This window comes from Micromonospora sp. LOL_015 (assembly GCF_048060275.1).
Lineage (GTDB): Bacteria > Actinomycetota > Actinomycetes > Mycobacteriales > Micromonosporaceae > Micromonospora_E.
Genome location: NZ_JBHMIO010000037.1, coordinates 1 through 46498, shown reverse-complemented (window position 1 = coordinate 46498; position 46498 = coordinate 1). Strand labels below are relative to the sequence as shown.

44 protein-coding genes and 2 pseudogenes are annotated in these 46498 nt (G+C 69.2%); 29 read left to right on the top strand and 17 right to left on the bottom strand.

What is annotated here, in order from left to right; translation table 11 throughout:
- Positions 1–102: 102 nt before the first annotated feature.
- From ACFHWU_RS23445 to ACFHWU_RS23415, 7 genes are all read left to right on the top strand, one after another.
- Entirely contained in the window at positions 103–912 is an 810-nt protein-coding gene (locus ACFHWU_RS23445) for a hypothetical protein (RefSeq protein ID WP_416591589.1), read from the top strand.
- Between the two features lie 33 nt (positions 913–945).
- The gene (locus ACFHWU_RS23440; RefSeq protein WP_416591588.1) at positions 946–1821 is read left to right on the top strand and encodes a DMT family transporter; all 876 of its coding nucleotides are present in this window, start codon (positions 946–948) and stop codon (positions 1819–1821) included.
- 386 nt (positions 1822–2207) lie between these two features.
- A complete protein-coding gene (locus tag ACFHWU_RS23435; RefSeq protein ID WP_416591587.1) occupies positions 2208–3803 on the top strand; it encodes a hypothetical protein in 1596 nt (531 codons plus the stop codon).
- 376 nt (positions 3804–4179) lie between these two features.
- Positions 4180–7716, top strand: coding sequence for a DNA polymerase III subunit alpha (dnaE, locus tag ACFHWU_RS23430; protein ID WP_416591586.1), 3537 nt, complete (start codon positions 4180–4182; stop codon positions 7714–7716).
- On the top strand, positions 7713–8063 hold the full coding sequence (locus tag ACFHWU_RS23425; protein WP_148083550.1) for a DUF6300 family protein: 351 nt from the start codon (positions 7713–7715) through the stop codon (positions 8061–8063). Before dnaE ends, ACFHWU_RS23425 begins: the two co-directional genes overlap by 4 nt.
- Before the next feature lie 219 nt (positions 8064–8282).
- A complete protein-coding gene (locus ACFHWU_RS23420; protein WP_416591585.1) occupies positions 8283–8912 on the top strand; it encodes a SitI3 family protein in 630 nt (209 codons plus the stop codon).
- 91 nt (positions 8913–9003) lie between these two features.
- Positions 9004–9966, top strand: coding sequence for a TIGR03557 family F420-dependent LLM class oxidoreductase (locus ACFHWU_RS23415; protein ID WP_416552137.1), 963 nt, complete (start codon positions 9004–9006; stop codon positions 9964–9966).
- A gap of 33 nt (positions 9967–9999) precedes the next feature.
- On the opposite strand, the gene ACFHWU_RS23410 is transcribed toward ACFHWU_RS23415, so the two are convergent.
- The 4 genes and pseudogenes from ACFHWU_RS23410 to ACFHWU_RS23395 all read right to left on the bottom strand — a co-directional run.
- Positions 10000–10218: a hypothetical protein gene (locus ACFHWU_RS23410; RefSeq protein WP_278174201.1), complete on the bottom strand. Its 219-nt coding sequence runs from the start codon at positions 10216–10218 to the stop codon at positions 10000–10002.
- Positions 10219–10349: 131 nt separating this feature from the next.
- Complete coding sequence (locus ACFHWU_RS23405; protein WP_416552136.1) at positions 10350–11114, bottom strand: enoyl-CoA hydratase-related protein; 765 nt, start codon at positions 11112–11114, stop codon at positions 10350–10352.
- 50 nt (positions 11115–11164) lie between these two features.
- Positions 11165–12502 carry a hypothetical protein gene (locus ACFHWU_RS23400; RefSeq protein ID WP_416591590.1) on the bottom strand — a complete coding sequence of 446 codons (1338 nt, stop codon included), beginning with the start codon at positions 12500–12502 and terminating at the stop codon, positions 11165–11167.
- Positions 12488–14101: pseudogene (locus ACFHWU_RS23395) on the bottom strand (amino acid adenylation domain-containing protein); the annotation flags it as partial. The pseudogene ACFHWU_RS23395 and the gene ACFHWU_RS23400, both read right to left, overlap by 15 nt.
- Before the next feature lie 238 nt (positions 14102–14339).
- Here ACFHWU_RS23395 and cobF point away from each other — a divergent pair.
- The 3 genes from cobF to ACFHWU_RS23380 are packed head-to-tail and all read left to right on the top strand — an operon-like array spanning position 14340 to position 16970.
- On the top strand, positions 14340–15167 hold the full coding sequence (cobF, locus tag ACFHWU_RS23390; RefSeq protein WP_416552135.1) for a precorrin-6A synthase (deacetylating): 828 nt from the start codon (positions 14340–14342) through the stop codon (positions 15165–15167).
- On the top strand, positions 15160–15948 hold the full coding sequence (locus ACFHWU_RS23385) for a GntR family transcriptional regulator (RefSeq protein ID WP_416552134.1): 789 nt from the start codon (positions 15160–15162) through the stop codon (positions 15946–15948). The genes cobF and ACFHWU_RS23385 overlap by 8 nt, the downstream gene beginning before the upstream one ends.
- Positions 15949–15950: 2 nt before the next feature.
- The gene (locus ACFHWU_RS23380) at positions 15951–16970 is read left to right on the top strand and encodes a helix-turn-helix transcriptional regulator (protein ID WP_416591584.1); all 1020 of its coding nucleotides are present in this window, start codon (positions 15951–15953) and stop codon (positions 16968–16970) included.
- Here the strand turns inward: ACFHWU_RS23380 and ACFHWU_RS23375 are convergent.
- A complete protein-coding gene (locus ACFHWU_RS23375) occupies positions 16961–17875 on the bottom strand; it encodes an SDR family oxidoreductase (RefSeq protein ID WP_416552132.1) in 915 nt (304 codons plus the stop codon). The genes ACFHWU_RS23380 and ACFHWU_RS23375 overlap by 10 nt on opposite strands.
- Before the next feature lie 272 nt (positions 17876–18147).
- On the opposite strand from ACFHWU_RS23375, the gene ACFHWU_RS23370 reads away from it, so the two are divergent.
- On the top strand, positions 18148–19740 hold the full coding sequence (locus ACFHWU_RS23370; protein WP_416591583.1) for an RICIN domain-containing protein: 1593 nt from the start codon (positions 18148–18150) through the stop codon (positions 19738–19740).
- Positions 19741–19785: 45 nt separating this feature from the next.
- Here the strand turns inward: ACFHWU_RS23370 and ACFHWU_RS23365 are convergent, their stop codons facing one another.
- From ACFHWU_RS23365 to ACFHWU_RS23355, 3 genes are all read right to left on the bottom strand, one after another.
- Entirely contained in the window at positions 19786–20673 is an 888-nt protein-coding gene (locus tag ACFHWU_RS23365) for a hypothetical protein (protein WP_416552130.1), read from the bottom strand.
- Positions 20670–21692: a WxL protein peptidoglycan domain-containing protein gene (locus ACFHWU_RS23360; RefSeq protein WP_416591582.1), complete on the bottom strand. Its 1023-nt coding sequence runs from the start codon at positions 21690–21692 to the stop codon at positions 20670–20672. Before ACFHWU_RS23360 ends, ACFHWU_RS23365 begins: the two co-directional genes overlap by 4 nt.
- 100 nt (positions 21693–21792) lie before the next feature.
- Positions 21793–23301 carry an HtaA domain-containing protein gene (locus tag ACFHWU_RS23355; RefSeq protein ID WP_416591581.1) on the bottom strand — a complete coding sequence of 503 codons (1509 nt, stop codon included), beginning with the start codon at positions 23299–23301 and terminating at the stop codon, positions 21793–21795.
- Positions 23302–23518: 217 nt separating this feature from the next.
- Between ACFHWU_RS23355 and ACFHWU_RS23350 the strand changes: the two genes are divergently transcribed.
- Genes ACFHWU_RS23350 through ACFHWU_RS23320 form a run of 7 tightly spaced genes read left to right on the top strand, consistent with a single transcriptional unit; the run spans position 23519 to position 28889 of the window.
- On the top strand, positions 23519–24427 hold the full coding sequence (locus ACFHWU_RS23350) for a hypothetical protein (RefSeq protein ID WP_416591580.1): 909 nt from the start codon (positions 23519–23521) through the stop codon (positions 24425–24427).
- The gene (locus ACFHWU_RS23345; protein WP_416591579.1) at positions 24424–25467 is read left to right on the top strand and encodes a heme/hemin ABC transporter substrate-binding protein; all 1044 of its coding nucleotides are present in this window, start codon (positions 24424–24426) and stop codon (positions 25465–25467) included. Before ACFHWU_RS23350 ends, ACFHWU_RS23345 begins: the two co-directional genes overlap by 4 nt.
- A 4-nt stretch (positions 25468–25471) precedes the next feature.
- Positions 25472–26521 (top strand): FecCD family ABC transporter permease, encoded by a 1050-nt coding sequence (locus ACFHWU_RS23340; RefSeq protein WP_416591578.1) that lies wholly within the window; start codon positions 25472–25474, stop codon positions 26519–26521.
- On the top strand, positions 26518–27396 hold the full coding sequence (locus ACFHWU_RS23335) for a heme ABC transporter ATP-binding protein (RefSeq protein WP_416591577.1): 879 nt from the start codon (positions 26518–26520) through the stop codon (positions 27394–27396). Before ACFHWU_RS23340 ends, ACFHWU_RS23335 begins: the two co-directional genes overlap by 4 nt.
- Positions 27389–28066, top strand: a complete 678-nt coding sequence (locus ACFHWU_RS23330) for a heme oxygenase (biliverdin-producing) (protein ID WP_416591576.1) — start codon at positions 27389–27391, stop codon at positions 28064–28066. Before ACFHWU_RS23335 ends, ACFHWU_RS23330 begins: the two co-directional genes overlap by 8 nt.
- Entirely contained in the window at positions 28063–28371 is a 309-nt protein-coding gene (locus ACFHWU_RS23325; RefSeq protein WP_416591575.1) for a DUF2470 domain-containing protein, read from the top strand. The genes ACFHWU_RS23330 and ACFHWU_RS23325 overlap by 4 nt, the downstream gene beginning before the upstream one ends.
- Positions 28372–28415: 44 nt before the next feature.
- Positions 28416–28889 (top strand): hypothetical protein, encoded by a 474-nt coding sequence (locus tag ACFHWU_RS23320; RefSeq protein ID WP_278174184.1) that lies wholly within the window; start codon positions 28416–28418, stop codon positions 28887–28889.
- 154 nt (positions 28890–29043) lie between these two features.
- On the opposite strand, the gene ACFHWU_RS23315 is transcribed toward ACFHWU_RS23320, so the two are convergent.
- Entirely contained in the window at positions 29044–30666 is a 1623-nt protein-coding gene (locus tag ACFHWU_RS23315; RefSeq protein WP_416591574.1) for a PQQ-dependent sugar dehydrogenase, read from the bottom strand.
- 121 nt (positions 30667–30787) lie between these two features.
- On the opposite strand from ACFHWU_RS23315, the gene ACFHWU_RS23310 reads away from it, so the two are divergent.
- The gene (locus tag ACFHWU_RS23310) at positions 30788–31945 is read left to right on the top strand and encodes a tetratricopeptide repeat protein (protein WP_416591573.1); all 1158 of its coding nucleotides are present in this window, start codon (positions 30788–30790) and stop codon (positions 31943–31945) included.
- Between the two features lie 33 nt (positions 31946–31978).
- Here ACFHWU_RS23310 and ACFHWU_RS23305 read toward each other — a convergent pair whose 3' ends face one another.
- On the bottom strand, positions 31979–32245 hold the full coding sequence (locus ACFHWU_RS23305; protein WP_416552119.1) for a GlsB/YeaQ/YmgE family stress response membrane protein: 267 nt from the start codon (positions 32243–32245) through the stop codon (positions 31979–31981).
- Between the two features lie 238 nt (positions 32246–32483).
- Here ACFHWU_RS23305 and ACFHWU_RS23300 point away from each other — a divergent pair, with 238 nt between their 5' ends.
- From ACFHWU_RS23300 to ACFHWU_RS23280, 5 genes are all read left to right on the top strand, one after another.
- Positions 32484–33614 (top strand): LCP family protein, encoded by a 1131-nt coding sequence (locus ACFHWU_RS23300; protein WP_416591572.1) that lies wholly within the window; start codon positions 32484–32486, stop codon positions 33612–33614.
- A gap of 86 nt (positions 33615–33700) precedes the next feature.
- Positions 33701–34405 carry a Crp/Fnr family transcriptional regulator gene (locus tag ACFHWU_RS23295; RefSeq protein WP_416591571.1) on the top strand — a complete coding sequence of 235 codons (705 nt, stop codon included), beginning with the start codon at positions 33701–33703 and terminating at the stop codon, positions 34403–34405.
- A 216-nt stretch (positions 34406–34621) separates the two neighbouring features.
- A complete protein-coding gene (locus ACFHWU_RS23290) occupies positions 34622–35491 on the top strand; it encodes a hypothetical protein (RefSeq protein WP_416552116.1) in 870 nt (289 codons plus the stop codon).
- The gene (locus ACFHWU_RS23285; RefSeq protein WP_416591570.1) at positions 35488–37749 is read left to right on the top strand and encodes a hypothetical protein; all 2262 of its coding nucleotides are present in this window, start codon (positions 35488–35490) and stop codon (positions 37747–37749) included. Before ACFHWU_RS23290 ends, ACFHWU_RS23285 begins: the two co-directional genes overlap by 4 nt.
- A complete protein-coding gene (locus ACFHWU_RS23280; protein ID WP_416591569.1) occupies positions 37749–38459 on the top strand; it encodes a hypothetical protein in 711 nt (236 codons plus the stop codon). Before ACFHWU_RS23285 ends, ACFHWU_RS23280 begins: the two co-directional genes overlap by 1 nt.
- Before the next feature lie 15 nt (positions 38460–38474).
- Here the strand turns inward: ACFHWU_RS23280 and ACFHWU_RS23275 are convergent, their stop codons facing one another.
- Positions 38475–39026 carry a LuxR C-terminal-related transcriptional regulator gene (locus ACFHWU_RS23275; RefSeq protein ID WP_416591568.1) on the bottom strand — a complete coding sequence of 184 codons (552 nt, stop codon included), beginning with the start codon at positions 39024–39026 and terminating at the stop codon, positions 38475–38477.
- A gap of 45 nt (positions 39027–39071) precedes the next feature.
- A pseudogene (locus ACFHWU_RS23270) lies at positions 39072–39887 on the bottom strand (sensor histidine kinase); the annotation flags it as partial.
- On the opposite strand from ACFHWU_RS23270, the gene ACFHWU_RS23265 reads away from it, so the two are divergent.
- The 3 genes from ACFHWU_RS23265 (at position 39853) to ACFHWU_RS23255 (ending at position 41071) form a co-directional block, all read left to right on the top strand.
- Positions 39853–40053: a hypothetical protein gene (locus ACFHWU_RS23265; RefSeq protein WP_416552377.1), complete on the top strand. Its 201-nt coding sequence runs from the start codon at positions 39853–39855 to the stop codon at positions 40051–40053. The pseudogene ACFHWU_RS23270 and the gene ACFHWU_RS23265 overlap by 35 nt on opposite strands.
- Complete coding sequence (locus ACFHWU_RS23260) at positions 40040–40750, top strand: hypothetical protein (protein ID WP_416591567.1); 711 nt, start codon at positions 40040–40042, stop codon at positions 40748–40750. Before ACFHWU_RS23265 ends, ACFHWU_RS23260 begins: the two co-directional genes overlap by 14 nt.
- Before the next feature lie 114 nt (positions 40751–40864).
- Positions 40865–41071 carry a hypothetical protein gene (locus tag ACFHWU_RS23255; protein WP_416552112.1) on the top strand — a complete coding sequence of 69 codons (207 nt, stop codon included), beginning with the start codon at positions 40865–40867 and terminating at the stop codon, positions 41069–41071.
- A gap of 13 nt (positions 41072–41084) precedes the next feature.
- On the opposite strand, the gene ACFHWU_RS23250 is transcribed toward ACFHWU_RS23255, so the two are convergent.
- Entirely contained in the window at positions 41085–41552 is a 468-nt protein-coding gene (locus ACFHWU_RS23250; RefSeq protein ID WP_416552111.1) for a PPOX class F420-dependent oxidoreductase, read from the bottom strand.
- A gap of 69 nt (positions 41553–41621) precedes the next feature.
- Here ACFHWU_RS23250 and ACFHWU_RS23245 point away from each other — a divergent pair, with 69 nt between their 5' ends.
- Positions 41622–42098 (top strand): DUF2071 domain-containing protein, encoded by a 477-nt coding sequence (locus ACFHWU_RS23245; RefSeq protein ID WP_416552110.1) that lies wholly within the window; start codon positions 41622–41624, stop codon positions 42096–42098.
- Here ACFHWU_RS23245 and ACFHWU_RS23240 read toward each other — a convergent pair.
- From ACFHWU_RS23240 to ACFHWU_RS23225, 4 genes are all read right to left on the bottom strand, one after another.
- The gene (locus ACFHWU_RS23240) at positions 42034–42912 is read right to left on the bottom strand and encodes a helix-turn-helix domain-containing protein (protein WP_416552109.1); all 879 of its coding nucleotides are present in this window, start codon (positions 42910–42912) and stop codon (positions 42034–42036) included. The genes ACFHWU_RS23245 and ACFHWU_RS23240 overlap by 65 nt on opposite strands.
- A gap of 4 nt (positions 42913–42916) precedes the next feature.
- Entirely contained in the window at positions 42917–43726 is an 810-nt protein-coding gene (locus ACFHWU_RS23235; protein ID WP_416591566.1) for an SAM-dependent methyltransferase, read from the bottom strand.
- 424 nt (positions 43727–44150) lie between these two features.
- Positions 44151–44438 (bottom strand): HesB/IscA family protein, encoded by a 288-nt coding sequence (locus ACFHWU_RS23230; protein WP_123603598.1) that lies wholly within the window; start codon positions 44436–44438, stop codon positions 44151–44153.
- A gap of 200 nt (positions 44439–44638) precedes the next feature.
- Entirely contained in the window at positions 44639–45124 is a 486-nt protein-coding gene (locus ACFHWU_RS23225) for a winged helix-turn-helix domain-containing protein (RefSeq protein WP_416591565.1), read from the bottom strand.
- 45 nt (positions 45125–45169) lie between these two features.
- Here ACFHWU_RS23225 and ACFHWU_RS23220 point away from each other — a divergent pair, with 45 nt between their 5' ends.
- On the top strand, positions 45170–46426 hold the full coding sequence (locus ACFHWU_RS23220; protein ID WP_416591564.1) for a CobW family GTP-binding protein: 1257 nt from the start codon (positions 45170–45172) through the stop codon (positions 46424–46426).
- Positions 46427–46498 lie beyond the last annotated feature (72 nt).

Below are 46498 nucleotides of genomic sequence, written 5' to 3'. Positions count from 1 at the left end.
ATAACCATCACCCACATCGACCTACCGAAAGCCAGCAAAAAGGCCAAAGTTTAGGTCAGTGACACCTATCGGCGCCTAGACTACCGTGAAGGATCACACCGGGTGAGTTCCGAGGTGACCACGCATCTGCGGACCATGTTGGAGGTAAGTAACCGTACGACCACCAGCGCGGCCCATCGCCGGTTGCTACGCGCCGCAGGTGATGCCGCCCAGTTGGCCGGCTGGCTGGCGATCGACGCACAAAAGTACAACCAGGCCGAGGGCTACTGTCGATTGGCTGCGTCACTGGCCGAGAAATCCAACGACCGTGCACTGCGTGCATACAGCCTTGGTGTGATCAGCTACACACACCTACATGCCGGCGACGGGAAGGCCGCGCTCAGTGTGCTCGACACCGCGCAGGGCTTAGCTGGTCATGGCGCCCCCTCCGCGGTCAGGTCATGGTTATGCGAAGCCACCGGCGAGGCGTACGGATTCCTGGGCCAGCCCCGGCCCGGCCTTGCCTCGCTCGCGCAGGCGGAGCGGGTCTTTGACGGCGTCAGCACGGAAAGCGCTCCCGTGTGGCTGGGGTTCTACAACGCCGACTGTCATGCTGCACGGCTGAAGGGCAGGTGCCTGACTCGGTTGCGTGAGCCACGAGAAGCCACTCGGGCGCTCTACGAGGCGCTGACGCTGCTACCGCCTACGTTCGTACGCGAACGGTCCGGCACCCTGATCGATCTGGCCGTCGCGTACGTGCAGATGGGTCAGATTGAGCAAGCCTGCGACGCAGCCAGCCAGGCTGACACCCTTGCCCGGCGCACCGGGTCCGGGCGCAACCGCAGGCGTCTGCGTGAGCTGCTAGTCGGCCTTATGCCGTGGACCGACATCGACTACGTCCAGAGGCTCTACCGTCAGGTGCTGCTTAACTAGGGGTGTGCTGATTGCTGTACTCGCGAGTCGCCGGTGAGCCGAAGGGCCTGGATCGAGCTCATCCTCCTCGCAGCCCTGTGGGGGGCGGTCTACCCGTTGATCGACGTTGCGCTACGCGAGCTGTCACCCGCTGTCGTTGTCCTCGGCCGAGTTCTGCTCGCTTGCGTCCTCTTGGTACCCTTAGCCCTCAGCAGCGGTGCACTAGCGGATATTTGGCGGCGACCAAAACAAATTATTGAGACCGTCCTAGTGCAGTCGACCATCCCGCTTCTACTACTGACGTACGGGCAGCAATACGTACCCTCGGGTATCGCAGGCATCCTGGTCGGAGCGCAGCCGTTGTTCGTTTCGATGCTCGCCTACCGGTATGCGCCAGACGAACGCCCGCAGGGATGGATGGGTGCGACTGGCGTTGCCATCGGATTCGTTGGACTCATTTTGCTCTTCGGCGTCGACCTCCGCGGCGGCCGACTCGCCCTCCTAGGCGGTACTCTCGTACTGGTGGCCGCGCTATGTTACGCCGCCGGCGCGATCATGATCCACCGACGCCACGCGAACGCCCCACCGCTCGGCGTAGCCACCTCGGCAATGCTCGTCACGAGCACAGCAATGATTGCACCAGCCAGCTTGACGCTGCCTGTCCAACTACCTCAAACCAGCGTGCTGGCCGCTACGATGCTCCTCGGTATCGCCTGCACCGGCATGACCCTCGTACTGTTCTACACCCTGATCGCCCGCAGCGGGCCAGCCCGAGCCGCGTTGGCGTTCTACCTGTCGCCCGCCTTTGCTGTCATTTTCGGGACCGTATTTCTCCGCGAGCAACTCACGCCCACGACCATCGTCGGCCTGGGTGCAATTATCACAGGCTGCCTTCTCGCAGCCCAACGAACCGATAAGTCGGCTGCATAGCCGTAAGCGCCAACGCGACTCCCTACCTTCCAGGGAGTCGCACCGACGGCGCCGGAACACTTGGCGGGGTCGACCTCCCTCCGTCGATGGGCTACGCTGGATCGATTGACTTCACTCTAAGTTGAGCATGGTACCTTTCGTAGCGGAGAGGAGGTGAATCTCACGATGCGCATGTCACAATCACTGTCACTGGTGGACAAAATCTTCGACGGCCCAGAGACACTAGTGGTGCCATCAGTTGCTTCTCGACAGAAGTACAAGAAGAAGAGGGGCAGTTCGGACACGCACAAGACTAAGGACGTATTCGAGTAGGACGACCGTGAACGTCGGCCAGAATTGCAGCACTTCTGGCCGACGTTCACCCTGAAGAGATAGAGAAGCCCTCCATGATTCGATTCCGCGTAAGTGAAAATCCCACCAAGCGGTGGGTCTGGACCAGCTCCAGACGCTGGGAATTTGAAGATGACTGGATCGAACCGATAACCCATCCAGCATTAGAATCAACTCTCATCACCGAAGGGGTGCGGGCTGCTGTCATCATCCGTGAACGCAGCGCCAACGTCGATGTAACCTACCCCTGGGCCGGACCAAGTCGAACTGTAGAAGTAAGCCCGGAAGACTACGATGCAGTTCTGGATGACGCCAAGCATTGGCAACTCGATCGCTTCATCTTGGAAATTGGCCCAGACCAGGGCGTACGCGCTTCGTCCGGCGTGTATAACGTAGCGCCAGTCTACCTCACGGCAACCGATCACACTCTCACCGGCTCATGGGATCTGACCGACCTGGCGCGAGGATGCACTCCAGAGGATGTAATACGCTACATGGTTGCGCGAACACTGAGCTACTTCCAACGATACTCGAATAGAACCCACTTTCGACACATCTTTCATCTAACTGAACGCTCGACCGCCTATCTGCAAAACGGCGACTTTCGGATAGAGTATCCCGACGACGCCCGGCATGCGGAGCCTCGACCAATACGCGAGGGAGCCGACGTTGTCGACGGCTTGACCGTACTACTCGAGTCCATCATCCAAGAAAGGGTTTTGGAACCTGCGATATGCGGGTTGACTCTGTCCGGCGGAATGGATTCAGCTAACGTCGCACTGACACTAGGCAGGCTTCATCCAGGGGCCATCGCTGGATCCGCTATCCTTGTCGCCGGCGCCGCCGGAGAGCAGCAGCGCCGGCGGCGCCGCGAACTGGCAAGACTTGCGCATCTCAAATCTGACATCACTACCCCGGCGATGAAACTTCCACCATTGTCTGCGGGGAGCGCAATCCTAGCCGGCAACAGTCTAGATTTTGACGAAGAAGGTTTTGCCGAGGCAGTCGGACACCTGATCGACCTTATGGTTGATGAGGGTATCAAAGTGTCCTTCGGTGGTACGGGCGGTGACGAGATGCTGGCACTGCCACCCGAAGAACGAGATTTTTCTGGCGACTTAGAGGACCTAACTCTGCCTGTCTGGCTAACTGCGACTGCACGCGATGAGCTGCTTTCCGCAGAGTCAGATATAGCCCCCGCAGCCGTCATCAACGAGGTAACCTTGGCCGGCTTTGCCTGTCACAATCCTCTCTACATCCAGCGCGGCGTCTGGCCCGTGGAACCACTGGCATCACCAGCCGCAATACGGTTCGGCGAATGGCTTCCACCAGAATGGCGGCGGCGAAAGCGAATCTTTCGGGATCGACTTAATCGGGCCGGCGCGTCTAATGAAGTGGTGAATCCCCGACTATCAGAGAACCTCGGAGGACTCATGAACCTTGGGGCATACCGGAACTGCCTTCCCCTGCTAAGCCGGTTCCTGCGCACGGACCTCCTTCTTGGACAGTTGGGCGTCGTCAACGTCGACCGGCTTCGTCTCGCTATGGAGCAGGCAAGCCGCAGCGGAGAGCACCAGGTTGACTATCGGCTCTACCCAGTGGTAGCAACAGAGGTGCGTCTGCGGCACTTGGCTGGATTGATGACTATATAGCAAGATCAACGACGATCTGCGCACCAGCCGCAGCGCACCGCAGCAGATGTTACGGGAATGCGTGTGAGGGAGTCAGCGCGCCAAGCCGGAGCATGTAGCGAACGTTTGCAGCCGACCGTGTCGGCGAACTACCTGGGCCTGACCAGTCGCGTTCGCGCCGACCCTTCCGTAGCCGGACCATGACGGACGGTGGCGTGAGTGCGGGTGGGCGCCATAGCTGTCGACCGTAGGACTACAGACGCTTGTGCTGCCCCGCAAGCCGGAGCAGGGTGGAGTCGCCGACGCGCCGGCTTGCCACTCGATCCTCTGCCAGCCGGGAGCTAGGGTCAGGAAGGCCCGCGCAGGGGTCGTTTGGGACGTGGATCGAGGGGGACTGGTGGCCGAGCAGTTTGTCCATCTTCATGTGCATTCCGAGTACTCGATGCTCGATGGAGCTGCACGGCTGAAGGAGCTGTTAGCAGAGGCACAGCGACTGGAGATGCCGGCGGTGGCGGTCACCGACCACGGCAACATGCACGGCGCGTACGACTTCTTTCACCAAGCCAAGGCGACGGGTATCACCCCGGTCATCGGGGTTGAGGCGTACGTGGCGCCTGAGTCCCGGTTCCACAAGCAGCGGGTGCGGTGGGGACGGCCAGAGCAGAAGAGCGATGACGTCTCTGGCGGTGGTGCGATCACCCACATGACCATGTGGGCGAGGAACATGACCGGACTACACAACCTCTTCCGCCTGAATTCGCGTGCTTCCATCGAGGGGCACTACGTCAAGTGGCCACGGATGGACCAGGATCTGATCGCAGAACATGCCGAGGGGATCATGGCGACCACCGGTTGCCCTTCCGGCTCAGTACAAACCAGGATCCGGCTCGGCCAATTCGACGAAGCAATCAAAGTCGCCGGCGCTTACCAGGACATATTCGGCAAGGACAACTTCTTCCTCGAGTTGATGGACCATGGACTAAACATCGAACGCCGAGTTCGCGACGACCTCCTAGAGATCGGCAAGCGGCTCGGTATCCCTCCGCTGGTCACCAATGATCTTCATTACACGAAGGCGTCGCAGGCCGAGGCGCACGATGCGCTGCTGGCCGTACAGACGGGTAGTCGGCTCGATGACCCGAAGCGGTTCCGCTTCGAGGGGGGCGGCTACTATGTCAAGACTGCCGAGGAGATGTATGCTGTCGACTCGTCCGACATCTGGGCGCAAGGCTGCCGCAACACACTACTGGTGGCCGAAAAGGTCGATCCGACCGGCATGTTCGAGTTCTACAATCTGGCCCCGAAGTTCCCAGTGCCGGAGGGCGAGACGCTCGAGTCATGGTTCCGCAAGGAGGTCTGGGCGGGCATGGACCGCCGCTGGCCAACTGGGTATGACGAACGACGGCGCGCCCAGGCCGAGTATGAGCTCAACATCATCCTTCAGATGGGATTCCCGGCCTACTTCCTTGTCGTCGCCGACTTCATCGTATGGGCAAAGAACCAGGGAATCCGGGTAGGGCCTGGTCGTGGTTCTGCGGCCGGTAGCATCGTGGCCTACGCGCTCGGCATCACGGACCTAGATCCGATCCAGCACGGCCTCATTTTTGAACGCTTCCTAAATCCCGAACGCGTGCAGATGCCCGACGTCGACATCGACTTCGACGACCGCCGCCGCAGCGAGGTGATCCGATACGTCACCGAGAAATGGGGCGACGACAAGGTCGCCCAGATTGCTACCTTCGGCACAATCAAGGCCAAAGCTGCAATCAAGGATAGTTGCCGGGTCCTGGGATTTCCCTACGCTCTGGGCGACAAGATCAGCAAGGCGATGCCGCCCGCAGTGATGGGTAAGGATATTCCACTGTCCGGCATCTTCGATCCGAAGCACCCACGTCATGCCGAAGCTGCCGAGGTGCGCAGGCTTGTCGAGACGGAACCCGATGTCGCCCGCGTAATGGACGTCGCCAAGGGCATCGAGGGACTTGTGCGCCAACTCGGCGTACATGCCGCCGGTGTGATCATGTCCGCAGAGCCGCTGATCGATCACGTACCCCTCGTCAGGCGTGATGCCGACGGTGCCATCATCACCCAGTTCGACTATCCGACCTGCGAGTCACTCGGCCTGCTGAAGATGGACTTCCTCGGCCTTCGCAACCTCACCATCATCGATGACGCGCTCCGTAACGTCGAAGCCACCACTGGGCAACAGATCGACCTGCTAGGTCTCCCCTTGGACGACAAGCCCACGTACGAGCTACTTTCGCGCGGTGACACCCTAGGCGTGTTCCAGCTCGATGGCGGCGGAATGCGGCAACTGCTGCGGCTGATGAAGCCCGACAACTTCGAGGACATCTCCGCGGCCTTGGCTCTCTACCGCCCCGGCCCAATGGGAGCCAACTCGCACACGAACTATGCGTTGCGGAAGAACGGACAGCAAGAGATCACTCCGATCCATCCCGAACTGGCAGACGCCCTCGACGAAATCCTCGGCCCCACTTACGGCCTGATCATCTATCAGGAGCAGGTGCAGCGCGCCGCGCAGAAGCTCGCCGGATACAGCCTCGGCCGCGCCGACATGCTCCGCAAGGCTATGGGAAAAAAGAAGAAGGAGGTTCTAGACAAGGAGTTCATCCCCTTCCGGGATGGAATGCGCAGCAACAGATACTCTGACGAAGCCATCCAGACCCTGTGGGACATCCTCGTTCCATTCGCGGACTACGCCTTCAACAAAGCTCACACCGCATGCTATGGAATGATCTCCTACTGGACAGCATACCTGAAGGCCAACTATCCCGCCGAGTACATGGCCGCACTACTGACGTCCGTCGGCGACAAGAAGGAGACAATGGCCATCTACCTGGCCGAGTGCCGGAGCATGGGCATCAGAATTCTCACGCCCGATGTCAACACATCAAGAGGTCCGTTCGCACCCGTAGAATCTGACATTCGGTTCGGCCTCAACGCAGTGCGCAACGTCGGAACGAACGTCGTCAACGCCATCGTCGAAGGTCGAAAGAAGAAGGGGCGCTACTCCTCCTTCGAGGACTTCCTGATCAAGGTAGACGCGACAGCATGCAACAAGCGAACGATCGAGTCTCTCATCAAGGCTGGCGCATTCGACGAGCTAGGTGACACACGACGCGACTTGCTCGACAACCACGAGGCGGCCATCGACGCGGTAATGGACTCCAAGCGCAAAGAGTCCATCGGCTGGATGGATCTCTTTGGCGAGATGAAGGAAGTAGGTGGAGCCGAAGGAATCGTTGGCTTCACGATGGCTCGCTCTGGCAAGGAGTGGCCGAAGAAGGAAAAGCTGGCGCTGGAACGCGACATGCTCGGACTGTATGTCTCCGACCACCCACTGGCAGGGGCTGAACGCATTCTTAAAGCGAACTGTGACCACATGATCACCGCAATTCTTGACGAGGAGACCGCAGATCGTAAGCCCGTTGTGCTCGCCGGACTCATCTCCGGCGTAACGAGAAAGATCACTGGGAAGGGCGCCTCCTGGGCAATCGTACAACTCGAAGACCTTACCGGTAGCATCGAGGTACTCTTCTTTCCCAAGAGCTACGAACTACTGGGACAGTATTTGATTGAAGACAGCGTCGTGAAGATCTCCGGGAACGTTAGCGTGCGTGACGGCGGCGTCAGCGTCTTCGCCCAAGACCTAGCGGTCCTCGACGTCTCGTCTATCACCGACAGCGGAGAGCCTCCGGTAATTTTGCGCACTCGACTGGACCGAATCAGTCCACAACTCGTCAACGAGTTGAAGGAAATTATCCTTGCCCACCCAGGCAAGGCGCCAATCCAGTTGAATCTTCAAAAACCTGGAGGAACTTTGCAGCTAGCCTTCCCAAACTTCCAAGTAAGCAATGATCTCAATTTTCGCTCTGAAATCAAGGTCCTCCTCGGCGCGGGAGGAATTGAATGAGTTTGCCGAATTATCGTAGTAATGATTCGCGGTCGCCCATCATTGTTGCCGACACTTCAAGTGCATGTCATCGCTGCTCTGGTGAACTTTATCTGACAGCCACAGTGCCGGATCCAGATCTTCCGTGCAAGCGTATACTCACACTATGTCCATCTTGCGATGCGGAAAAGCCGGCAGCGCAGGGACTATTGGCTTTCATGGCAATCCACGGTCGAGTTGACGAAAGCACCTTCGGTCAGTTCGAGAAACTAGTTGTCGAATGGCTTGCAGCATCTAATCTTCAAGGCGTCGATGAACAGACTCTCGATCGAGACATTGAGGAATGGTTGCGCGACCGTGACTGGTGATTAGCGAATGATGTGATCTAGCCAACTCTGGATAGGTATTTTAATTCGAGGTGGGTTAGGTGTGGCGGGGCAAGACTTGCCGCACGGTCTGGTAAGCCGACGCCTGCGACACCCGCCTGCCGGCGGCCGTGCCCACCTAATGTCAACGCGACCCAAGTAGGTTGATTGTCACAGAAGTCGCGGTTGATCCTGTAGCCGTGACGAGGAAAGGACCTCGCGTTGGCGAACGAATACTGGCTATACAGCGAAGCCGAGGTGAGACGAGAACAGGTGCTGGCGCAGCTCGCGGACCTGTTCGACGCCGAGCACACCGACTTCGGCCTGGGACGCGGCGAATCCCTCGCGGTGACCGCCTGGCCGGTCGACAGCGCGGAACGAATCGAGGTCGCCCGGGACGCCGGCGTCGCGGAGCCAAAGGTCGGCGTGCTGTTCCGGCTCCGCTCGGTCGACACCATCGAGACCGCCGATCGGGAGACCCGGGAGATTCTCGACACCGTACTCGCCCTGCTCCGGGCGTACCCGGCGGACGCCGTGCTGCAGTTCGACACCAAGACCGTCCTGCGCCGCGCCGACGGGCAGGTCGTACTCAACAGCGACTGGCCGGGGTGGGCGGAGATTCCCACGCTGGCCGCCATCGTGGCCGGCTACCGGCCCGTCCCCTGGACTGACCGGCCCGGACACTGGTCGAGCGATCGGGACCGGCGTTCGCCGCCGGTAACGGCTACGGCCGGACCACGGCGACGGCGACGGCGTACCGGACGAGATCGACCGGATCGTGGTTGCCCAGCGACTCGACGACCTGCAGGCGGCGGTCCTCAGTCTGGAACACGAGCTGCGGATCGACCGTGAACGCGAATAGATCCGTCGGGCAGGGGTAGGGCAACCCTGGACGGCGCCACGGACAACTGGACGTGACGCGGACGACCACCGGGGAGGCGACATGCGGATCGGCTACAAGTTGGCTACCGAGGCGTTCGGACCGGCCGACCTGATCGCCCAGGCGGTGCGGGCCGAGCAGGCCGGGTTCGACTTCGTCGAGATGAGCGACCACTTCCACCCGTGGCTGGACTCCCAGGGCCACTCGCCGTTCACCTGGAGCGTGCTCGGTGCGGTCGCCGCCCGTACCGAACGGATCGGGCTGGCCACCGGCGTGACCTGCCCGAGCCTGCGCTACCACCCGGCGATCGTCGCCCAGGCCGCGGCGACCGTGGCGCTGCTGTCCGACGGCCGGTTCACCCTCGGCGTGGGTGCCGGCGAACGCCTCAACGAACACGTCACCGGGGAGCCGTTCCCGAGTGTGCACGGGCGGCACGAGCGGCTCCGCGAAGCGCTGGAGATCATCCGGCTGCTCTGGTCCGGCGGCTACCACACGTACCAGGGAAAGCACCTGCAGCTCGACGACGCGCGAGTGTTCGACCTGCCGCCGACCCCGCCGGTGATCGCGGTGGCCGCCAGCGGCTCGGAGTCCGCCCGGCTGGCCGCCGAACTCGGCGACGGACTGTTCGCCACCGAGCCGAAGGGCTCGATCGTCGAACACTACCGGCGGGCCGGCGGCGCCGGGCCGCGCTACGCCGAGGTGCCGATGGCCTGGGCGGTGGACGAGAATCAGGCGGTCAAGGCGGCCTGGGAGTCCAGCCGTTGGGCACTGACCGGCTGGAAGGTGATGAGCGAGTTGCCCAACCCGGTGAACTTCGAGGCGGCCTCGGCGATGGTCGACGCCGACGACATCGCCGCGCATTTCAGCGTAGGGCCGGACCCGGCGGTGCACCTCGAGGCGGTCAAACCGTACGTCGACGCCGGTTTCGACCACATCGTGCTGCAGAACGCCGGGCCCGACCCGGACGGTTTCCTGGACTTCTTCGAGCGGGAGCTGGCCGACCGGCTGCGGGGGCTCGACCGGTGACGGCGGCCGGCTCGGGCGTCGGCGCCGCCCTTGTCAGGCGCGGGCCGGGCCGGAATAGTCGGGGGCGACGTAGACCGGCAGCCGCTCGCCCTGGCTGCGGGCGTAACGGCGGGTGTAGGTGACGGGCTTGACCCCGGGTCGGAGCGGCACCGTGTACTGCGTTGGCAAGGTGTCCGCGGCAGCGGCGAGGCGGCGGGGCGTCACCTCGCGACGTTGGTCATGCCACGGGCCACCCAGGAAGAGAACCTTCATATGCCGATCCTTGCCGGTTCGGCCAGCCCGCGCCTCATCCGTACGCACAATAACTATCAAATCCCGCCGGATCCCTCCGCCACAGCCGGCCGGCCGGTGACAGCCCGTCCGGCCAGTGAAGCCCGGTCGGCTCAGCTGCCGGTGAACCGTGCCGGCCGTCTTTCCAGGAACGCGGACATCCCCTCCGCTCGGTCGGCGGTGGCGAACAATCCGTGAAAGACCCTCCGTTCGAACAGCAGCCCCTCACGCAGTCCGACCTCCTGCGACCGCTGGACCGCCTCGCGGGCGGCGGTGACCGCGAGCCGGCTGTGCCCGGCAATCACCGCCGCCGCCGACCGGGCCTCGACGAGCAACTGATCGGCGGGCACGATCCGGGACACCAGGCCGCACTGCTCCGCCTCCCGGGCCGGCATCATCCGCCCGGTGAGAATCAGATCCATCGCCTTCGCCGTGCCGACCAGCCGGGTCAGCCGCTGGGTGCCGCCGATGCCGGGAATCACCCCGAGGGTGATCTCGGGCTGACCGAACCGGGCATCCTCGGCGGCGAACACCAAATCGCACATCATGGCCAGTTCGCAGCCACCGCCGAGCGCGTAGCCGGCGACCGCAGCGATCTTCGGTGTCCGGAACGCGGCGAACTCCTCCCAGCCGGCGAAGAGATCGGCCGTCATCGCCTGCACCGGGCTCATCGCCGCCATTTCCCGGATGTCGGCGCCGGCGGAGAAGAAGCCGTCGGACCCCGTGATCACGAAACAGCCGATGTCCGGGTCTCGGTCCAGTGGTCGCAGGGTAGCGACGAGTTCGTCGCAGAGCGCGGTGCTGAGTGCGTTGCGGGCCGCGGGCCGGTGCAGCCGTACGGTGACCACGGCACCGTCCCGCTCGGTCGTCAGATGCATGTCGGTTCCTCCAGCCGGTTCGCAGGATGGTGGGTCGGCCGGTCCCGGTTTCACGAGTCCCAGATAGCGCCGTAGGCGGGGATCCCCTGGCGCTCCAGCCCGTGGACCACCTGCCGGGTGAGCTTCTGGTTGGCGATACAGATCACCGCTTCGGCACTGGTGGCCCGCCACGCCTGGAGCGCCAGGGCCACCATGTCCGGCTTGCCGCGCCGCGCGGTGTCCCAGATGGTGGCGTCGGGCTGCACCCGCAGGATCTCGTCGATTAGTTCGTCGCCGTAGGTCGTCCGCGGGCTGCGGGTGGACCAGACCAGGTGCGCCGGCACCTTGCCGGCCAGCAGATGCGGCAGCACCGGCCCGATGCCGCTGCCGGTGGCGACGTACACCACCCGGGTGAACAGGGTCTCGATGTTGGCCACGCCGGCGGTGGTGATGCCCTTGACCCAGATCCGGTTCGGCGGCTCATCGATCAACGCACCGGTCCAGTCGCCGGCCCGGGAGACGGTCAGTCGGAAGCCGCGCTCACCGGGTGCCGGCACGTTGGCGAACGAGTGCCATTCGAGCAGCGGACGACGGCTGATCGCGGTGGACGAGCCGGCGAACGGGGTGGTGTGGCCGAACGTCAGCAGGGCCACGTGGCCCGACGGCCGGTCCACCTGCACCGGTACCCGGCGCAGTCGCAGCCACGGCAGGGCGACGCTCACGGTGAGCAGGGCAAGGGTCCACAGCGGCGGCGAGCCGAGCAGCGCGCCGACCAGCGGCGTACCGTCGCGGGTACCGTCGACGACCAGCACCGTCTGGGCCCACAGGAGGATCAACGCGGCCCACCCGCCGAACCGGTGGACCCGCTCGAACAGGTCGTGCCGGCGGCCGCGGACCGGCGGCAGTGCGGTCGCCACCAATGCCAGCAGCAGCGCGATCAGCAGGTAGGACAGCACCAGTACAGCGGTGACGGCCCGGTCGGCCAGCGCCTGCCGGGTCAGTTCGGCGACGTACCCGGCGAACCAGGCGGTGCCGGCGAGTGCGCCACCGACGTGCAGCCCACCGAAGTGGTACACCTTGCCCAGCCCCCACCGCAGGCGCAGCGGCCACCGGGTCGGCGCCCGGGTGGCCAGCCAGAACAGCAGGTTGATCACGTACTGCTGGCGGATCACCACGGCCAGGGCGACGTTGGCCAGAGCGGCGTAGGACAGGTTCGCCAGGCCGCCGTCGGTCGCCCGCCACCAGCCACCGGTGGTCAGCGCGTAGTACAGCAGCGCGGCGTTGCCGACCAGGACCAGCGCGGCCAGCCGGTGGTACGGCGCCAGCCGGGGATGGCTGAGGATCCGGCGCGGCCACGGCAGCGGAGCCGGTATTTCGGACGGAGCCGGACGGTCCAGCAGCCGGCGCAGCGCCGTCTTGTCGATCTTGCCCCGGTCGGTCACCGGCAGCGACTCGAGGACGTGCACCTGCTGGGGCACACAGTAGTACGGCAGGGTCCGGGCGACCGCGTCCCGCGCCGCCGTCGGGTCCACGGTCGCCGGGGCGACGAACGACACGAGCGTACGGTTGTCGACCTTGATCGTCGCCGCCCGACGGCACCCCGGCACCGATTCCAGGACGGCGGAGATCGAATCCAGCTCGACCCGGAACCCACGGACCTTGACCTGGTCGTCGGTGCGGCCGAGATGCTCCAGCTCACCGTCGGGCGTCCAGCGCCCGAGATCCCGGGTACGAAACATCATCCGTCCACCGCCGAGGAACGGATCCGGGGCGTACCGCTGCCCGGTGAGCTCGGGATCGCCGAGGTAGCCGACCGACACGCAGTCACCCCCCGCCCACATCTCCCCCACCTCGCCGATCGGGCAGGGCCGGCGGTCGGCGTCCAGCACGTACACGGTGTTGTTCGGGGTCGGCCGGCCGATGGTGAGCCGTCCGGACGTGGGGTCGTGCCGGTGCATGGTGTTGACGATGGTGGTCTCGGTCGGTCCGCAGCCGTTGTAGAAGACCGCCTGCCGGGCCCACCGGTCGGCCAGCTCCCGTGGGCACGGTTCGCCCGCCACGGCGACCGTCTTGACCCGGCGGCACCGGTCCGGGTCGATGGTGCCCAGCACGCTCGGGGTGGCGATCACCACGTCCACCGTCTCGACCGTCGCCGCGATGTCCCGTCCCCGGACGACCAGGGTGCCGCCGTGGCTGAGGCATCCGAGGATCTCCCAGGCAGCCATGTCGAAGGCGATGTTGAGGATCTGCCCGACCCGCCATCCCGGCTGGATGCCCAGGTCGCCGGGGGCGGGCAGGAGCAGATTGCACACGTTGCGGTGGGTGACGGTGACCCCGTTGGGCCGGCCGGTGGTACCGGAGGTGAACAGCACGTAGCAGCCGTCGTCCGGGCTGGTCGGGCCGGCCGGGACGACCGGGTACGCCGAGTCCGTCAGCGGTTCGGTGAGCAGTTCGTCGACGGTGATCAGCGCCCGGCCCGGCAGGTGCGGCAGCTCACCGATCGTCTCGGTGCTGGTCAGCACGATCCGGATCTCGGCGGTCTCGGTGACGTGCCGCAGGTGGGCCTCGGTGGCCACCCCGGCGTGCTGGGGCACGTACGCGGCGCCGGCCTTCAGGGCGGCGAGGATGCCGACCACCATGGGGATCGACCGGCGCATGAACACGCCGACCCGGTCGCCCGGACGTGTCCCATCGGCGATCAGCCGGGCGGCGAGACGGTCCGCCTGCTGATTGAGTTGTCGGTAGGTGATGCGTTCGCCGAGGTGTTCGACGGCGACCGTGTCAGGAGTGCGGACGGCCCACTGTTCGATCGCGTGCTGGATGCGGGTGGAGCCGATCGGCTCGGTGGGACCGTAGCCGAATCGGCGGAACAGTTGTCTGTCCTGCTCGGACAGGCTGGCCAACGGTCCGGCGCCGGCCGCAGCAGCGGCGGTGCCGGGAATGCCGCGTTGCCGCACGGCGCTGGCCCGGGAGCGGGTCGCCGGGAGGGCGGAACCTCGCTGTGGCATGACTGCCCCTTTCTCGATGTCGAGCACCGGCCAAGGAGGACGGTGCGCTTCCCCTCCATCGAACCGCGCAAGTGGCTATTAGCCCACAGACAGTGATGATCGGTAATAAATTCGTAAGAGTCGTAAGAAATCGGTTAAGACGGGCGGATCTTGGCGGAAGTCCCGCCGGCACGGGTTGCCCTGTTCGCTGCTGCCCGCGACTACCTCCGCCCGGTCGAGGTGCGGCACACTCTCTCGGGTGCGAGAGATACTGATCATCGGGATCGGGGCCGGCGATCCCGACCACCTGACTGTGCAGGCGATCGAGGCGCTGCGTCGGGTCGACGTGTTCTTCCTGCTCGACAAGGGCGCGGTCAAGCAGGACCTGGCGGCGTTGCGGCAGGAGATTCTGCGCCGGCACACCACCGGGGCGTACCGGGCGGTTGAGATCGCCGACCCGGAGCGGGACCGGGCCGCGGCGGACTACCAGGCCGCGGTCGAGGACTGGCGCCGCCGCCGCGCCGACCGCTTCGCCCAGCTGATCCGCGACGAACTACCCGACGGCGGCTGCGGCGCCTTCTTGGTCTGGGGCGACCCCGCGCTGTACGACAGCACCCTCGCCATCCTCGACGACCTGCGGGATCGCGACGTCGTCGAGTTCGACCACCAGGTGGTCCCGGGGATCAGCAGCGTCGCCGTGCTGACCGCCCGGCACCGGATCGCGCTGAACCGGATCGGCCGCCCGGTGCTGATCACCACCGGCCGTCGGCTCGCCGACGAGGGCTTCCCGGCCGGCGTGGACGACCTGGTGGTGATGCTCGACGCGCAGTGCGCCTTCACCCGGTTCACCGCCGCAGACGGCATTGACATCTACTGGGGGGCGTACCTCGGCACCCCGGACGAGATCCTGATCGCCGGCCCGGTGCACCGGGTGGCCGACCGGGTCGTCACCGCACGCGCCGAGGCCCGCCGCCGCAAGGGCTGGATCATGGACACGTACCTGCTGCGGCGTAACCTTGTCCAGACAACCGGACAGCGCCAGAAGACCGGACAGCAGACGCGAGACGATCAGGCAGACGATGACTGACCAGGCCCAGCCGGTCGACCGGGACAGCCCAATGCCGCTGTGGGCCCAGCTGCACGACGACCTGGTCCGCCGGTTGACCGCCGGCGGGTTCGCCGCCGGCTTCCCCGGCGAGCACGAGCTGGTCGACGAGTACGGCGTCAGCCGGCACACGGTACGGGAGGCATTGCGCCGGCTACGCCAGGCCGGGGTGCTGGACTCGGCCCGGGGCCGACGTACCGCCGTCCATCAACAGCGGATCGAGCAGCCGCTCGGTGCTCTCTACTCGCTCTTCCAAGAGGTGCAGGCGCGGGGAATGCGCCAGCGCAACGAGGTACTCGCCCGCGACCTGCGGGGCGACGTCGCCGTCGCGGCCCGGCTCGGGCTGGACCCGGACACCCGCTTCGTACATCTGGAACGGCTCCGGTTCGCCGACGACGAACCGTTGGCCACCGACCGGGTCTGGCTGCTGGCCGAGCTGGCCCGGCCGCTGCTCACCACCGACCTGACCGGTACCGGCATCTACAGTGAGCTGGCCAGGCACGAGGTCCGGGTCACCGACGGCGAGGAACGCATCCACGCCATCGTGCCCACCGCCGAGCAGCGCCGGCGGCTGGACATCGGCCGGGGCGTCGGTCTGCTCGCCGTTGAACGGATCGGCCGGGCCGACGGGCGGCCCGTCGAATGGCGGGAGACCTTCGTCCGTGGCGACCGGTTCAGCCTGGTCGCCGGCTGGGCACCGCACCGGGCGTACCAGTTGCGGGTGGCCGACGGATCCCCCCTGCGCTCACCCGCCGGGCGCTGACCGTGCGGGTCGCCCGGTTGATCTCCCTGGTCCTGTTGCTGCAGTCCCGGGAGACGATGACCGCCGCGGAGCTGGCCCGCGAGCTGGAGGTTTCCGAGCGCACCATCTACCGCGACGTGCTGGCGCTGTCCGCCGCCGGGGTGCCGGTCTACGCCGACCAGGGCCGGGCCGGCGGGTACCGGCTGCTGGACGGCTACCGGACCCGGCTGACCGGGCTGAGCCGGGCCGAGGCGGAGACGCTCTTCCTGTCCGGGCTGCCCGGACCGGCCGATGAGATGGGCCTCGCCGACGTACTCGGGGTAGCCCAGCTCAAGGTGACCGCCGCGCTGCCGGTCGGGCTGCGCGACGCCGCCGGCCGAGCCCGGCAGCGGTTCCATCTGGACGCGCCCGGCTGGTTCCGGCAGGCCGATCCACCGCCGGCGCTGGCCGACCTGGCCCGCGCCACCTGGCAGGACCAGGTGGTCCGACTCAACTACCGGCGGGGCGGCACCGAGGTGGTCAGAACGGTGCAGCCGTACGGTCTGGTGCTCAAGAACGGCACCTGGTACCTGGTCGGCAGAGTCCCCGAGGTCGGCCAGGTCAACGGCGTCGGCCAGGTCAACGACGGCTACCGGATCTACCGGGTGGACCGGATCGCCGCAGTCGAGGCCACCGGCGACGTCTTCGACCGCGACCACCGCTTCGATCTGGCCGAGGTGTGGGCGGCCGGCACCGCCGACTTCGTCCGCAGCATTCTGGTCGACGAGATCGTCGTACGGCTGAGTCCGGCCGGGCTGCGGGCGCTGCGCTGGGCGGTGGAGGCACCGGCCGCCCAGGCAGCGCATGAGGCGGCCGGGCCACCCGACGCTCAGGGCTGGGTGCACACCCGGCTGCCGGTCGAGTCGCCCGACGTGGCGTACAGCCAACTGCAGGCGCTCGGACCGGAGGTGGAGGTGCTCGCCCCACCCGTGCTACGGGACCGGATGCGCGACGCCGCCCGCCGGCTCGCCGCGCTGTACGGCGATACCGCCGGTCAGCGGTAACCGGTGGTGTCCGCCGGCCGGCCGGTCTCGACGACCTCGACGATGTAGCGGTACGCGTCCGGGCTGCTGCCGTCGACGTCGGTGAAGCCGTACTCGCGGGCCAGCTGCCCACTGGACAGTGACCGCCCGGTGAACCGGGACACCTGCGGATCGGCGGCGAGAGCGACCACTGCCCGGCCGACCAGCGCCGGTGTCTCGGAGATGGCGAAGTGCGGGTCCTTGGCGGTGCCGTCGCGCCAGTTCGCCTCGGTCACCCCGAAGTGATCCAGCATCGCCTCGGACCGGATCCAACCCGGGCTTAGCGCCACCGCTGTCGCGTCGTACGGCCGCAGCTCCTCGGCCTGGGCGAAGGCCAGCCGGATGACGGCGTTCTTGGCCGTGTCGTAGAAGACCGACTCGCGGTAGTGGGTGCCGTTGTAATCGGCGGTGCCGTCGGTCATTTCCACCACCAGCCCGCCCGGCTGGCGGATCAGCAGCGGCAGCGCGTAGTGGCTGGTGATCAGGTGGGTGTCGATGGCGAGCCGCAGCGTCCGCAGGCCGCGGTCCAGCGGCTGCTCCCAGATCGGCGACTCGAAGTCGGTCAGATGGTCGGCCCCCCAGATGTCGTTGATTAACACGTCGAGCCGGCCCTGTTCTCGGTCGATCCGCTGCACCAGGGCGCGGACCTGGTCCGGTTCCAGGTGGTCGGTCGGCACCGCGACTCCGGTGCCGCCGGCGGCGTCGACCAGTTCGGCGGTTTCCTCGATGGTTTCCGGGCGGTCCATCTCGGAACGTTGCCGTCGGGTGCTGCGACCGGTGACGTAGACGGTGGCGCCGGCGGCGCCGAGTTCGATGGCGATCCGCCGGCCGGCGCCCCGGGTCGCCCCGGCGACCAGTGCTGTCCTACCGTTCAGTGGTGTGGTCATGCCGCTGACGGTGCCAGCAAAACCTGACATCCGACGTCAGCTTTTTCAGATTCTTCCGACGGGCCCTCCCTGCAGAACCAGACCCTCCCGGCAAACCTCTCGACGGAACCTTCGCGGGATCACGGAGCAGCTTGCCGTGACATGGAGGATATCGACAGTGTTGACTGTATTGAATGCGATCGATACATTGCCGTAACAGCAGGAAAGCCCTTTCCTCGTCGCGGTTGGGGCGCGACCAGACAGAAGCAGTCTCCGACAACCCAGGAGGTTCCATGACAACCACCAGATGGCGGCACTGGCGCACCGGCGTCGTGGCGCTCGCTACGACCGCCATGGTCGCAACCGGCGCGGCGGTTGGCGTGCAGTACGCCGCAGCTGCCACCGTCGACACCGGCGCCTGGTACGTGATGCTCAGCCGGCACAGCGGCAAGGCAATCGATCTCTACGGCGGGGCAACCCATGACGGCGCACCGATCGTCCAGTGGACGCGCAACGACAGCGCGGCGCAGCAGTGGCAGTTCGTTGACGTCGGCAGCGGCTACTACAAGATCAGATCTCGGCACAGCGGCAAGTACCTGGAGCTGCCGAACGCAGTCGACGGGGCCCAGCTGATTCAGAACTACGACAACGGCAGCACCCGGCAGCACTTCCGGCTCGCCGACTCGGACAGCGGCTACGTCCGCTTCATCAGCCGGCACAGCAACAAGGCTCTCGACGTGTGGCAGTGGTCCACCGCCGACGGCGGGATCATCTCCCAGTACCGGGACCTCAACGGCTGGAACCAGCAGTGGCAGATGGTCCGGTTGGACAGCTCCGGCGGCTGCGGGTCCGGATCGTTCCACGCCGAAGCGGTACTCAACGGCTCGACCTGGACCGCCCGCAACGGCAGCAGCACGGTATACACCGGATCGAGCATGCTCTCGGCGATGCAGGCCGCTGTCAACAGCCTGTCGTCCGGCCGCAGCAGCAAGCAGAAGGTCGTGGTCCGCGGCTCCGGTTCGATCAGCGCCAACTCTCGGTTGTCCCTCCCGTCGCACACGACGCTCGAGGTCTGCGGCACGGTCAACGTCACCGGTTCCGGTTCCGGCGACCATGCGGTGGTGTACGCCCGCGGCGTCACCGACGTCGAGGTGACCCGGCTCAACATCACCGGCAACCCGCAGTACGGAATCTTCGTCCGCAACGGAACCAACATCACCCTCGGCCAGATCGACATCCGGGTCACCGCCGGCCTGGGCATCCGGATCGACAACCACGGCGACCGCAGCCAACGGACCCGCAACGTACGCATCGACGACGTGTACGTCCAGGGCACCAGCAACCACGGCGTCGAGACGTACGGGGTCGACGGCCTGACCATCGGCACCGTCACCGCCCGCAACACCGGCTACTCCGGCCTGATGCTCAACGACACCATCAACGCGACCGTCGGCACCGTCGATGCGCAGGGTGCCGGCACCGGCACCGGTTACGCCGGTTTCCGGATGGCCAACCGCAACGGCCGGGTCGGCAACAGCTACCCGACGAACATCCGGGTCGGCACAGTCGTCGCCCGGGGCGGCGGCCGGGGCATCTTCTGCGTGTCGGAGTCCGGCGGCGTGGTCATCGACCGGATCGACATCTCTGGCACCGGCAGCAACTCGATCCTGCTGGAGAACTGCTACAACGTGAACATCGCGGCGGTCTCCGGTTCGGTCAACGGCTCGGACGTACGGATCGCCTCGCGCACCGAGTTCCCGGTGTCGCGCGACATCACCCTGCAGAACCTGACGCTGACCAATTCGCAGATCAACGAAAACCCGTGCGGGCAGAACATCGTCATCCGCAACATCGCGCTGAACAACTCGACCATCAACCGCTGCTGACGACCGGCCGGCGCGGCGGCACCGCCAGCTGGCCGCCGCGCCGGCTCAGCCGCTCAGCTGACCGGCGCGCCGCCACCCGACGAACTGCCGTACCAGCAGCACCAGGATCAGCAGGCCGGCCACCGCCGCCCAGCCCCACGGGTACCGCTCGGTCTGCACCTCGAACTCCACCGCGGCGGAGCCGCCAACCATCTCCGCCGTGGTCAACCGCCCCAGCACGGCGTACCGGCCGTACAGCGGTCCGTCGACCGGCACCACGATCCGGACCGTTGTGCCATGCCCCGCCGGCAGCGGCGCGATGTCGGTGGCCTCGACCACTGATGTCGCGCGGCCGGGCCGGCCGGTCAGCAGGGACAGCTGCGCCGCACCGACCTCGGCGGTGCCGTCGTTGCGCAGGTCGACGTCGATGGTGATCTCGCCGCGTAGGGCGAACAGGGCCAACCAGTTCCGCTCGGCCGGTGCCACGCTCACCCCGGCCAGCCGGAGCCCCGCCAGATCGGGCCCGGCCGGGGCAACCGGTGCGGTCAGATCGGTGACGTCGATCGCGGCGATGCCGGCCACCGATACCACCACCGCGTCCTCCTCGTCCGAGGCGAGGGCCCGGGCGCGAACCACGCAGGGGCAGGCCACCGGCGGCGCGGCGACGGTGAGCTGGGCGGCGACCGGCTGCGGGTCGGCCACGTACAGCTGTCGGGCCGATCCGGTGGCGCAGTCGAGCGCGCCCCGGCGGGCCCGGTTGCCGCAGACCTCCAGCTGCACGGTGCCGGTCGGCCAGCCGGTCAGCGTGACGCTCACCGACTCACCGACGGGGGCGTCAGCCGGTGCGACGGCGACCTGGGGCGCGGTGGCGGTCGCGGGTGCCGACGGCAGGCCGCCGGCCCCGGCGACCAGGACCAGGGCCAGGGCGCACACCGAGGTTCGCCGGCCGATCACGGCGCGGTGCTGGTCGGGGCGGTGCCGGAGGCCGTGCGGCGGGTACGCCAGCGGCGTACCCCGAGCCACCCGGCGAGGGCGACGATCGCGGCGAGCAGCAACCACGGCGGCGCCCAGACCCCGGCGGTACGGGTGACCGGCGGCAACGCCTCGTCCACTGTGGTCGGGGCCAGATCGACGGTGGCGGTCAGCCGCAGCGCCGGCGGTACGCCGGTGATCCGCTCGGTCACCGTAAAGGTGCTGCCGGGCAGCAGTTCGGGCAGGTCGACCGGATCGGTGCGGGCCAGCTCCCAACCCAGCGGGCCGTCCAGCAGCACCGCACCCGTACCACCGACGCGGATGTTTCCGGTGTTGCGCACCTGGTAGCTGACCTCCACGTCACCGTCGCTCCACGGGCTGACCGGGTCGTCGTAGCTGATGCTCATCGATTCGACGTCGACCGACGGCCGGACCGGGCCGTCGACCCGCAGGTAGACCCGGGCGGCGACCCGCTGGTCGACGTTGACCTGCTGGCCACTGGCGTCGGTACGGAGCTGGGCGATGGAACCGATCACCCCGCCGGCGTGGTCGCCGGGTGTCGCGTTGGCCGGCACCGTCAGGCGGAACGGGATGTCCAGCCGGTCCCCGGCCGGCACTGCGTACTCTCGCTGGTCGAAGTGGATCCAGGTGCCGATGTCGGTGGCCGGTTCGTCGGCCGGGAGCAGGGCGAACGCCCCGTCTTCGGTGAGGAACCCGTCGGTGCCGTACACGGTGAACGTCCGGTCCTGGTCGCCGAGGTTGCGCACCGCGACATGGTCGGTGATCTCCGCGCCTGGGGCGAGGTCGTAGACGAAGTAGTTGCGTCCGGTCGGCCCGTCCGCGCTGGACGGCTGCACCGCCCAGGTGAGCGCGTCGGCTGGAGCCGGACCGGCCGGCTGAGCGGCGGCCGGGGTGGCGCCGGGCAACGCGAGCAGTCCGGCCACCAGCAGGCCGATGGTGGCGCGGCGGCGGTTCGGGCGACGGGTGGGCGGGGCGGACATCGGGCGCTCCAGTCGGGCCGGTGGCCGGTGCGGGACCGTCGCGGCCCCGCACCGGCCGGTGTGGCTGATCCTCAGGACAGGATCAGCTGGGAGCTGATCCTCAGGACAAGGTCAGCGTCAGGGTCGCGGTGTAGTCGCCCGGCGCCGCCGCAGCGGGTACGCCGAGGTTGAGCTGCGCGCCGCAGGTGAAGCTGCCGGCGCTGGCGCCGGCCGCCGAGGTGCACAGGGCCCGGGCGGTGCCGAGTCCGGCACCCGGGTCGGCCACCGCGCCCGGGGTGACCGTGCCGCTCTGCCCGACCAGCGGGTCGTCCACCACAGATGCGGTGGGCGCCCAGCCGAGGTTGTCCGCCGCGATGACCGCGCCGCCGGCGGCGACGAAGTCACCCACCTGGCCGACCAGACTCCAGCCGGCGTTGGTGCCGCGCAGGTCGGACACGGTGGCGGTGTTCAGCTCGCCGCTGGTGACGGCGCCGTTGCCGGTCGGCGGCAGGGTGACCGACGAACCGGCCACGCTGAGCGTGAGCGGGCCGCCGCCCAGCACGGTCGCGGCAATCTGCTGGCTGGCGTCGCCGCCGCCGGCCGGGGCCGCGAAGCTGATCGGAGTGAAGGTGTCCTGACTGCGGTCGGCGGACCCGCGCGCAGCGAAGGTGATCACATAGCACTGGGTGACGGTGCAGTCGACCGCGTTGCCGTTGCGGTCGGTGTACTGGGCACTGATCGGCAGCGTGGTGCTGAACGAGCCGTCCGGGTTCATCGTGTCCCGGGCGTCGGTCGGCTCGTTGGTGCTGCTCACCCACTTGGTGACCTGCAGGACGCTGGCGTTGGTCCAGTGTTCGTCGACCTTCGGGCCGAACGACACGTAGATCCCGGCGGCGTCGTTGGCCTGCGGGTCGAAGCCACTGCCGTCGACGGTGATGGTGGCGCCGGCCGAATCGACGTCGGTGTCCGGGTTGACGTCGACCGACGGAGCGGCCGGTCCACCGCCGCCGGAGGTGACCGCCTCGAACGACAGCGGATCGAGGACCTCACCGGCCGGGTAGAAGCCGGCGAATGCGGCGGCGCCCTCAGCGGTCAGAATGGCGGTCAGGTCGGTGCCGGTGATGCCGTCCGCACCAGCCGCCAGGTTGGCGTCGGTGGTGGTGAGGTCGGCGATGACCGCCTGGGTGACGTCGACCGACGGGAACGCGGTGCTTTCCAGTTCGACGTCGGCCTTGAGGACGCCGGTGCCGCCGGAGGTGGCCACCGTCGGGTTGGCCAGGGTGATGGTGAACGTGTGCGCCGGGAACGAGAAGACGACCGTGCCGCCGTACGTGGCGTTCGTCTCACCGGTCTCGGCGTCGTAGCTGCCGCCGGTGGACGGGAAGGCGAACGTGCCATCGGCGTTGATCGACGCACCGCCACTCACCGCGATCGGCGGGTTGCCGTCGCCGGACGACACGTAGTTGCGGAACGACTCCTTGAAGCCCCAGTTCAGGCTTCCCTCGGTGATGTCGGCAGGGGCAGCCACTGCGGGTGCGGTGCCGACGAGTGCGGTCGCGGTGCCCAGTACGGCCGCGGCCGCCCAGGTCGCCGACCGTCGCCCCAGAGCACCAGCTCTGGATGTGATCATCGACTGGTCCTTTCCGGATAGTTACTCACCGTGTTCCATTTCTGCTGTGGACACGGCATGTGATCGGGATTAGGTTAGCCATACCTAACAACGAACACCTCCGGCGGGGGTACCCGATCTTCGAACCGGTCGGACCCTTGCCCCGAACTGCGGCGATGACTTAGGTTAGGCAAACCTTCATTGATAACTCAACCGACAATCGTCGGAGGGATCATCCATGCCAACGCCGCTGCTCAGCGGCCGGGTCACCGCGACCTTGGCGGTCGTAACCGCCACCGCCGCGACCGCTGCCGTCGCGACCACCGCCGTACTCGCCGCACCACCGTTGGCGTCGCCGGCCCACGCGGACACCTCCGCGACCGGATCCGGCGGCCAGCAACTCACCGTCTCCGACTCCACCGGCATCAGTCGCTCCGGCGCGACCGTCACGGTTACCGGCACCGGGTACGACACCAACAAGGGCATCTACGTCGGATTCTGTGTGGACAACGGCGAGGGGGCGCTGCCGACACCGTGCGGCGGCGGGGTTGACACCTCCGGCGGCAGCGGCAGCTCGCACTGGATCTCCAGCAACCCCCCGTCGTACGGCGAAGGACTTGCCGTGCCGTACGGCGAAGACGGCTCGTTCCAGGTCCGAATCCCGCTGACCAGGAGAATCGGCGACGTCGACTGCACCGTTCGCACCTGCTCGGTGGTCACCCGCGCCGACCACACCCGGACCAGCGACCGCAGTCAGGACGTACGCGTCCCGATCAGCTTCGCGGCCGCCGCCGCGCCCACCCGCACCAGCGCCGCCCCGGCGGCCGGTAGCCCGGACCGGACCACTGCGCCACCGGCCCCGGCGACCGGCGACGCCGCAGGCCCGTCCGACACCGACGGTACGGCCGGTGACCCCAGCGGCTCCGCACCAGCCGCCAGTGCCGCCACCGGCCAGCCGACCGACGACACCGCCGGCCCGACCGCCGTCGCCGGCACCGACCCGACCGGGTTGGCGGTCACCCGGGTCAGCACCGTCGGCCCGGCCGGCCGGTGGTGGAGCAGCACGCTGATCCTGCTGGCGCTCGGCGTACTGGCGCTGGCCGGGCTGTCCGCTGTCCGCCGCCGGCACCGCCGGGGCCGGTCGTGAACCGCCCGACGCTGGTGGTGAACCGCCCGACGCTGGTCGGGCTGTTCGCCGCCGCGCTGCTCGCCAACCCGGTGGCCGCCTGCGCGGACAGCGCCGCCAACCCCGGTGCTGCACCGGAACCGGCGACCTGCGCGCCGGTCACCGCCGTCGTCGCCGACGACGCGGTGACCCCGCTGGAACCGGCGCCGCAGCCGGCGTTGCCGGTCACCGTCACCGACGCCGCCGGCGACCGGGTCACGGTGACCGACGCCGACCGCATCCTCGCGGTCAACCTGTACGGCTCCATCGCCGAGATCGTCTTCAGCCTCGGCCTCGGTGACCGGGTCGTCGGGCGGGACACCTCCACCGACTTCCCAGCCGCCGCCGACCTGCCGCTGGTCACCCCCGGCGGACACGACCTGTCCACCGAGGCGGTCATGGCGCTGGACCCCAGCGTGGTGCTGCTCGACGACAGCATCGGCCCGCCCGAGGTGCTCGACCAGCTCCGCGCCGCCGGCATTCCGGTGGTACGGATCGGCGACGAGCAGAGCCTGGCCGCCGTACCGGTGCACATCCGTGAGGTGGCCACCGCGCTCGGCGTCGCCGACGCCGGCGAGGCACTCGTCGCCCGGGTCGAGGGCGAGATCGCCGCCGCCCGCGACGGCATCGCGGACGACGCCGAGCGACCCCGGGTCGCCTTCCTCTACCTGCGCGGCACCGCCGGCGTCTACCTGATGGGCGGCGAAGGCGCCGGCTCGGACGCGATGATCGCCGCAGCCGGCGGCGAGGACGCCGGCACCGCCATCGGACTGGCCCGGTTCCGGCCGCTGACCAGCGAGGGTCTGATCAACGCCGCACCGGACGTCATCCTGGTGATGTCCAAGGGCCTCGAATCGGTCGGCGGGGTGGACGGCCTGGTCGCCATGCCCGGCGTCGCCCAGACCCCGGCCGGCCAGCAGCGACGGATCATCGACATGGACGACACCGTGCTGCTCAACTTCGGCACCCGTACCGGCAAGGCGATCCAGGCTCTCGCCCGCGCCATCCACGAATGCCGGTGACGGCGTGACCGCCCCGGTACTCGCCAACCGCCGGCCGCTGCTGCTCACCGGCCTCGCCGGCACGCTGCTCGTCGTCGGCGTGGTCGCCGCCGGCTCCGGACAGGTGCAGATCGCCCCGGCCGAGGTGGTCGCCTCGGTACTGCACCGGCTCGGTCTGGAGATCGGCGCGCTGCCGGCCGCACCGCACGGCGAGAACGCGCTGTGGATCGTCCGGTTCCCCCGAGTCGTCCTGGCCGGAATCGTCGGCGCGTCGCTCGGCTGCGCCGGCGCCGTCATGCAGGGCATCTTCGGCAACCCGCTGGCCGAACCCGGGGTCATCGGGGTCTCCTCGGGTGCGGCGGTCGGCGCCGCACTGGCCATCGTCACCGGAATCTCCACGCTCGGCGGCTGGACATTGGCCGCCGCCGCGTTCGCCGGCGGGCTGGCCACCACCTACCTGGTGTACGCGTTGTCCCGCGCCGACGGACGTACCGAGGTGGTCACCCTGGTACTCACCGGCATCGCGGTCAACGCCGTCGCCGGTGCCGCGATCGGTCTGCTGATGTTCGTGACCGACGCGGCAGGGGTGCAGGCGATCGCCTTCTGGAACCTCGGCAGCCTGGCCCAGGCCAACTGGAACGCGGTGACGGTCGCCTTGCCCTGCCTGGTCGTCGGGCTGACCGCCGCACTCGCCTCGGCCGGCAAGCTGGACCTGCTCGCCCTCGGCGAACGCTCCGCACGTCACCTCGGGGTGGACGTGGAACGGCTCCGGGTACGCATGATCGTCGTCACCGCGCTGCTCGGTGCCGCCGCGGTGGCCTTCACCGGCGTGATCAGCTTCATCGGTCTGGTGGTGCCACACCTGGTCCGGATGGTCGCCGGACCCGGGCACCGGGTGCTGCTACCGGCCAGCGCGCTCGGCGGGGCGGTGGTGGTGATCGCCGCCGATCTGGCCGCCCGGACCCTGGTCGAGTACCAGGAACTGCCGCTCGGGGTGCTCACCGCAGTGGTCGGTGGACCGGCCTTCTTCTGGCTGCTGCGCCGTACCCGGCGCCAGGCCGGAGGTTGGGGATGAGCCCGCCGCCGGCACGGCTGCTCGGCCGGCGCAGGCCCGTCCGGGTGCCGGCCACCCGGCCGGCCGGCGCCGCGCTGATCGAGATCGACCGGCTGCGGGTCGAACTCGGCGGGCGGGCGGTGCTCGACCAGGTCGACCTGGTGGTTCACACTGGCGAGGTGGTCGCCCTGGTCGGTCCCAACGGTGCCGGCAAGTCGACTCTGCTCGCCGCCATCGGCGGCGACGTCGCGGCGGCCGGCGGCACGATCAGGGTCGACGGCGCGCCGCAGTCCGCCTGGACCTCGACCGAGCTGGCGCTGCGTCGGGCGGTGCTGACCCAGCGCAGCGTGCTGTCCTTCCCGTTCACCGTCGCCGAGGTGGTCCGGATGGGCCGGGCGCCCTGGGCCGGACTGCCCGCCGAGGAATCCGACGATCCGATCGTCGACGAGTGCCTGGCCGCCACCGACGTGGCGCAGTTCGCGGGCCGTACCTTCACCTCGCTGTCCGGCGGTGAGCAGGCCCGCGCCGCGTTGGCCCGGGTGCTGGCCCAGCGGGCCGCCGCGCTGCTGCTCGACGAACCGACCGCCGCGCTCGACCTGCACCACCAGGAGCTGGTGCTGCGGCTCGCCCGGCAGCGGGCCGCCGCCGGTGACGCCGTCGTGGTGGTGCTGCACGACCTCGGTCTGGCCGGCGCGTACGCGGACCGGATCGCGTTGCTGTCGGCCGGTCGGCTGCGGGCCGTCGGACCACCCGACCAGGTCCTCACCGGTGCGCTGCTCAGCGAGGTGTACCGGCACGACATCGAGGTGTTGCCGCACCCCGAGACCCGACTCCCGCTGGTCGTCCCGCGACGGCCGCACCCGACCCGGCAAGGAAAGGAACCCCGACATGAGTGACACCTTCTCTGCCCGGCTGCGGGCGGCAAGTTGGCAGGACCACCAGGCGGCCGAGTCCCAGCGGTACGTCTCCGCGCTGGTTGCCGGGGAGCTGCCCCGGCGGCGGTACGCCGACCTGGTCGCCCAGCACTATTTCATCTACCAGGTGCTGGAGGAGGCGGCCGAAGCGATGCGCGAGGATCCGCTGGCCGGCGGTTTCGTCGACGACCGGTTGACCCGGTTGCCGGCGTTGGAGGCCGACCTGGCGTACCTGCTCGGCCCGGACTGGGCCGGCTGGATCGCCCCGAGCCTGGCGACCCGCCGCTACGTCGCCCGGATGCAGGAGGTCTGTTTCACCTTCGCGCCAGCGTTCATCGCCCACCACTACACCCGGTACCTCGGTGACCTGTCCGGCGGGTTGTTCATCGGCCGTCAGGTGGCGCAGACGTACGAGCTGACCGAGGAGGGTGGCGTGGCGTTCTACCACTTCGCCGGCATTGACGATCCGCGCGGATACAAGAACGCGTACCGGGCCCGGCTGGACGCCCTGCCGCTGGACGTCACCGCCGAAGCGGCTCTGGTCGGCGAGGTGGCGGTGGCCTACCGGCACAACTCCGCGGTCCTCGCCGAGCTGGGCCAGGAGCAGGAGCCGAAGCCGGTGGCGCCGGAGTCGATGGAGTCGGCGGCGTGACCGGCCCGTTCACCGCCGAGGTGGTCGCCCAGGTGGCGCGGCACATGAACGACGACCACGCGGCCGACTCGTTGCTGATCTGCCGGTCGCTGGGTGGCGCCCCGCAGGCGACGGCGGCCCGGATGACCGGCCTGGACGCCGACGGCATCGAGTTCGCCGCCACCGTGGCCGGCGTCGAGGTGCCGGTCCGGGTGCCGTTCGCGTACCGGCTCACCGAACGGGTCCAGGTCCGCCGCGAAGTGGTCCGGATGTACCAGGAGGCCTGCGCCCAACTGGGCGTTAGGCCCCGGCCGGCGGGCGGCTGACCGGCAAGCGAGCGGGGCCCGCTGGCGTGTGCGACGATCACGAAATGGTTGCCAAACGGCATCACGGGCATATCGCGCATGGCGCCGTCGCGGTGCGGCTCGCCGCCTGGCTGGCGACGGCCGTCGCCGTGCTGTCGATCGCCGGGTGCACCGGGATCGGGATCGGCGAAGCACCCGAGTCCGGCAGCGCGACGTACTCGGCGTGGGGGCTGAACGAGGCGTCCAGCGCGCTGACCGGCTCCGACCGGATGATCGTCCTCAACGGCGACGTGCAGCGCAGCGAGCAGGAGTTCTTCCAGGTGCGTGGGGTGTGGGGACCGGACGGCTTCACCCTCGACGAGACGTCCGCGACCAAGGTACGGGCGTTGGCCGGCCAGTTGCCGGACCGCACCGGTGACCCGGACTGTCACCGGCTGGTCCTGGTCAACCATGGCTTTTTCGGCGGCGGGGCGATCGCCGTGGTCGACCCGGAGGAGTTCCCGCCCGGCGAGCCGGTAGTCGCCCGGCCACTGAACTGACCGCACCTGCCAGGACTGATGCCGCAGATGCAGCAGGATGCACCTGCGGCATCAAGCCCGACCGGTACCCCCACCCCGGGACGGTGTAGGCCGCCAATCGGCTTCAATCGGCTCCTGCCGGTTACGACTGGTTACGACCGGCAGTCAGCCGCTGCTAGCCGGTGGCCACCGTCGGCGCCGGGTCGCAGGGCAGGCCATTGAGGGTGAACCCGGCCGGTGCCGGTCCGGCACCTGCGCCGCCGCTGCCGAGGAAGCCGAACTCGACCCGGCCGCCGGCGGGCAGCGACGCGTTCCAGGCGGCGTTGGTGGCGGTCACCGTCGCCGCGTCCTGGGTGATCACCGCGTTCCAGGCGACCGCTACCCGCTGTGCGCCGGCGAACGACCAACCGAGCGACCAGCCGTTGATCGGCTCGTCACCGGTGTTGCTGACGCCGACCGTCACGGTGAAGCCCGACCCCCAGTCGCTGTCCACCCGGTAGTCGACCAGACACTCGGCGACCGGCTCCGGTTCGTCGGCCTCGAAGGTGATCCGGTGCAGCTGGCCGGGCAGGTCGTTGGCGAGGTAGAACTCGCCGTCCGCAGCCACCGCGAGGGTGGTCGGTTGGATCGGCAGCTCGCCGATGACCGCCGTGTCGTACCCACCGTCCACGTCGGGCCGGATCGCGTACGCGGTCGCCGAGCAGTAGTCGGTGGCCAGGTAGGTGCCGGTAGCGGCGGATTCGCTACCCCGGTAGACGTGGCCGCCGATCACCGCGCAGCCGCCGACCGAGGTCTGGTAGTGGAACACCGGGTCGACGTACTCGGCCGCCGGGTCGCACCGCTGCGGGTCGAACTCGACCGGACCTTCCCGGCAGGACCAGCCGAGGTTGGCCCCGGCCACCCCGCGCAGGTGGTTGACCTCCTCGTAGCTGCCCTGTCCGACGTCGGCGATCCACAGCGAGCCGTCCGCCGAGTCGAACGAGAACCGCCACGGGTTGCGCAGGCCGTACGCCCAGATTTCGGCACGAGCGCCGGCTTCGCCGACGAACGGGTTGTCCGCCGGTACGCAGTACGCAAGGTCGCCGCAGGCGGCCGAAACGTCCAGTCGGAGGATCTTGCCGAGCAGGGTACCGAGGTCCTGGCCGGTGCCGAGCACGTCGTCGGCGCCGCCGCCGTCGCCGATGCTCCAGTAGAGGTGGCCGTCCGGGCCGAAGACAAGCTGCCCGCCATTGTGGTTGGCGTACTCGGCGTGCGGCTGGCTGAGCAGGATCTCCTCCCGGTCGGCCGGCACCGGCTGCTGGTCGGCGGCGTTTAGCGGCAGCCGGGACAGGGTGACCGCGCCGTCGGGCAGCGCGGTGTATGCCAGGTAGATCGCCGGGTCGGCGGCGAATCCCGGGGACGTGGCGATGCCCAGCAGGCCACGTTCGTTGCCGGAGGTGTCGACCCGGTCACCGATGTCCAGCAGAGCCGTCTCGGCCAGGCCGGAGGCCGGATGGTAGACCCGCACCCGGCCGGCCTTCTCGGTGATGAACAGCCGGCCGCTGCCGTCGTCCGGAGCCACCATTGCGGTCGGTCGTCGCAGCCCGAAGGCGACCTGGGTGCTGGTGACGGAGAGTTGGTCGAGCGGCACCTCGGCGACCGCCGAGGTCGCCGCCGAGGCGAGGTCGGCGGGCTCGGCGTGTGGGTCGGTGTACGGCGCGGCATGGGCCATGGTTGTGGAAAGCACCAGCGCGGTAGCGGCGAGCGTCGTCGCGGCGACCCGCCGACCAGCCAACGCAGAAGATCGATAAAATTTCATATCCATGATGATCAGCTTATGACCAGGGTGACCCGATCGCCACGCCCACACCATCCGACCGAGACAGATTCCCACCACTCAGTGTAGTCAAATGGGCACACAAGGCGGTTACTCTGGGTACATGGAGCCGGACTCCCCCGACCCGATCCAGATCGCCGAACTGGTGATCGCCTGGTCCGGTGGGATAATCGCGGCTTTTGCCCTTTTGGTCACTGCGTTGACGGTGGTCTTCGTCTTCGCGGGTTTCGTCGGTGTCCGTGAACTGCGCACCATCCGGCGCACCGGTGCCCGCGCCCGGCTGGAACTCGACCGCCAACGGGTGGTCGCCGAGGAGATCGTCGCACAGGCCGACCGGGCCATAGACCAGGCGGAGACCCTCTCCGAGCAGGCCGACACGCTGGTCGGCCGGGTGGAGACGGCGGTCGGCCGGGCCGAACGCCAGTCCGAGCAGGTACACCTGCTGATCGAGGACATGCGGTCCCGGCTCAGCGACTTCGATCACCGGCTGACCACCCAGGTCGAGGTCTCCTACCTGTTCAACCTGGGAGAGGCCGCGTACTGGGAGGGCTACTACGAGAAGGCGGTGGAGTGCCTGCGCCGGGCGGTCGAACTCGATCCGCGCAACCCCCGGGTGCGCTACCGGCTGGGCCGATCGCTGACCAACCTCGGCGAGGACGCCGCCGCCGAGCAGGAGCTGACCACCGCCATGTCGCACCGGTTGCCGACCGACGCCGCCGACCGGGCGCTGGCTCTGCTGCACCGCTACGCGCGGCCGGACCGGGCGCTGGCCTACGCCCGCAACTCGACGAAGCACGGCCCGCACGACGCGCAGAACTGGAACTGCCTCGGGCTGCTGCTGCGCGACAATGGTGACTTCACCGCTGCCCGGGATGCCCATCAGCAGGCCAACCGGTTGGACCAGGAACTCGTCTCGACCCCGTTCTTCCTGGCGCTGCTCGCCGCCCACGGCCAGGCGCTGCCACATGCCCGGGACCGTTCTGCCGAAGCCATCAGCCGGCTCGACTCCAGCGAACGACGGGCCAAGATCAAGCCCATGTGGGCGTCGTTGATCCGGTGGACCGACGAGGTACTGCGCGGCAACTACGCCGAGGCCGACCTGCACGCCGCGGTGCTCTACCAAACCTGCCAGTCGGTCCGGCGGGCGCGGGAAATCTGCGACCACATGGACTTCCTGTTGCGGTCACTGGCTCGCGAGGAGCACCGGGCCCGCTATCTCGGGGCCATCGAACGCACCTGGCTGACCGGCCGGCCCTGCTGACTTTCCGCCCGCTGACTTGCCACCTGCCGACTGCTACCCCTGCTTGCCGGCCGCTCCGGAGATGGCCGCCACGCCGAGTGCGGCGAGCGCCACCTGCAACGCGAGCTCGATCCAGTCGACACCCCGGGTCTCGGCCACCCCGAACAGGCTGGCGACCAGAGTGCCGAGCAACGCCGCCACCACACCGATCAGCAGGGTGACCCAGATCTTCAGCTTCTGTTTGCCCGGAACGACCAGCCGCCCGAGCGCTCCGACGATGAGACCGATGATAAGCGCCGAGAAGACTCCGTCGATTTCCACCCTATACCCCCTGTACCGGTCAGTCGGCCGCCCTACCGCGCTGTAGGCCCTCTCCCAACCACCATGCCAGAACCAGGCAACGACGCCCATCGCGTCAAGCACCGGGCAGCCATCGATGAGTCATAGTGGATAGTCGCGCTGAGCTGGACCTTCTCAGCAGTTTCGCAGCATGACGCGATAATCTCTCGGGTAAGACAAAGCTGTCCTCCCTTCGTCACCCCTCGACTGGAGCCTCGGCATGTCGGCACCGGACGCACCCGCCCAGACAGCCTCCCGACCTGGCCGCCGCACCCCGATCTGGGCGGTGCTGACCATCGCCGTCGGCGCACTGCTGATGGCGACCAGCGCGACTGCGGTTGCCGGCGGCAAACTGCTGATCGACCGGTACACGAGTCGGATTCAGCAGCAGGACCTGCTGGCCGGTGCCGCGAAGGTCCCACAGGAGCCCGACGGCGAGGCACTGGACGGCCCGATCACCATGCTGCTGCTCGGCGTGGACGAACGGGGCAGCCGGCCTGGCGAGATGCGTTCCGATACGATCATCATCCTGCACGTGCCGGCCACCCACGACCAGGCGTACCTGGTGTCGGTCCCCCGGGACACCTGGGTCGAGGCACCGGCGTTCGAGCCAAGCGGATACCCCGGCGGCGAGTCGAAGATCACCGACGTGTTCCGGGCCGGCTCGCGCGACGGAGTCGGCCGGGCCGGCGGCGCGCAACTCGTCGCACTCACCCTCAACGACCTGACCGGCATCGAGTTCGACGGCGCGGCGATCATCGACTTCGGCGGTTTCCGGGACGTCATCGACGCGCTCGGCGGGGTCCGGATGTGCGTCGACCAGCGGGTGAAGTCGCAGCACATGCGGCTGGTCGACGGCGAGCCCACCTGGCTGGCCGAGGCCCGCGAGGTCGGTGGCGGCGAGGAACTGTGGCATGAGGAGGGCTGCAAGCGGATGGCCGGCTGGGAGGCGCTGGACTACTCCCGCCAGCGCTACGGCCTGCCGAACGGGGACTACGACCGGCAGCGTCACCAGCGGCAGCTACTGAAGGCCATGGTGCAGGAGGCGAGCAGTACCGGCGTACTGACCAACCCGGCGAAGATCGACCGGGTAATCACCGCGGCCGGCGAGGCCTTCGTACTGGACACCGGGGGCGTCCCGATCGCCGATTTCGTATTCACCCTGCGCGGGATAACCTCGAACGACCTCATCATGGTGAAGACCAACGGCGGCGAGTTCAATCCGGCCGGATTCAGCAGTACGGCGGCCGAACGGCTCACGCCGGAGAGCCTGGAGATGTTCGACGCGGTACGGACCGGCACACTGGACGACTACCTGTTGGCCTACCCGGACGCCGTCCAGCGGGATTGACCGCTCAGCGGCATTGACCGACCGGCGCATCGGGACATCCGTCACCGTGATCCCCACCGCTCGGTCCACATCGGTACGGTGTCCCCATGACCGCCGCGTACCCGGTCCGGGTCAGCTTCACCAATCACGTCACCGCCGCCGACTGGCAGGCACTGCAACAGGCCGGACAGCCGGTCCAGCTGGGCCGCAAGCATGGGCTCTTCCTCCAGGACGAGCAGAGCCGCGACGTGTTCGTGCTGCTCAACGGTGCGGTCAAGGTGTACCGGACCGAGGCCACCGGCAGCGAAACAATGCTGACCGTACGGTCTACTGGGGATCTGCTCGGTGACATCGCGGCGCTGGACGGCACGCCCCGGTCGGCCAGCGTCTCGGTACTGCGCCCGGTCACCGCCCGGAAGCTGACCACCGAACAGTTCCTCAAGCTGGTCGACGACCGCGACCTGCACCCCGCGCTGCGCCGCTACACCAACGCCCGGCTGCGCGAATCCGACGAACAGCGGGTGGAGATCGCCTCGCTGCCGGTGCCGCAACGGCTCGCCCGGGCGCTGCTCCGGCTCGCCAAGGCCACACCGGACGGACCGAACCAGGCCTCGCTCGACCTCGGCCTCTCTCAGGACGGCCTGGCCCAGCTGATCGGGGCGTCCCGCAACGCGGTGGTGACCGCGATCACCCGGTTCCGCGACGACCGGTTGATCGCGACCGCACCCCGCCGGTTCGTGCTGCTCGACCTCGGCCGGCTCGCCCGGATCGGATACAGCGGACCACGGTCCGGCAGCCACTCGTCGACCTGAGCATCCGCCGGCCTGAATACCTGTCGACCGAACAGCAGACGGCGGGAAACCGATTGTCGGGCCGGGACCGCGATCAGTTCGGTCCGGGTCGCGAACCGGCCATCCGACGACCGCCTTGGTCCATTGATGGCAGCGTTGCCCACTGGTTGGCAGAAAACGCCGGGTAACCAGGGCACGATGCGGAGCCGACGAAACTCGACCTCGACAGGAGCACCGGTGGTCGTCTCACCTCCGCCATTCACCGTGACCCGGGAGTTGCCGCCGTACACGGGCATCCTCGCCGTCGACGCCAAAGGTTTCACCGCCGAGCCCGGCGGCACCCATCAGGACATCAACCAGCTCATTCCCCAATTGGTCCGGCAGGCCTTCGAGGCGGCGGCGATCGGCGAAGCCTGGCAGAACCCACTGTTCTACGGCGACAGCGGCGACGGGCTCGCGATCGGCGTACCGACCCAGCTGCTCCCCGCCCTGGTGCACCCGTTCCTGACAGTGCTGCAGCACGTGCTGGCCGAGCACAACGCCGGTGTCCCACGTGGCCAGCCGGTCATCCGACTGCGTGTCAGCCTGCATGTCGGGCCGCTGCCGGTCGACCCCGACCGGCCGGAGCGGGCCGGCAACGGCACCGCCCGCAACGAGACGCACCGGCTGCTCGACTCCGACGCGGTCCGGATCATGCTCGACTCGGCCCAGCCGACGATCACCCACGTCGCGGCGATCCTGTCCGACCGGGTCTTCACCGACGTCGTCCGGGCCGGCTACACCAGCCGGCATCCGGACCATTTCATCGAGGTCGCGGCGACCGTGCCGGGCAAGAGCTTCAGCCAGCAGGCCTGGCTGTACGTGCCGGAGCCGTCCGGCAGCCTACTGGCGGTGCCACGGTTCGCGCCGCAGCCGACGACGGCCGAACCAGCTGCCGGGTCAGCGGCCAACCCGGCGACACCGGACAGCGGGCGCACACCCACCGGCAACGCTGGCGGCCGACAGCCCGCGCAGACCGGCGAGCTGCGGATCCGCAGCAACTCCGGGCAGGCGGCCAACCAGGTCAACGGTGGGATGTGGCAGTCCCGGGGGGGACGTCACGGATGATCCGTACCGACCGGGACCTGCCGGACCTCGACGACCTCGACGCGCTGGACGACCTCGACGGCGGCGGCGGTCCCGACCTGCCGGCCGGCGGCACCGGTGCCGCCGTGACCATCGACCACAACGACGGGCAGGTCGCCAACGTCGTCTACGGCGGTCTGCACCAGTACGTCCAGCGGGTACGGGACTACCACGAGCTCAGTGCGGAGTACGTGCGGGACCGGCTCGCCGGATTCGTCGACCCCGGCTACCGCACCCTCGCAGGCGACCGGCTGACCGCCGAGACCGCGGTCGCCCGGGTCCGCCGCAGCGGCGGGGTGATCCTGATCGGCGGCCCCGGGACCGGGCGGTACACGGCCGCGCTGCGGCTGCTGCACGGCACCGGGCTACGGCTGCGGGAGATCCGGCCGACCTTCGACCCCGCCCGCGGCGAACAGCTGACCATCGCGGAGCTGCCGGTCGCGCCGGGCTACGCGTACCTGCTCGAACTGCCCGAACACGCGCCGCACATCCAGTACGGCTTCGCCCGGGACATCGGTGCCTACTGCGACAGCCTGGCCCGGCGGAGTTCGGCCATCGCGGTCACCGTCACCGGTACGACCTGGGAGCAGCTCGGCGCGGTCCGCGACGGTCCGGTGCTGCAGGTGGCGGCGCCACCCGCCGACCTGGTCCTCGGCCGGCGGCTGCGTCAGCTCCGGCCGGATCTGGCGCTCGACTGGCTGGCCGGTCAGCCGCAGATCGCCGAGCTGCTGGTCGACGCGTCACCCGCCGAAGCGGTCCGGCTGGCCCAGCTCGCCGCCGACGTGCTGACCACCCAGCCCGGCCCGGCCGGACCGCCGGTCACCGCCGAATCCAACGCCGGCCGGCAGCTGATCGAGGCGCTGGTCTCGGCGTACCACAACTGGGAGGTGGAGCTGACCGCCTGGTTCCACCACCATCCCGACCCGCGCCACCGGGCGTTCCTGGTCGCCGCCGCAGCGTTGGAGGGTGCCCCGGCGGGACGGGTACTCGGCGCCGCCGAGGCGCTCGACGCCCGGCTCGCCGGCACCGACGCGCCACCGGCCGGCCTCGGACACGCCGGCGTCCGCACCCTCGTCGAGGCCGTCGACGCCTACCTCGACGACGACCTCACGGTCCGCTACCGCCGGGCCCGGTACGCCGAGGCGGTGCTCGACTTCGTCATCACCGACCGGGCCGACACGTTCCAACGCGAACTGTGGCGGTGGGTGTCCGAGCTGCCGCTGCGGGGCGGACAGCGGCGCGGTCCCGTCGACCGCGCGTTCGCCACCCGCAGCGCCGAGCTGGTGCTGCACACCGCGCTCCGGCGGCGTACCCCCGAGATTCTCAGCCAGGTGGCACCGGCCTGGAGCCGACGCGCCGGGCTGCGCGGCGCGCTGGTGCACGTGCTGGGCATCGCCGCGCTCAGCCCCGAGATCGGTGCCGCCGTCCGCCAGCAGCTCTACCGCTGGGCGCAGGGCAGCAGCAACCCGGCCGTGCTGATCGCGGTGGCCGAGGTCTGCGGTGGCGAGTTCGCCGACTTCTACGTCGAACAGGCGATGGTCCGGCTGGGCCACCTGGCCCGGCACGACATCGCCGAGGTCGACGAGGCGGTGCTCACCGCGCTGGCGGCACTGTGGCGGCGGCCGGCGCTGCGCCAGCCGGTGCTGCTGCGGTTGGCGTACTGGCTGGCCGACGACCAGCCCCGGCGGGCCGCGCTCGCCGCCGTCGCGCTGAATCTACTCGGCCGGCCGGACCAGCCTCGGGCCGGCGACGGTTCGGCAAACGGCCCGGTCGACCCGGCCGACGACCCGGCTCACCGCCCGGCCGACCAGCTCGCCGGGCCGCAGACGCTGGTCCGGCAGCCCGACCGGGTGCTCGCCGAGCTTGTCGCGGCCACTCCGGTGGTCCAGGACGCGATCGGGGTGGCGCTGGGCCGCGCGCTGGACGTCCGGCAGCTGCCGGGCGGCGTCGAAACCCTGCTGCACCGGTGGTTCGACGACGCGGCGGCCGACCCCGGGCTGGTCGACGCGCTCACCCACGTCCTCGGCCGCACCGTCACCGCCGGTCCCGCCGCCGCCCGGCGGGTGGCCCGGCTGCGCGCGCTGCTGACCGCCTGGCCGGCCACCGACGACCCGGCACGTCAGGCGGAACTCCGCCGGTACCTCGTCGACCAGCTGCGCCGCGCGGACCCGATCGCGGCCCGCCTGCGGTCCGCGCCGCTGCTGTCGTCTCCGCTTCCCAGTGCCGCCGAGGAGTTGTGATGCCCGGTTTCTTCGACGTGTTCCGTAGCAACCCCGTACCGGTGCTGCCCGGTCCGGACCAGGACGTGTTCACCGACCGGCTGCCGGCAGCGCTGCCCGGCACCGAGTTCGTCGCCACGTTCGCCACGGCGTGGCAGCCGTTGCGCCAGCATGACCGGGCCGCCGCCACGGTCCGCTGGTGCATGTTGGACGCGGCCCGCCGGATCGCCGCCACTCGCAAGGTCACCGAGCGGACCATGCTGGAGGCCGAGCTGAACACCCGGCTGCCGCAGATGGATCTGGCTGCCTCGCACCTGCGGCTGTTGAGCTGCACGGTCAGCCTGGCGGTGGACGCCCAGGCCGAGCAGGACACGAAGACGGTCGACAAGCTCACCCGGGAGCTGCGGATGCAGCGGCTGCGGCAGCAGTTGGAGCAGGAGCAGATGGGCTACCTGCGGGACAAGGTGCTCACCGACCCGGCGACCGCCCGGTCCTACTGGTTCATGCACCACCCGGACGCGTTGACGTCGCTGCTCGACGACACCTTCGAACAGGTCGCCGCGAAGCTGACCGGTGGCGGCGACCAGCAGACCGCGGTGATCGCCGAGACGGTGCAGGACTTCGTCGGTGGTCTCACCGCCGACGAACGGCGGTACCTGCTGGACCGGCTCGGCGACGTGTTCGTCTCCTTCGACCGGGGTGACCTCGCCGGCCGGGTCCTCGACGCGTGACCGCCGACCCCGTACTCAGGTCAGGTCGGCGTCGTGCACCAGAACGGCGATCTGCACCCGGTTGTTCAGCTCCAGCCGGGACAGCAGCCGCGACACGTACGCCTTGACGGTCGCGACGCTCATGAACAGCTCGGCGGCGATCTCCGCGCTCGACCGCCCCTGGCCGACCGCGACGGCGACGTCGCGTTCCCGCGGGCTCAGCCCGTCGAGGACCCGGCGGGCGCGGTCCCGGCGCCTGACCTGGTCCGCGCCCGGTCCCGGCCGCACGTCGGCCGGGGCCGGCGGCTGGCCCGCCACGTGGGTGATCAACCGTCGGATGACCGCCGGGGAGAGGATCGGCTCACCGGCATGCACCCGACGGACCGCGGTGACGATCTCCATCGGCGGGGTGTCCTTGAGCAGGAAACCGCTGGCGCCCGCCCGCAGCGCGCGCAGCACGTACTCGTCGGCGTCGAACGTGGTCAGCACGACCACGTGCGGCACGCACGCGGCGACCGCCGCCGGCACCTCACCGCCATCGCCGGCCTCGCCGGCCACCAGCAGGTCGGCCGCACCGCCGAGGATCATCGACAGGCCGGCCCGGACCAGCGGGTCGTCGTACCCGCACCGAGGTCACGTCGGCCACGGCAGCCAGGCGGCGAGCCGGTAGTCGCCGGACTCGGTCGGGCCGTGGCTCAACCGTCCACCGGCCAGGCTGGCACGTTCGGCCAGTCCGACCAGGCCGGTCCCCGCTCCCGGGATCGCCGCCGCGCCCGGCGCATGCTTGCGGGCGTTCGTCAGACCCTCCTGCACGATCCGGTACGCGGCCCGGCCGAGCCCGGCCGGCAGGTCGGCCAGGGTCGGCTGGGGTGGTTCGGCCGGTCGGTCGCCCGGCCCCGGGCCGGTGCCGACGACGCCGGTCGTCGGCGGCTCGGACCGCAGCACGCCGATCACCTCACGCAGCTCCTACAACGCCTGATGTGCGGTCACCCGGATCACCCCGGCGGCCCGGGCGATCTCCTCACGGGAGGCGTCCGGACGGAACTCCAGCGCCCCGGCGTGCAGGCTGAGCAACGACATCCGGTGGGCCAGCACGTCGTGCATCTCCCGGGCGATCCGGGTGCGTTCCAGCTGCCGGGCGTGGCCGACCCGCAGCTGCTGCTCCGCCTCCGCCCGGTGGGCCCGGTCCCGCAGCGACACGATCAGCTGCCGGCGGGCCCGGACGAACATCGCCCAGGCCAGCACGGTGCCGAGGATGATCCCGGTGAACAGCACCGCGCCCGGCAATTTCAGGTCCGGGTCCGGGTCCGGGTAGAGCAGGTAGTACCCGGGCGCAACAGCGACGTGCGCAGCGTTCACCGCCGCCGCGACCGGGAACGGGCGATGCACCGCAACGCTGAACAGCAGGATCACGATGGCGATCCCGGCGGGCAGCGCGACCAGGGCGACGGCGGTCGCGATCGTGCTGCTCCTGCTGTTGCCGACGGCCTGGACGGTCCTCGGCGGCGTCGTCGAGCGGCTGCGACCGGTGGCGCAGTGGCTGGACCTGTCGTTGACCACCGAGCTGCCGCTGGTCGCCGGGATACTGCGGATCGAGCGCCGTGACATCGCCTGATCCGTTCGGCGGCGGCCGGGTGGTCGTCGGTCCGGGCGCGATCGAGCGGTACGGCGTGCCGGCCCTGTTGGTCGCGGCCGGTGCCGGGCTCGGTGCGGCGCTGAAGCCGTTCGCCGGTTGGGCGTTGGGCCTCGCCTGGGTGCCGCTGGCCGGCCCACTGCGGCTGATCGACGCGTTGCCGTGGCTACCGGCCCTGATCGGTGGTACGGCGGTCGGCCTGCTCGCCGGGCTGGTGCTGGCCGGGATGGCCGCTGACGAGCAACTGTTCGTCACGGTCGACCGCGACGAGTTGACCGTACGGCAGGAGCAGCGCCGGGTGGCCATTGCGCGTACCGCCGTCGGCGCGGTCTTCCTGGGCGGCGCCCGCCTGGTGGTGCTTGGTCACCGCAGCGAGGAGCTCTGCTCCGGTGACCTGCCGGCCGGGCGGCTCGGCGCGGCGTTGCGCCGGCACGGCTACCCGTGGCGGCCCGACGGCGACCCGTACCGGGCGGCGTACCGACTGTGGGTGCCGGGCCTGCCCGACCTGCCGGACGGCGCGGATCCGCTGTTGTCGGCCCGGCAGCGGGCGGTCGAGCGCGGTGACCGGGCAGAGGCCGGACTGCTCCGCGCCGAACTGGGCAGACTCGACGTGGTGATCCGCGACGAGCGGGTGCCGCAGGCCGGACGCCGGCAGTTCTGGCGGCGGGCCGGGCCGTGAGGACGGTTACCTCGGCGACGTCACTGGGTACCTGGTTGCCCATCCGCCGACCGGATCCCGCCACCGGCAGGTGCGGCGGGGCCGGTACGGCGTCGACGAGTTGAGGAGGCAGTGATGCGTGGCGGTTCGATCTCCGGCGTGATCGTGCTCATCTGGCTGATCATCGGGGTGGTCGCGGCGGTGCAACGCGGCTACTTCGAGCGCGACGACACCAACTGTGCCCATGCCGGCACCACGATCGTGACGGTGATCGCCGGACCGTTGAACTACATCGGCGTCAACCCGAAGATCGACTGCGACCTCCCCGAACCGTCCGAGTGACCGGGCTGCGCTGTCAGTCGTCGGCGAGGCGCGGCGGGAAGCCGCCGGTGGCGATCGGCCCCCAGCGGTCCACGACCATCCGGATCAACGACTTGTCCTGCCGGCGCATCGCCGCGCGGTACTCGTCCCAGTCCGGATGCTCGCCGGCGACGCAACGGTAGTAGTCGACGAGACCGTCCAGCGCGTCCGGCATGTCGATCACCGCCGCCACCCCGTCGAGCTGCACCCACGGTCCGTTCCAGTCGTCAGAGACGATGCAGGCGGACACCGTCGGGTCACGGCGGATGTTGACCGCTTTCGCCCGGTCCGGGTAGGTGGCGACCAGCAGCCGGCCGTCGGTGTCGACCCCGCAGGTGACCGGGGACGCCTGCGGGCGGCCGTCGGCGCGGGTGGTGATCAGGACCGCCCGGTGCCGGGTCCGCAGGAAGTCGACCAGGCCGGCCCGGTCGACGCGGGTGTTCGTCGCGATGGCACGTGCCACGTGTACGGCTCCTCAGGTTCGCCGCAGTCGGCTGCGGCCACGGGTGTGCTGGGCTGTCACGATGATCGTATGAGCCGTACCGAGATGCCGCCGCCGGAGCCGGTCACCGTCACCGCACCGCGCCCGGTCCGCCGGCCGGTCCTGGTGCAGGGCTGGCACGACCTGGCGTTCCTGCACTGGCCGGTGGACCCGGCGGTGGTCGCTCCGCTGCTGCCGCCGGGCACCCGGGTCGGCGTACCGATCGCCGAGCCGACCCCGTTGGAGCATTTCCTCACCGCCCGGTGGGGGCTGCACGAACGGGTCCACGGCGCGACCCGCTACCTGCCAAACGAGCACCCGCAGTGGCCTTCGCACCGGGCCGAGCTGGTCGACCTGGCCGACGACCTGGTCGCCGCCGGCGGGCTACCGGCACCGGACGGCCCACCGGTGAGTGTCCTCTACTCCCCGGGTGTGCCGGTCCGGTCCGGGCGGCCGGTGACCGTCACAGGTCACGCAACGCGCGATGCAGCACGTCCCGGGTCCGGTCCGGCGGGTCGGCTTCGATGAACAGCCGCCCGACGGCGGCCGCGTACCGGTCGACCTCTTCCCGTTTGTCCAGGTAGAGCGCACTGGTCAGATGCTCCAGGTAGACCACATCGGGCAGTTCCTGCTCCGGGAAGCGCAGGATGCTGAAGGCCCCACCTGCGGCGGCGTGCCCGCCACTGCGGAACCGGACCACCTGCAGCCGTACGCCCGGCTGCTCGCTCGCCTCGGCGAGCGCCTCGATCTGCTCGCGCAGCACCCGCGTCCCGCCGATCGGCCGGCACAGCACCGCCTCGTCGACCACCGCCCAGATGCGGGGTGCGCCGGCCCGGTCCAGCACCCGCTTACGGGCCATCCGCAGCTCGACCCGCCGGTCCATCTCACGGACACCGGACTCGCTGAACCCGATGTCGATGACCGCGCGGGCGTACTCCTCGGTCTGCAGCAGCCCCGGCACGAACTGGATCTCGTAGGTGCGGATCAGGCTGGCCGCCGACTCCAGGTCCAGGTAGTACTGGAACCAGGTGGGCAGCAGGTCGCCGTACGGATGCCACCAGCCCGGCTGGTTGGTCTCCCGGGCGAGGGTGATCAGTTCGCCGCGTTCCATGTGGTCGGCGACGCCGTAGAGGGTGAGCAGGTCGTCCACGTCGCGTTCCTTGAATCCGACCCGGCCCAGCTCCATCCGACTGATCTTCGACTCGGAGGCCCGGATGGTCCAGCCGGCGTCCTCCCGGCTGATCCCCTTGGCCTCGCGTAGTCGGCGCAGCCGGGCACCGAGCTGCATCCGGCGGACCGTCGGTCCGCTGGCGGCGTACTCCTGGTGCCCGACGACGCTCATCGGCTCACGGCTTGCGGCCGACGCCGCAGTACTGGTCGATGACGGGCATGTGTGCCTGCTCCGACTCCGGCCGCCACCGGGTCACCGACACCACCCCCGGCTCCACCAGAGTAAGCCCGTCAAGGAACCGTTCAATCCGATCCGGGCTGCGCAGATGGTACTGCGGGTTTGCGGACTGGTTCCAGATCCGGGCGGCCTCGACCACCCCGGGGCTGGTGTCGCCACCGTCGTAGAGCGCGAGGTGGCTGCCGGACGGCAGGACATCGAGCAGGCTGCGCACGATGTCGCGGGCCTCGTCGTCGGAGGCGATGTGCCCGAGGATGCCCATCAGCATCAGACCGATCGGCTGGCTGAAATCGAGGGTACGGCCGGCTTCGCGCAGGATCGACGCGGGGTCGCGCAGGTCGGCGTCGACGTAGTCGGTTGCGCCTTGCGGCGTGCTGGTCAGCAACGCCCGGGCGTGTACCAGGACCAGCGGGTCGTTGTCGACGTAGACGATCCGGGTCTCCGGAGCCACCGCCTGGGCTACCTCGTGGGTGTTGTCGGCGGTCGGCAGGCCGGTGCCGATGTCCAGGAACTGCCGGATCCCGACCTGCCCGGTCAGGTAACGCACCGACCGGACCAGGAAGCCCCGGGAGAGCCGGGCATTTTCCACGATCTGCGGGAACGCCGCCCTGATCTGGTCACCAACCGCACGGTCGACGGCGTAGTTGTCCTTGCCGCCCAGCCAATGATTCCAGATCCGGGCCGTCTGCGGCACCGAGGTGTCCAACCTGGGCACCGGGCGCGAGCTGCCAGCGGATTCATCGACCATCTGTAGTATCCCTCACGGATCGGGCGTATTCGACGGCTTGCCAGCATAGCCACGGCAGATCAACATGACCATGCTCGCATGTGGAAGTTCCAGCCACCGTGCGATGATCAGCTCGCGGAGCTGGGCCACCGGCTGCGGTCGGCCATACCGGTAGCCCTGTGCCTGCGGGCAGCCAATCGCCGCGACCGCACCAGACCGGTCTCCTCGGCCAGCGGCTGGAGCCTGGCGGGGCTGAGCAGCCCGAACTGGCCGCCGTCGTCGACCGCCCGGCGCAGGTTCATCGTCCGTGACGGATACCGCGAGGCAGGCTGTCGGCGAGTTTACAAGGGACCTGACCGGGTGGACCTTCCATCACGGCCGGTCAGCCGTTGGCGGACACCCGTCGGTACGGTGCCCGCCAACGGCTCTGCGACGTCCTGGTCGCTCAGCCGGCCGGCTGCTCGGCGATCCCGAAACGCACGCCGCCGTCGTCGTCCACTGCGGCGTCGAGCGACTTGTCCTGCAGCAGGTTGGCTGCTTCGGCGTCGAGGAAGACTCGGGCACCGGACGAATCCACCACCTGGTCGCCCGCGATCGGCTGCTCGGCGACGGTCAGAGTGAGCGATCCGGCGGTCGGGTCGGCCGAGATCCGCAGGCCGGCGCTCTCCGGTGCCTGCTGCTGAGTGGTGATCTCGCGAATCACGAAGACCGCGTTGTCGGTCATGGTCAGCATGACAACTCCTTGATAAAAAGTTGGAATTACCGGAAACAGGTGATGGCTGTCGCGGCGAGGCTACTCAGCGGCAATCTCGGGTTTGGGGCTGACGGCGCGGCGGACAGTGCGCGGCGGGCGGTCAGGGCGGGCGGCGGAAGCTCCAGGGACTGGGTCGGTCAGCGGCCGTCTACCGCCCCACCGTGCCGGACATCCACCAATCAGTCAAATCTCCACGTTACCCGACTGTCGCCGATGTGACCGCCGATCGCGCCGTCGGCGCCGGCCAGCCGGGCGACGGTAACCGATAAAGCACCGTCCAGGCGGTATCCCACTCCTTGGACGGTCCGCACCACCGGGAGGTCGTCGCCGAGCTTGGCTCGCAACCGGCGGATGTGCACATCGATACTTCGTGGCCCGGAGCGGCGGTGCCCGCAGACCCGGTCGAGCAGCTGGTCCCGGGTGAACACCTGCCGAGGGTAGCTGGCGAAGCAGTGCAGCAGGTCGAACTCGCGACGGGTCAATCGGATCTCGTCGGCTCCGAGCAGCACCATCCTGGCCTCCGGGTAGATCCGTAGTGCGGGGTGCCCGACGGGATGGCCGGCCGGCGGTCCCGCGACCGGGCGGCGGTCGGCACCGGTTGGCACCTGCTCGCCGGCCAGGTGCTCCAGCAGGTCCGCGAGGTGGGCTCGAAGGGTGGCGTCCATTCGATTATAATGACAACCGTTTTCATTTCAGTCGAGGGGGCGTGCATGCCGTCACCGTCAGCTCCGGCCGGCCGTACCACCCACCGGGCCGCCACCACCCGCCCGGCGGTCACCGTACTGTCCGGTTTCTGGCCCGCCGCCACGATGGCCGTCGCCCGGACCCTGCTCGCCGCCGACCCGGCCCTGCTCGTCGTCCGCTACGACGTCGGCCCCGCGCACGACGGTGCCCCGCACCGGGTGCTCCGCGACGGCACCGGCTCGGTCGAGGACGTCCGCCTCGACCTCGTCGACGGCTGTGTCTGCTGCACGCTGCGGGCGGACGCGCCGACCGCGTTGGTCCGGCTCGCCGCCGCCCGACCCGGCCGGGACATCGTGCTGGTCCTGCCCGAAGTGGTCGAACCGGAGACGCTCGCCGCCGCCTGCGCGCACGGCCAGGTGGCCGGGCGACCGGTCTGCGACCTGGTCCGGTTCGACTCGTACGTCACGGTCGTCGCCGCCGACCACCTGCTCGACGGCCTGGCCAGCACCGACGACCTGGGTCGACTGGGTATCGCAGCCGCCCCCGGCGACCACCGTCGGCTCGCCGACGTGATTGCCCGGCAGATTGAGTACGCCGACACGGTCGTGCTGTGGGGCGGGTCGACCGACCAGGCATTCGAGACGCACCGGCTTGGTGTGCTGCTGTCCCGGATGGCCCCGTGGGCGGTGCACCTACGGGCCGGCGACCAGCCGACGATCGAGGCCACCCGGCTCGCCGGCCAACTGCGGCACACCGACCGGCACCGGCCGGAAACGCCGGCGGTCCTGGACCGTGGCGTCGAGGGTCACCTGATCGGGGTCCACGAGCCGGTCGCCGACTGCGGCGTCGTCTCCGCAGTGTTCCGGGCCCGCCGCCCGCTGCACCCCGCCCGGCTGTACGCCGCGTTGGCCGACGTCACGGCGGGTCCGCTGCGGTCCCGTGGGCACCTCTGGCTGGCCAACCGGCCGGAGACGGTGATCGGCTGGGAGTGCGCCGGCGGCGGCCTCACCCTGCACACTCTCGGCCGTTGGCTGGTCGACCTGCCGGACGAGCAATGGGAGCAGGCCAGCCCGCAGCGCCGGCTGGCCGCCGCGCTGGACTGGGACCCGTACTACGGCGACCGGCACAGCAACCTGGTCTTCGTCGGCGTCGACTTCGATCCGGTCGACCTGCACCGCCGGCTGGCGGCCTGTCTGCTCACCGACGCCGAGCTCGCCGACGGCGAGGCCGGCTGGCGCAACCTGCCGGATCCGTTCGCCGGTGGTGGGGTCGGCCCCGGCTGACCTGGCCTGGGCATACGTCGAAGGGCCGGACCCCGGGGTACGGGGTCCGGCCCTTCGACGCTGTGTCTGCGG

Excerpts from the sequence above, each read along its gene's own strand:
- ACFHWU_RS23350 (WP_416591580.1), top strand. The coding sequence starts at position 23,519 with ATGCCAACGCCGCTGCTCAGCGGCCGGGTCACCGCGACCTTGGCGGTC.
- ACFHWU_RS23275 (WP_416591568.1), bottom strand. The coding sequence starts at position 39,026 with ATGATCCTCGGCGGTGCGGCCGACCTGCTGGTGGCCGGCGAGGCCGGC.
- ACFHWU_RS23255 (WP_416552112.1), top strand. The coding sequence starts at position 40,865 with ATGCGTGGCGGTTCGATCTCCGGCGTGATCGTGCTCATCTGGCTGATC.
- ACFHWU_RS23405 (WP_416552136.1), bottom strand. The coding sequence starts at position 11,114 with ATGCATCTGACGACCGAGCGGGACGGTGCCGTGGTCACCGTACGGCTG.
- ACFHWU_RS23435 (WP_416591587.1), top strand. The coding sequence starts at position 2,208 with ATGATTCGATTCCGCGTAAGTGAAAATCCCACCAAGCGGTGGGTCTGG.
- ACFHWU_RS23375 (WP_416552132.1), bottom strand. The coding sequence starts at position 17,875 with ATGACCACACCACTGAACGGTAGGACAGCACTGGTCGCCGGGGCGACC.
- ACFHWU_RS23240 (WP_416552109.1), bottom strand. The coding sequence starts at position 42,912 with ATGAGCGTCGTCGGGCACCAGGAGTACGCCGCCAGCGGACCGACGGTC.
- ACFHWU_RS23370 (WP_416591583.1), top strand. The coding sequence starts at position 18,148 with ATGACAACCACCAGATGGCGGCACTGGCGCACCGGCGTCGTGGCGCTC.
- ACFHWU_RS23385 (WP_416552134.1), top strand. The coding sequence starts at position 15,160 with ATGACTGACCAGGCCCAGCCGGTCGACCGGGACAGCCCAATGCCGCTG.
- ACFHWU_RS23330 (WP_416591576.1), top strand. The coding sequence starts at position 27,389 with ATGAGTGACACCTTCTCTGCCCGGCTGCGGGCGGCAAGTTGGCAGGAC.
- ACFHWU_RS23355 (WP_416591581.1), bottom strand. The coding sequence starts at position 23,301 with ATGATCACATCCAGAGCTGGTGCTCTGGGGCGACGGTCGGCGACCTGG.
- ACFHWU_RS23320 (WP_278174184.1), top strand. The coding sequence starts at position 28,416 with ATGGTTGCCAAACGGCATCACGGGCATATCGCGCATGGCGCCGTCGCG.
- ACFHWU_RS23235 (WP_416591566.1), bottom strand. The coding sequence starts at position 43,726 with ATGGTCGATGAATCCGCTGGCAGCTCGCGCCCGGTGCCCAGGTTGGAC.
- ACFHWU_RS23265 (WP_416552377.1), top strand. The coding sequence starts at position 39,853 with ATGGCGATCCCGGCGGGCAGCGCGACCAGGGCGACGGCGGTCGCGATC.
- ACFHWU_RS23245 (WP_416552110.1), top strand. The coding sequence starts at position 41,622 with ATGAGCCGTACCGAGATGCCGCCGCCGGAGCCGGTCACCGTCACCGCA.
- ACFHWU_RS23230 (WP_123603598.1), bottom strand. The coding sequence starts at position 44,438 with ATGCTGACCATGACCGACAACGCGGTCTTCGTGATTCGCGAGATCACC.
- ACFHWU_RS23425 (WP_148083550.1), top strand. The coding sequence starts at position 7,713 with ATGAGTTTGCCGAATTATCGTAGTAATGATTCGCGGTCGCCCATCATT.
- ACFHWU_RS23415 (WP_416552137.1), top strand. The coding sequence starts at position 9,004 with ATGCGGATCGGCTACAAGTTGGCTACCGAGGCGTTCGGACCGGCCGAC.
- ACFHWU_RS23315 (WP_416591574.1), bottom strand. The coding sequence starts at position 30,666 with ATGAAATTTTATCGATCTTCTGCGTTGGCTGGTCGGCGGGTCGCCGCG.
- ACFHWU_RS23280 (WP_416591569.1), top strand. The coding sequence starts at position 37,749 with ATGCCCGGTTTCTTCGACGTGTTCCGTAGCAACCCCGTACCGGTGCTG.
- ACFHWU_RS23335 (WP_416591577.1), top strand. The coding sequence starts at position 26,518 with ATGAGCCCGCCGCCGGCACGGCTGCTCGGCCGGCGCAGGCCCGTCCGG.
- ACFHWU_RS23225 (WP_416591565.1), bottom strand. The coding sequence starts at position 45,124 with ATGGACGCCACCCTTCGAGCCCACCTCGCGGACCTGCTGGAGCACCTG.
- ACFHWU_RS23410 (WP_278174201.1), bottom strand. The coding sequence starts at position 10,218 with ATGAAGGTTCTCTTCCTGGGTGGCCCGTGGCATGACCAACGTCGCGAG.
- ACFHWU_RS23295 (WP_416591571.1), top strand. The coding sequence starts at position 33,701 with ATGACCGCCGCGTACCCGGTCCGGGTCAGCTTCACCAATCACGTCACC.
- ACFHWU_RS23360 (WP_416591582.1), bottom strand. The coding sequence starts at position 21,692 with ATGTCCGCCCCGCCCACCCGTCGCCCGAACCGCCGCCGCGCCACCATC.
- ACFHWU_RS23220 (WP_416591564.1), top strand. The coding sequence starts at position 45,170 with ATGCCGTCACCGTCAGCTCCGGCCGGCCGTACCACCCACCGGGCCGCC.
- ACFHWU_RS23300 (WP_416591572.1), top strand. The coding sequence starts at position 32,484 with ATGTCGGCACCGGACGCACCCGCCCAGACAGCCTCCCGACCTGGCCGC.
- ACFHWU_RS23285 (WP_416591570.1), top strand. The coding sequence starts at position 35,488 with ATGATCCGTACCGACCGGGACCTGCCGGACCTCGACGACCTCGACGCG.
- ACFHWU_RS23310 (WP_416591573.1), top strand. The coding sequence starts at position 30,788 with ATGGAGCCGGACTCCCCCGACCCGATCCAGATCGCCGAACTGGTGATC.